The organism is Martinezella calliandrae (assembly GCF_030272695.1).
Lineage (GTDB): Bacteria > Pseudomonadota > Alphaproteobacteria > Rhizobiales > Rhizobiaceae > Rhizobium > Rhizobium calliandrae.
In genome coordinates this window covers 1-57,671 of record NZ_JARFYN010000030.1, presented here as the reverse complement: position 1 = coordinate 57,671, position 57,671 = coordinate 1, and the positions used below count along the sequence as shown (strand labels likewise).

The following is a 57,671-nucleotide window of genomic DNA, read 5'->3' as shown; positions in this document are numbered from 1 at the left end:
TCCCGAAAGGCCACACCGGACCCGCCGAAGAAATGTTTGATGCGGTGAATGCGGGATGGATGGACCTCGGAACCGAGGGTACGGAGCACGTGGCGGGTACGACGTCCGCACGCGATGTATTCGAGGCTGAAAAGAAGACCGTGACAGCGTGAAGCGCGACGTTCACACCAAGGAAGATCGAGACGAGGACGCGGGCGTTCCACCGCGACGCTAGACAAAGGCCGGGCGACCGATCGCGATTGGCTCCTATCGCATGGTCGGGGTTCCAAAGCTATCGGTCGCCTATCCACCATTGTCGGAAGTCTGGAAGGTCATAATAGCCGTTTTCGGCGGCTCCGATCGCCGGCGACAGCACGCGGCCCATGTCGAAACGACCGTAGGAGCCGATCAGCCGGCACCAGGCATCGCCGGTTACGGTGACCGCATGCGGACTGTCATTGCGTGAAACCCTTCTCCAAGACGCAATCAAGCTTTGCCTTCTACGGAGCGCGGCCGGAGCCATTGAGCGAGACAGGCTTGCCGCCGGCGGGGGCTGTTGAGGGCAAAGCGGTCGCCGCAATGCCGGTCATGTGCGGATCGACGACCGACTGCAGCGCGACCGCAGCAACTGCCGCATCGACTGCGCTGCACCCAAGATATCGACCGCCGCGAGCGTTGCCTGCGCGTGCGAGGTCACCGCCATGCCCTACCGGAAATAGCGACCGAACGGCCTGACTTGAAAAAATCCCGCCGCTGCATGTCCTTCAATGTCCTCGGTCTGGTTGTTGCTGTCTGCTGCACGGCCTCCATATCGTTTACGACGCCTTCTCAGCCAGCAACGCCATGCCGAGATCAGCGCGCCCTGGCATTTCAAACAGCGTCTCGCGAAACTGGTCGAGTGCAGTGGCGATGGCGCCGAAGAGGCCGGCCTGGCTGCCGAGCGGACTGATGGTGCAGGACAGCGGCACGGGCACGCAACGCGCCAGATAGAAGCTGATCCGCTCCACCAGCTCGGGCCGTGCCCCGACGCTGCCGCCGAAAATCACCACCTCGGGATCGACGACGGCTGCGATGGCAACGAGGGAGGTCGCGACGACACGCGCCACTTCATCGATTACCATGCCCGCTGCCAGATCATCCCTGCGCTCGAACAATTCGCGCACCGTCAGGCCCGGCGTGCCGCCGAGCGCCTCATAGCGGCCGCGGATGGCGATGCTGCCGATTGCCGATTCCAGCGCGCCGGCCATGAAACTGCGGGAATCGAAGGGATCGGCACCGATCGGCAGAGTGGCGATTTCGCCGGCTGCCCCGCGGGCGCCGCGGACGATGCGGCCCTCGTTGACGATGCCCATGCCGATGCCGGTGCCGAGCGCCACGAAAACGAAATTGTCGATACTGCGGCCGTTACCCAGCCATTGCTCACCCTTGGCGGCCATATTGACATCGTTCTCGATGAGGATGCCATAGCCGAGCCTGTCTCGAAGCAGGTCTTCGAAAGCCAAGTCCGTCAGGCCGGGGATATTCGGCACCATGGTCAGCCGCCGGGTCTTCGGATGAACCGCGCCGGGGATGCCGATCGCACCCATCTTCACCGACTTCTTGGCAATGCCGGTCTTTGCGAGCAGGGTGTCATGCACGCGAACGATCTGGTCGACAACGCATTCGCCACCGCGCGAGTCGGTGCTCTCTACGAGTTCTCCGACGATTGCGCCGGTAAGATCGGCCAGTGCAGCATGGATCTTGGTGCCGCCGATGTCGACGCCGAAAACGAAGGCCTTGCGCGGCTCCAATTCATAGGTCACGGCACTTCGGCCAACCGCACCCTTTGTGCGGCCGGTTACACGCAGCCAACCCTCATCCTGGAGATCTCGGACGATCTCGGACATGCTTTGCTTCGACAGCCCCGTCAGTCGCGCCAGCTCAGCGCGCGACACCGGGGCGTTTTCGAAGACAGCGCGCAGTACGGCGCGGGATGTGATCTGCCGGGTAAGGGGAACAGACGTTGAAAGATCGGTCATGGCCTAATTTTTTGTCAGCTTTGGGAACAAATTATCGACTGAAAATGAGGCGTCAAGTCCGATGTTCAGTATAAGTGGTCGATGTTTAGCCATTGACTACTGTTCGATCAAACATTTAGTCAGGATGCATTACGATCGCGACCAACCATCCGTCACATACTGCTATATAAATTCTGGGCAGGTGGGCAGGCCTCTTAGGGGTTCGCCACAGGCAGATAATTTATGGGATCTTCCTTCAAAGCGCTGATGACGGCGTCGGTCATGGCAGTAACGATTGGATCCGGGCATGCGGCAACATTGCGCGTCGGACGACAGGACGATCCGGAACCGCTCGATCCGGCGATGAGGGGCAACCATACCGGCTGCATCGTTTTGCCGTCATGTGCGACAAGCTCGTCGATATCAACGCCAATCCGGAGATCGTGCCGCAGCTCGCGACCGCCTTCCTCGCCGTGGGTCAGCGCCCACCGGATCCTCCTGGGTTCGATGCTGGGCACGGCACGGCAGTTCCTTTAGCAGGCGCCGTGAATGCCGATCTGGCCGGGTGTGGCGATCATGGTATCGGTCATGGACTTCAGCCCACTCGGCGATGGCCTCAACGACGCGGTCGATCCGCGCCAGGATTGATTTCAAACCTGGCAGCCCTTTAGGAATACCTCAGCGCATATTCGCGCCCGCCGATTGATTTCTGCGATGTTCGGGGCAGGGAGCTGGCGAAGGATAGCGGCGCGTTGCGGCTCCATGATCATCATTCCTCGCAGCATGCCGGAGGCCATATGTGGATCTTCCAGGCGGATGAGTCCACGTTCGCACTGCGTCGTCAGCCATTTCTCCATGAAGGCATTCGAGCGAACGATCGCCGTTTCATAGAAGGATGTCGCGATTTCCGGAAAGCGATCGGATTCGGCGATGACAAGCCGCATCATATCGATGGTTTCGTCCGACATTGTGAGCATGCCATAGGCCATCAACAGCCGCTCCAGTCCCTGCCGCACATCCATCGTCGCGAGCGCCGACTGGTCCAGCGCCACGAAAAACCGGCTTATACGGTCAGAAACAATGCTTGAGAACAGATCAGCCTTGGTCGGAAACAACCGGTAGAGCGTCTTGGTCGAGACGCCGGCGGCCTGTGCGATCGCGTTGATGCTTGCCGCCGCGTAGCCGTTTTCCCGGAATTGCACGTCGGCGGCCTCGATGATCAGGCTTTTTGTGTCGTCGTCGCAGCGAAGCTGGGGTCGGCCGCGGGGGCGCCTCTCAATTATTTGATTTTCGACCATGATGATTTTCCAAATTCCTGTTGACTTCCTATTTATAGTGCATATTTTGGAAAACAGCAAGTTTCCTAAATATCGGGCCGAAGATTTTTGCGGGCGTCCGCCCCTCCAAGACGATCGGTTATCAGGAGAGAGAACAGTGGAAAACAAGGTTCACATACTGAATGCCGGCAAGCAGGCACCGGTCGCCGAAGCCCCTGCAATGGACGCCGGCAAACCGGACGTGTCGGTCGAACTGGCGCGTATCGCCGTAGAGGAAAAGCCGGCGGCGAAGAAGCGGGGCAAGTCGTTCTTGCTTGGCGCGACGGCGCTCGCCGTGATCGCTGCGGCTGCTTACTACGGTCATAATTACTGGACGGTCGGCCGCTTCCAGGTATCGACCGACGATGCCTATGTGCAGGCAGACAATAGTGCTATCGCGCCGAAGATTTCCGGCTATATCACCGATGTCGTCGTCAACGACAACCAGACAGTCAAGGCAGGGCAGGTGCTCGCACGCATCGACGACCGCGATTTCAAAACGGCGCTCGATCAGGCCAAGGCCGATGTTGCCGCCGCTCAGGCCGATGTAGAGGCCAGGCAGGCGTCCGTCGATATGCAGCAGTCATTAATCTCGGCTGCCAAGGCGACCGTCGATGTCGACAAGGCCAACGAGACCTTCGCCGAGCAGAACGACAAGCGCTATGCGAACCTGTCCGTCAACGGATATGCGCCGGTGCAGACCGCACAACAGGCCGCGTCGCAGATCGCGGCTGCCCGCGCCGCGATCGATCGTGACACGGCATCGCTCGCCGCTACGACCAAGCAGGTCGATCTGTTAAAGGCGCAGCTGGCGCAAGCCAAGGCAACACTTGCCCATGACCAGGCCGTGCAAAACCAGGCAGAGCTCAATCTATCCTATACAACGATTATCGCACCGCTCGACGGCGTCGTCGGCAACCGCACGCTCCGCGTCGGCCAATATGTGCAAGCGGGTACGCAGTTGATGTCGGTCGTGCCGACGTCGGCGGCCTATATCGTTGCGAATTATAAAGAGACCCAGTTGACCGACGTGCACGCGGGCCAGCCGGTCGATATCGAAGTCGATATGTTCCCCGGCCGCGTCTATCACGGCCATGTCGACAGCCTGGCGCCTGCCAGCGGCCAGGAATTCGCACTGCTGCCCCCGGACAACGCCACGGGCAATTTCACCAAGGTCGTGCAACGCATCCCGGTCAAGATCGTGCTCGATAGCGACAGCGTCGCTTCTGGCGACCTGCGCCCCGGCATGTCGGTACAGCCGAGTATCGACATCAAGACGGCCGACCAGGGCCGCGGCGCTTGAACGGTGAAGGATGAGGAGTATTGAGCCATGTCCACCACCACAGCCACCACCATCCCACAGCCGAGTGCGAGAGCAAGCACCAAAGAATGGATCGCCGTGCTCGCCGGCATGATCGGCGCCTTCATGGCGATCTTGAACATCCAGATCACCAATGCCTCCCTCCTCGATATCGAGGGTGGCATAGGCACGGGCGTCGATAACGGCGCCTGGATCTCCACCTCCTATCTGATCGGCGAAATCGTCGTCATCCCGCTGACGGCATTCTTCAGCAACGTCTTTTCATTCCGCCGCTATATTCTGGTAAACTCGATCCTGTTCCCATTGTTGTCGATCGCCTGCGCCTTCGCGCATGATCTCGGTACGATGATCGTGCTGCGTGGGCTGCAGGGTTTTGCCGGCGGCGTGCTCATCCCCATGGCCTTCACGATGATCCTGACCAAGCTGCCCAAGGCACAGCAGCCGACCGGTCTGGCGATCTTCGCACTCTCGGTCACGGTTGCCCCGGCCATCGGCCCCACCATCGGCGGCTATCTGACCGAAAATTACGGCTGGCAGACGATCTTTTTCATCAATGCCCTGCCGAGCGCCATCATGGCCATCGCCCTTGCCCTGACACTCGAAAAGGGACCGCTGCAACTTGGCCTTCTGAAGCAGGGCGACTGGGCTGGCATCGTGACGATGGCAATCGGGCTTTCAGCGCTGCAGACCGTGCTCGAAGAGGGCAATAAGGACGACTGGTTCTCCTCGCCCTTCATCCTGAAGCTCAGCGCTATCGCCGTCGTTTCGCTCAGCGCCTTCATCTGGATAGAGCTGACCGTCAAGAACCCGCTGGTAAAGCTGCGCCTTTTGAAGCAACGCAATTTCGGCATCGGCGTTCTCGTCAACGTGCTGGTCGGCTTCGCGCTCTTCGGCTCGGTCTATATCCTGCCGCAATATCTAGGCCAGGTGCAGCGTTACAATGCCGAGCAGATCGGCAACGTGCTGGCCTGGACCGGCTTGCCGCAACTCATCCTCATTCCGCTGGTTCCGATGATGATGAAGCGCTTCGATGTCCGCTATATCGGCTTCCTCGGCATTGGCATCTTCGCCATAAGCTGCTTCATGAACGTGACGCTTTCCGCCGATACGGCGGGCGACCAGTTCTGGATACCGAATATCGTGCGCGCCATCGGCCAGGCCATGGTTATTACCCCGATAACCGCCATCACGACGGCAGGTATTGCACCCGCCGATGCCGCCGCCGCATCCGGCCTGACCAATATGCTGCGAAATCTCGGGGGCGCGGTCGGAACGGCGACGCTCGGCACTGTGCTCACCAAGCGCGAGCAGTTCCATTCCAACATCATTGGCCAGTCGGTGACGCTGGCGCGCGATGAGGTGAGGGAGCGGCTGACGCAGACGACCAATTATTTCCTGTCGCATGGCGTATCGGATCATGCGCTTGCCGTGCAGAAGGCGACGGTCGTCCTCGGCAGCATCATCAAGCGGCAAGCGCTTATCATGGGCTTCAGCGACACGTTCGCCGTCATCGGCATCCTGCTGGCGACCGCCGCGATCGCTACGCTTTTCGCCCGCAAGCCCCAAGCTGGCGGCGGGGCTGGTGCCCACTGATCCGGCATCGGTTCCAGCGCGATATGGTCTGGCTGCTGGGTGCTGGCCAGACGCAAACAGACTTCTTTCGATGGCTTTATATGGGCCGCGACAAGCTCAGCCAGCTCGCCGCGGTCGCCGGCTGATCCGGTGACGCTTCCCAAATTCGGGCGCTAAGCGCTCAGCCGACGTAGCTCGCATAAGTACTTGGCACTAACCACCGCGCTCTCGTAAGGCGGCATGGTCGGCCGGTCGACTTCCGCGCGACGATCCAACCATCGACGTCAGGGCCAAGTTCGGCAAGCATGAGCCAGGACAATAAAATGGTAACGGCGAGTGCGAAGAGGTCCTTTCGAGATGCGTGTCATAGATCGTGACATACCTTGTTTGCCATCGGGCATCGGAAGGGTACAATCATTCATGGGTAGCATTGTTCCGCGCCCCTTCGGCCACTTCATGAAATCATGTGCGAAACCATCCTAGCAGCTCATCGTTTCACTGCATGCTCGTGAGAGCGTCTGAAATCGGAGACAGTGATGAAGCAACCTGCAATGTCCGAAATGGCAAACATCGCCGAGACAGTCGGTCGGCTCGCCACAAACGGGATGAAACCGAAGGAATTGATCGCGGCCGTACGACAGGAGCACCCTAACGCCTCGAAAAAAGATGTGTCGAGAGCGGCTTTCTATGCGGTAATTATTGCTTCTCAGCAGAAATCGGAACGCGTGGTTGACCTGCACAACCTTGCGGTTCAGACGCGCAATAGCCCCGACGATGCTCGGCTTGACGATCACTGAACAGCTCTGCCAATGGTCTCTTTGCGAGCGGTGACCAAGGAACTTTCCCTTCCCATCGGAGATTTGATGACTGCTTGCACTCCATGCGAGCCGAGCCGGGGGCGCCAATTCAAATGTCCATCCGGGTGGCGCCCCGGGCATGACATGACCGGCCGATAGGAGCGGCTCTATCAATGGAGATGACTCATCCCGGATCCGGTGGACGAGAGCGATGTGGCCCCCCGCCCGCCTGTTCCTCGCCGCTGACGACGGTAAGATGATCACCATACAAGTGCTGCAGGCGAACGGCGGAACGGTCTGAAGACAGGCGAGAGGAGAGGTTTCCATGAGCAGCGTTCACGCTTCCATTCCCCAGCGGAATTATAGGATCGCAGCCATCCCGGGAGACGGGATCGGGACGGAGGTGATCGCGGCCGGGCTGGAAGTACTGGATGTGCTGGCAGCGCGTAGCGGGTTCTCGATCGAAGTCGATCATTTTGATTGGGGCAGTGAACGCTATCGCAGAACCGGCGCCTTCATGCCATCCGATGGGCTGACCTTGTTGAAGAAGGCGGATGCGATCTATTTTGGCGCCGTCGGCGCGCCGGATATTCCGGACCATGTTACCTTGTGGGGACTTAGGCTGCCGATCTGCCAGCGGCTCGACCAATTTGCCAATGTCCGCCCGACCAGGATTTTTCCCGGCGTCACCAGCCCACTTCGCGGTGTCGAACGAGGTGATCTCGACTGGCTGATCGTGCGCGAAAATTCCGAGGGCGAATATTCCGGCCATGGTGGGCGCGCCCATATCGGCCTGCCGGAGGAGGTGGCGACGGAAACGTCGATCTTCACCCGCCGCGGAGTCGAGCGGATCATGCGCTTTGCTTTCACTGAAGCTTCGAAACGTCCGCGCAAGCATCTGACCGTCGTCACCAAATCGAATGCCCAGCGCCACGGCCTGGTGTTGTGGGACGAAATCGCTGCCGAGGTCGCTTCAAATTTTCTGAATGTTTCCTGGGACAAGGAACTGGTCGACGCCATGACCTTCCGCATGGTCAGCCGGCCGAGAAGCATCGATACGGTCGTGGCAACCAATCTGCATGCCGATATTCTGTCTGATCTTGCCGCCGCACTTGCCGGTTCGATCGGCATTGCACCCACGGGCAATATCGATCCCGAACGCCGGTTTCCTTCGATGTTCGAACCCATCCACGGCTCGGCCTTCGACATTACCGGCAAGGGTATCGCCAATCCGGTCGCGAGCTTCTGGACTGCCTCGATGATGCTCGAGCATCTCGGCGAGGCCGCCGCCGCTCATGCGCTGATCACGGCGGTGGAACAGGTTTGCGCGGCCGGCATTCTCACTCCAGATCTTGGTGGCAAGGCGACGACCGTGGAGGTGACACGCGCAGTCTGCGACGCGCTTCGCGGCTCCAACTTCGCGCCGGGACAAGCAAGCATCCAAGCCTGATTGCCGGCGCTATTCCTTTTGGGAGGATCACGATCATGTATCAGCGTCTTTCTGGTCACACGCTCCGTCGTCCGGAGCTTTTTCGCGAGGCCAATTACATCGGCGGCAAATGGGTCGCCGCCGATAGCGGCCGCACCTACGATGTCCTCAACCCGGCAACGGGAGATATCATCGGCCGCATGCCGTCCATGGGTGCGGCGGAGACCAACCGCGCGATCGACGCCGCCTACAAGGCGCAGAAGGCCTGGGCGGCGTTGAGCGCGCAACAACGATCCGACTATCTCAAAAGACTCTGTTCGTTGATGATCGCAAACACCGAGGATCTGGCGGCGATCATGACGATAGAACAGGGCAAGCCGCTTAGCGAAAGTCGCGGCGAGATCGCCTATTCGGCGAGCTTCATTGAATGGTTCGCCGAGGAGGCCAAGCGTGTCTATGGCGATGTGATCCCGTCGCCTGTCGCCGGCCGTCGGCTGATCGTTCAGAAGCAGCCGATCGGCGTATTTGCGGCGATCACGCCCTGGAACTTTCCTTCAGCTATGATTACCCGCAAGGCCGGCCCCGGATGGGCCGCAGGCTGCACCGGCATCATTCGTCCGGCGAGCCAGACACCCTATTCAGCTTTGGCGATCGCGGTTCTCGCTGAAGAGGCCGGGTTTCCCGCCGGTGTGTGCAACATCATTACCGGCCCTTCGTCGGAAACCGGACCGGCAATCACGGCAAGCCCGCTGGTCAGAAAGCTTTCCTTCACCGGCAGCACCGCTGTCGGCGCAAGATTGCTCGCCGAGTGTGCGCCGACGATCAAGAAGACCAGCATGGAACTCGGCGGCAACGCGCCGTTCATCGTGTTCGACGATGCCGATCTCGATGAAGCCGTAAAAGGCGCGATCGGCTCGAAGTTCCGCAACACCGGTCAGACCTGCGTTTGCGCCAACCGCATTCTGGTGCAGGACAAGGTGCATGACGCCTTTGCAGAAAAGCTGAGTGCGGCCGTCGCCAAGCTGAAGCTAGGCAACGGCATGGAGGATGGCGTGACGCTTGGCCCGCTGATCGACGAAGCCGCTATGCGCAAGGTCGAGGCGCATGTCGCCGACGCTCTGGAGCGAGGCGCCAGGCTGGTTTCCGGCGGCAAGCGTGACGGTCGCAGCGGCAATTTCTACGAGCCGACAATCTTGGCCGGCGTGTCCACGGCTGCAGACATTTTTCATGAGGAAACGTTTGGGCCTGTCGCGCCATTGTTTCGCTTCGAGACCGAGGAACAGGCGATCGAAATGGCGAACGACACGCCGTTCGGCCTTGCTTCTTATTTCTATGCGCGCGATGTCGGCCGTATCTTTCGAGTAGCCGAGGCGCTGGAATTCGGTATTGTCGGCATCAACGAGGGCCTTATTTCGACAGCTGTTGCCCCCTTTGGCGGTATGAAGCAATCCGGCATCGGCCGCGAGGGCTCGAAATACGGCATCGAGGAATATCTTGAAGTGAAATATCTTGCCCTTGGCGGGCTTGGTGGTTGAGGAAAATCATTATGACGGCTGATATTGACGGTTTTGCTGGGCGACTAAAGCGCCGCGAAAATGGTGGCGTGATCGCAGCCTGGATCGGCACGCCTGACCCGCTGCTGGTCAACCACCTGTCGCAAGAGGCCTTCGACGCCGTGGTGCTCGACATGCAGCACGGCATGTGGGACATGGCCTCCGCCGCCAATGGCATCGCCCAGGTGCGGCTGACCGGCAAGCCGGCGATCGCACGCATTCCCGTCGCCGATTTCGCCTCCGCCTCGCGGTTGCTGGACGCCGGGGCCTCCGCCATCATTGCGCCGATGATCAATTCGGCCGATGACGCTCGCGCCCTAGTCAAGGCAACGAAATATCCGCCACTCGGCGAGCGCAGTTGGGGGCCTTCGCTCGCGCTCAATCATTTCGGCATCGCCGCTGACGAGTATTTGCAGGGTGCCAATGGACTGACCGTCACCATCGCCATGGTCGAGACCCGTGCCGCGCTCGATGCCATTGATGAAATCCTCGCCGTCGACGGTATCGACGGCGTCTTCATCGGCCCGTCCGATCTTTCGATCGCGCTCTCGAATGGTGCGCGTCTGGCGCCCGACAGTGCTGCGATCGACCAGACATTGGCGCATGCCGTGGCGCGTTGCCGAGCCCATGGCAAGCTGATCTGCGCTTTCGGCACCGACGGTGACCGCGCCGGGCAATTCTTGAAGCTTGGCCTCGATCTCGTCATTGCCGGTGCCGAAACAGCACAACTGCGCGCCGGCGCCCGTGCTGCAATTTCCACCGCGCGGAAGATTGCCAATAGTTGACCGATCTCTCCTCTTCGCAGCCAAGCTGTGTCCGTGATGCCGCGGCTTATCGACCGACACGGATCGCCAGGCGGCGCGGGATCGAAAACGCTAGTGCCGCGATTGCAGATATTGGCGCCCTTTGAGGGGCGATTTTAACGTTGCAAGGTTATACATATTGTGGCTACAGCGGTTGCCGACGTCTTGTGCCGGTGTGACGGCATTTTGCAACGCGACGATCGCCAGTGCGGCGGCTAGCACAGTCGGCGTCGTCTTCATAGGCCCGCAGGGAATGCGGATTGGAATCTATGGTGGGCCCCGGGATTTAAAAATCACGACCCGGAAATTAAAACCGATCGTGCTCGTAAACCACCTCAGCCCACGTCCCTTTCGCCGTCGACTCGAGGCAAGCATCGATGAAGGCGAGAGCGTCAACACCGGTCCAGGCATTGGGCGTCAATTGGGCCAGCGGATCAGGCTCGGCGCCGGCAATGCGGGCGGCAACCAGTTCGGCGAAATCGGTATAGATATTGGCAAAGGCCTCGAAGAAAGCTTCGGGGTGGCCGGTGGGCAGGCGGGTGCCTCGCTGGGCGTGCGGATGCAGGCTCGGCAGGCCGCGCGTGCGCACTTCGTCTGCGCGGTTTAGCCGCATGACGCGCAGATCGTTGGCTTCGGCTTGGGTCCAGGAAACGCCGCCGTCTTCTCCATAGGCTTCTATGCTGACGACATTCTGCGCACCCGTCGCCACCTTGCTAACCAGCATCTGGCCCCGCGTTCCGTCATCGAATTTCAGGATCACTTGCGCGGTGTCATGTGCCGTGCGGCCAGGCAGCGACGGGCCGACATCGGCGAGTACTACGGTGATGCGGCGGCCACAGACAAAGCTCATCAGTTGATGAGCATGCACGCCGATATCGCCAAGGACATGGCTCTTGCCGCCCTTGGCAGCATCAAGCCGCCATTTGGTGCGCAGAGCCATCCTGTCCGGCTCGGCCTCGACAGGTCGGCTGAGCGAGCCCTGCACATAGCGGACATTGACAAGACGGAGAGCGCCAATCTCGCCGCCTGCAACGGTGGCACGCGCCTCGCGCACCATGGGATAGCCGGAGTAATTATGGGTGAGCGAGAGGATACGGCCGCAGTCATGCGCCTTGCGGGCAAGTGCCAGCGCGCTGTCGTAATCGTTGGTCAGCGGCTTGTCGCAGATGACGTCCAGGCCGGCCTCGAGAGCGGCTGCGGCATATTCATAGTGGCTGTCGTTCGGCGTCATGATGGCGACGGCATCGATACCGTCAGCCCGCACGGTTTCGGCCTCGATCATGGCTTGGACATCGGTATAGCCGCGCTTGATGCCGAAGGCATGGGCGGAGTTCAGCGACCGTTCCGGATCGGAGGAAAAGACGCCGGCGGCGAGATCAAAGCAATCGTCCAGCCGTGCGGCCGTGCGGTGAACTGGGCCGATGAGCGAGCCTTGTGCGCCGCCGATCAAGCCGAGACGCACCCGCCTGCCGAGAAGTTTGAAAACTACAGCCTGCGACATGGGGACGCGCCTTTCATAGTGACCGATGAGAGAAATTAGATAGCGCAACCCAATCAAGGGCACAGCGCCACGCTCGATATTTTTGGGACATGATCTCAGCGCGCCGAGGCTGCGACCGACGCCTTGCCGCGCTCGCAGGTCGTCTTCCAATCGGCCGCTTCGATTAGTTCGCGGGGCGCGAGGAAAGCGCCGCCGATTGCAAAAATATTGCGCAGCGCCAGATAGTGGCTGGAATTGTCGTTGGAAATGCCGCTGGGAAGGCTGCGGACAACGCGATAGTAGCGCGCAGGAGAGACTTCCATAGGTCGAACCTGTCATCGCAATCTTATTGGTAGATCGTTGATGCAGGTCATGGCGCCGCGTGGCCCCAAGAGTGATCCTTGCACGCGCGTTCGACAGCGGGCATTGTCGGGAAATTGATGCCTAGCGAAGGGAATTATCGAAAGTGCAAGGATTGGGAACGGGGCGTGGCTTGCGGCGGGATCCGGGTCAGCGTGTGACGCTGCGCACGGTTGCAACTGCGCTCGGCCTGTCGATCACGACCGTCAGTCGTGCCCTGAAGGAGGGACCCGAGGTCAACCGCGAAACGATCGAACTGGTAAAGCGAGTAGCCGGCGAACTCGGTTATCGCCCAAATCTCGGCGGCCTCAACCTGCGGACTGGCAAAACCCACGCAATCGGCATCGTCTTGCCCTTCGAACGCGAAGGCGAGATGAACATCGTCATTGCCTCGCTGGTCGAAGGGGTATCGCGCCATATGAAGGGCTATGGCTATCGTACCACGGTGGTGCCGCAATTGCAGGCTGACGACCCCTTGGCGACGGTTCGCGATCTCGTCGAAGAGGGCTCCGTCGACGGCGTCATCATTACCCACACAAGACCGCAGGACGACCGCGTCAAGTATTTGCTGGAGGTCGGCACGCCCTTCGTCACCTTTGGGCGCACCGAGCTTTTAAGTGTCCATTCAAACGTCGATCTCGATCATGAGGCGATTGGTGCGGAAGCGGCGCGGCTGCTCTTGGATGCCGGCCATCACAGGCCGCTCTTGATCGCGCCGTCCAGCCAGTTCACCTACAGCCTGCAATTCGTCAAAGGCTGGAGCAAAACCTTTACCGCACGCAACCTTACCGTTCCGGACGATCTCATCCATTTTGCAGCGACGACACCGGACAGCGGCCAGGAATTGGCGAAAAATATAATCGCCTGGCATCCCGAAGCGACCGGTGCCTTTGTCGCCAGCGAAGAGGCCGCGCTTGGCTTCCTGGCCGGCTTGCGCAAGGTCGGCCGGAGTGTGAGCAAGGATTTCGGTGTGATCACCTATGGCGGCACCCGATTGCACGATTTCTTCAATCCACCGCTCAGCGCGTTTTACTATTCCAACTATGCCATTGGCGAGCGTCTGGCATCCTTCTTATACCGGGCGATTGGCGGCGATGATCCAAGCGATCTGCGCGAACTCATCAGTGCCGAATTTGTAGATCACGATAGTCAGGCACTTTCCGCTTGACGGAGAAGTTTGGCCAAAAACATCCGTAACGTTTTCATCTCAGCTACTGCCGTAGCATCCGTGCGCAATTGTCGGAAAAAGGCTGCTTGACAGAGCTGAAGTTATCTATCATTCGTAACGTTACGGATTGCGGAATGGAGGGGTAAGAGGCTCCATGCCGGCAAGGGCAGTCAGCAAGAGGACGGGAGCCTCGGGTTTCCTTTGCTGCCACCAAATTTAATGGGAGGATGATGTCGTGGGCGCAGGCTCGCTTTTTTTCGGATCACCAATTTGGACGTTCAACTGGAACCCGCCTTATGAGGCGCCGCTGAAGCGGCTCGCTTGCACCGGCTGCAAGGGTTTCGAGCTCACCGCCTGGTCGGTCGACATGCTGGCCTATTACACGCCGGCGACGATCCGCGGTCTGAAAGAAATCGCCGAGGGTGAGGGGTTGTCGCTCACCAACTTCTTCTTCAACCTGCCCTTCAGCCGCCAGGCGGGTGCTGCCTTTTCCAGCGTCGATCTCGACGGCTACAAGCGCGGCGTCGATGTCGTGGCCGAGATCGGTGCCCCGATCATAACCAGCATGACGCCCTATCCCTTTCAGTCTGACGTCAAGCCGATCCTGCAGCGGCCGATCTCTCAGGAGTGGACGGCGGCGGTCGAGCCGCAATGGGACTGGACGGCGGAATACAATGCCGTGGTCGAGGGTTTTGCCAAGGCATGCGAAATCGCCGGCTCAGCCGGTCTGCGCGTCGCCATCGAGCCGCATCCCTATCGCTGGGTTAGCTCCGGCCAGGGCATGCTACGGCTAATCGAGCGCACCGGCGCTTCAAACCTCGGCCTGAACTTCGATCCGAGCCATCTTTTCCCGGCTGGCGACATGCCGCACTACGTCGTGCTCGCGCTTGGCGATCGCATCTTCAACACGCATTTTTCCGACAATGAAGGCCACACCAACGCCCATTGGCGTCCCGGCCGCGGCAAGATCGACTGGAAGGCAATTTTCGCCGCTCTGCAGGCGATCGGCTACTGCGGCCCGATCACACTGGAGCTGGAGGATGCGCCAGGGGCCTCGCACTGGACACATTTCCGCGAGGCGACGCCTGAATTCGATCAGGAGATGCGGCGCGGCATGAACTATCTGCGCGATGCCGCCGCTGAACTCAACATCACCATTTCTTAGAGGTCATATCCATGAGCACTGCACCCATGAAAGTCGGCATCGTCGGCGCCGGCAATATCAGCGCTACCTATGTCGCAACCCTGCATATGTTCGATTTCATCCGGGTCAAATCGATCTACGACCTTTACGAGGAACCGGCAAAAAAGCTTGCCGCACAATTCGGCCTTCAGGCCGTCTCCCTTGATGCCATGCTCGCCGATCCGGAAATCGGCCTGATCATCAATCTGACAACGCCGACTTCCCATTACTCGATCAGCAAGAAGGCGCTTCTCGCCGGCAAGCATGTCTATTCGGAAAAGCCGCTTGGTATCAGCATTGCGGAAGCCGAAGAACTAATCTCGATTGCTCGCGCCAGCGACCTGCGCCTCGGTTGCGCGCCAGATACCTTCCTCGGCGGCGGCCATCAGTTGACGCGCCGCCTGTTCGATGAAGGGCGGATCGGCAAGGCGGTATCGGCAACCGCCATGCTGCTTCTGCCCGGCCACGAGCACTGGCACCCGAACCCGGCGTTCTTCTATGGCCGCGGCGGCGGACCAATGCTAGACGTCGGTCCTTACTACGTTACCAATCTGATCGCGTTGCTCGGACCGGTGCGTGAAGTCTTCGGTGCCGCCAAGATCACCCGAATCGAACGCACGGTGAAGACCGAGCCGCGGCGCGGCGAGACGATCAAGGTGCTGGTGCCAACGCATTTGACCGGTGTGATGGAGTTCCACAGCGGAGCGACGATAACCATCGCCACAAGTTTCGATGTCATCAAACACAAACACAACCAAATCGAGATTTACGGCTCCGAAGGAAGCATGGTAACACCAGACCCGAACAACTTTACCGGTAAGGTTGAGATATTCCGCGATGGCGGCGAGGCTTGGGAAGAGGTGCCTGTGGACCATCCCTATACTGAAGGCGTGCCGGGCCATCTCGGACTGCGTGGTTTGGGGGCGGCCGAAATGGTAGATTCCCTTCGCGCCGGGCGCCAGCATCGCGTATCGTCCGAACTCGCCTTCCACGCGTTGGAAGTGATGACGGCTTTCGAGCGTTCCGCTCAGTCGCGCAAGGTGGTTGCAATCCACAGCAGTTGCGGCCGGCCGGATCCGATCCCGCGTGCAATTAGTGAGGGACGTTTCGCATAGGCTGGGTTATAGAGAGTTAGGAGAATTGGCAGTCCTCCCAGACTGCACACTTGACGAGCGGGCAATGCCGAGGAAGCATTGCCTGTTCGCTGCGGGGAATGGAGGCCCGGCGGCGCGGTTTTGGAGGGCCACAGCATTCGGCACCCGATGGTCTTGAGACGGCGGCGGCTGAAATACAGGCGTTCAGAAGAACGCCATAAATGGAGGAGGAGCATATGCGTGGATTGTTAATGGCATTGGTTGGCGCAACGGCGCTGATCGCGCTGGGCGTCACCGGCGCTCAGGCTGAAGGAAAGAGAGCCGAGGTCCTACACTGGTGGACATCTGGCGGCGAAGCCGCCGCTGTGCGGGAGCTCGCCAATACATTCAATGCCGCCGGTGGCCAATGGGTCGACACCGCGATCGCGGGGTCCGGCTCGACCGCGCGTCCGATCGGCATTAACCGAATCATCGGTGGCAACCCGCCAACGGCGATGCAGTTCAACACTGGCACGCAGATGAACGACCTGGCACAGCAGGGTCTGCTGCGTCCGCTCGACGATCTTGCCAAGCAACAGGACTGGAAATCGGCGCTGACGCCCGCCTTCTATGAAGCCATCCAGTTTCAGGGTCATATCTACGGCGCACCGATCAACAATCATGGCCAGAACTGGATCTTCTATTCCAAGGCTGTCTTCCAGAAGGCAGGCGTGACCTCGGAGCCGAAGACCTGGGAAGAGATGTTTGCCGCTCTCGACAAGATCAAGGCCGCTGGCCTCATTCCTGTCGCCGTCGGCGGCCAGCCCTGGCAGCTTCAGTCGATGTTTAACTCCATTCTGCTTGGCGAGGGCGGCAAAGACCTGTACGCCAAGGTCTGGAAGGATCTCGACACTGATGCCGTCAAGTCCGACAAATTCAAGCACGTAGCGGAAGTCTTCGCGAAGCTGCGCAACTATCAGGATCCGGGCAGCCCGAACCGTGACTGGAACGTGGCGACCGGCATGCTGATCGACGGCAAGGCCGGCATCCAGTTCATGGGCGACTGGGCAAAGGGCGAGTTCATCCATGCCAACATGGTTGCCGACAAGGATTTCGGTTGCATTCTCGGACCGGGTGAATCCAACTTCATGATGGGTGGCGATATCTTCGTCTTCCCGGTCCTGAAGGATGCGAAGGCGACCGATGCCCAGACGCTGCTTGCGACTGTGATTATGTCCAAGGAAGGCCAGCTCGCCTTCAACTCCAAGAAGGGCTCCGTGCCGGTCCGCCTCGACGTTGACACGTCCAAGCTCGACGCCTGCGCGCAGAAGGGCCTGATGGCGCTCAAGGATCCGACCCGGCAGATCCTGGCGCCGGATGTGCTCACCGCGCAGGACATCGTTCAGACCGAACAGGACCTTGTCGCACAGTACTGGACCACGCCGAGCATGACGGCCGACCAGTTCGCTGAGCAGTTCGCAAAGGTCATCGAACAGGCGAAGTAAGCCTCATCCGACATCCATGCGGCGGTGGGGCCTACCCTGCCGCCGGTTTCCATGAATGCGCTGGAGGAGCTATATCCATGAGTACCCCGCAAACTGCTGCCGGAGCCCTCGCCGCGACCGTCGCTGGGAAGGCTGCCACCAAGAAGAAGAGACATCTTTCCGCCTATATTGCGCTGTTCCCAGCCTTTATCATCGTGTTGCTCGCCTATGTCGTGACGGTTGTCTGGAACATCTGGATATCGTTTACCGACAGCAAGGTGCTGCCGGTAAACATCTTTGTCGGCACCAAACAGTACGAACGACTGTTCACGACAGCACGCTGGCTGATATCGCTGCAGAACGTCGTCGTCTTCGGCGTACTCTTCATTGCTGGCTGCCTGATCCTCGGCTTTCTTCTGGCTGTCGCGCTTGATCAGAAGGTCCGCTTCGAAAATACGTTCCGGACGATCTTCCTCTATCCCTTCGCGATGTCCTTCATTGTTACCGGGCTCGTCTGGCAATGGATCATGAACCCGACGCTCGGCCTGCAAAGGGTCGCCGACGCGGTCGGGTTCACTTGGATCCGCTTTGACTGGATCGTCCAAAGCGACCTGGCACTCTATGTCATCGTACTTGCCGGCATCTGGCAATCGTCCGGATTGGTCATGGCGATCATGCTGGCGGGATTGCGCGGCGTCGATCGTGAACTCTGGAAGGCGACACGCATCGACGGCATACCGACATGGCGCGTCTATCTCCACATCGTCATTCCAATCCTGAGACCGACCATCATCACCGCCAGCGTGCTACTGGCGATCGCCGTGGTCAGGGTCTACGAATTGGTACTGGCGACCACCGGCGGCGGACCGGGAATATCGACCGAGGTGCCGGGAAAATTCATCATGGATTACCTCTTCGGCCGCGGCAATATCGGTCTTGCAACCAGTGCCTCGACGGTCATGTTCATCACCGTGGTCATTCTGGTCACGCCGTGGCTCTACTACGAATATTTCCGTGAAAAACCAAGGGGGAACTGATGACAATGCCATCTTCCGTCGCAAAGGTTATGGACGGTCCGTCGGGGCATAAGCCGCAGCATCTGTCCCCGGCGCGCATCGGCCTCTATGCCTTTCTTGTGATAGCGGCGCTGTTCTTCCTCCTGCCGCTCTATGTGATGATCGTCACCTCGCTGAAATCCATGCCGGAAATCCGGCAAGGCAATATCTTCGCCTTTCCGCAAGTCTGGACCGGCGAAGCCTGGGTGCAGGCGTGGAGCACGGCTTGTACGGGCCTTGAGTGCGGCGGCATCAGCGTCGGCTTCTGGAATTCGGTGAAGATCCTGATACCGAGCATGATAATGTCGATCTTCATTTCGTCACTGACCGGCTATGCGCTGTCTTTCTGGCGGGTGAGGGGAGCGAATGTTCTCTTTGCCATCCTGTTGCTTGGCGCTTTCATTCCCTATCAGGTGTTCATCTATCCGCTGGTGCTCATCTACCGCGGCGTCGGCGTCTATTCGACGCTTCCTTGCATCATCATCACCCATACGGTCTTCGGCTTGCCGGTATTGACGCTGCTGTTTCGCAACTATTATTCCAGCCTGCCGATGGAGTTGTTCAAGGCCGCCCGTGTCGATGGCGCGGGACTGTGGCAGATCTTCTTCCGGCTGATGCTCCCCATGTCGATCCCGATCCTTGTGGTGGCGGGGATCCTGCAGGTCACCGGCATCTGGAACGACTTCCTTTTCGGCGTCGTTTTCGCCGGCCGGGAAAACTTTCCGATGACGGTTCAGCTCAACAATATCGTCAATTCGACCCAGGGCGAGAAGCTTTACAACGTCAATATGGCGGCGACTATCCTCACGGCTCTGGTTCCGCTGATCGTTTATTTCGGTTCGGGTCGCTGGTTCGTGCGCGGTATCACCGCGGGTGCAGTCAAGGGATAACTCATGGCCAATGTTTCCATTCGCGAACTCGCTATCGATTTCGGCACCGTCAGCGTTCTGAAATCGTTGAATATTGAAATCCAGTCGGGCGAGTTTATCGTCCTTCTCGGGCCCTCCGGCTGTGGCAAGTCCACATTGCTCAACGCCATTGCCGGCCTCACCGACATCAGCAGCGGCCAGATCTGGATCGGCGACAGGAACGTTACCTGGGAGGAGCCGAAAGACCGAGGCATCGGCATGGTCTTTCAGTCCTATGCGCTCTATCCGACGATGACGGTCGAGGGAAATCTCTCCTTCGGACTGCGCATCGCCGGCATGGACAAGGACGAGATCGCCAAGCGTGTCGATCGCGCCGTGCAGATCCTGCAGATCGACCCGTTGCGCAAACGCCGGCCAGGCGAACTTTCCGGCGGCCAGCGCCAGCGCGTCGCTATTGGCCGCGCACTGGTGCGCGACGTCGATGTCTTCCTGTTCGACGAGCCGCTTTCCAACCTCGACGCCAAGCTGCGCACCGAGCTGCGTGTCGAGTTGAAGCGGCTGCATGCCGGGCTTGGTTCGACGATGATCTATGTCACGCACGACCAGATCGAGGCACTGACGCTCGCTGACCGTATCGCTGTCATGAGCGGCGGCGTCATCCAGCAGTTCGCGGCACCGAAGGAAATCTATCGCCGGCCGGTCAACCGTTTTGTCGCCGGCTTTGTCGGCTCGCCGTCCATGAACTTCCTGTCGGGGCAGGTCACGAGCAATGGCGGCACGCCTGCCTTCATTTTGCCCGACGGCCGCAAGATCGATCTGAATGGCTATGAATTCTCGGGCACGCCCGGCGAAGGTCGCCCCGCAACGCTCGGTGTACGGCCGGAACAGATGCAGTTTGCCGCTTCCAATGGCCGCATGTCCAGCCTGCCTGCAACCTTCAGCATCGTCGAGCCCATGGGCTCGGACAATTTGGTCTGGGGTCAGATCGGCAAGGAGACCATGTCGGTGCGTATCGATGCCGACGAGGAGGTTGCACTGGAGAGCGAGCAGCCGGTCTATTTCCAGCCGGCGCTGGCATCGCTGTTCGGCGAAGACGGCCGGCGTCTATAAAAGATCAAGCTGCGGCCGCCCGCTCGACGCAGCGCGCGGCCGTAGTGTTCATGCCCTCACTTCGAAGACCATGTTGAACGGCGTTTCGGTTGCCTTGCGGAAATGCGAGTAGCCCGCGTCCATGGCAACCTTGCGCAGTTTCATCTCGCCGGCTTGCGCGCCCAAACCCAGCCCGACTTCCTGCGACAGCGAGGCCGGCGTGCAAATCATCGTCGATGCGCCGTAGTAGACACGGCCGACGGGATTGAGATTGTCCTTCAGGCAATCATGCGCAAAGGGCTCGACGATCATCCACGTGCCGTCGTCGGCGAGACTTTCCTTGACATGTCTGCCGGCGCCGACAGGGTCGCCCATGTCGTGCAGGCAATCGAACATCGCCACGAGGTCGTAGCCCGCAGCCGGAAAATCCTTGGCGCTCGCCTGCTCGAAGGTGATGCGTCCATCGACACCCGCCTCCTTCGCCGCCGCTTTCGCCCGCTCGATCGAGGGCAGGTGATAGTCGAAGCCGAAGAAGGTCGAGTTGGGATAGGCCTGCGCCATCAAGATGGTCGAGGCACCATGGCCGCAGCCGACATCGGCGACAGCCGCACCGGCTTGAAGCTTTTCCTGTACGCCCTTCAGCGCGGGAATCCATTCCGAAACGAGATGGCTGTTGTAGCCCGGCCGGAAGAATCGCTCCGTGCCGCGGAACAGGCAGGCGCTGTGTTCATGCCAGCCAAGACCGCTACCGGTCTTGAAAGCATTGACGATTTTCGGCTCGTCGAGCCACATGGATTGAACGACGTCGAAAGCGCCGGTGAAGAAGGCGGGACTGTTTTCCTCCGCAAACACCATGGCCTGTTCGGGCGTCAGGTAGAAGCGCTCATTCTTTTCGTCATAGCTGACATACTCCGCCGCAGCCTGGGCCGACAGCCATTCACGCACATAGCGCTCCTTCACGCCGACCTTGTCAGCCAATTCCGCCGAGGTCATCGGTGTGCCGTCCGCCATGGCCCTGAACAGGCCCAGATGATCCCCAAGTGTCACCAACACGCCCGAAACCGCAGCGCCGAGATCGCCGACCAGGCGTCCGACGAGGGCGTCGAGTTTCTGCATATCAGGTTCGCGCATGACATCCTCCTCCCATCAGAACTGATGCAGTCGTTCCGTCCGGATATATTCGGAAGTCGGAATGTACTCCGGGGTGGGAGGGGTGGCAATGATACGACCGGGCTAAGCACCCTCGGCTGGCCCTTCTGGAAAGGCGTAACCTATTGAGATCACGCTGTATTTTTGGAGCTGCGCGGACTGCCTCAGCCGGCGCGGGCCAGCTCTTTTTCCAGAACGGCGAGCAATCGCGGATCGTCTGCCGTAACGTCAGGTGCAAAGCGCGCAGCAACCTTGCCGTCGCGGCTGATCAGGAATTTTTCGAAATTCCAGACGATGCCGCCGTCCTGTCCGGTATGCAGACCGTGTTCGGCAAGGCGTTCCCGCATCGGCCCGTCACCCGTCGTTTCGATGCCGGAAGCGATCAGGCTGTCGTAGAGCGGATGCCGATCCTCGCCTGTCACCGCGATCTTGGAAAACATCGGAAACTGAACGTCATAAGTCAGGGTGCAGAAGCTCAGGATCTCGTCATTCGTGCCGGGCTCCTGGCCTTTGAAATCATTGGCAGGAAAGCCAGCGATGACGAGACCGTCGTTGCGCTTGTCCTCATAGAGCTTTTCCAGCCCTTCATATTGCACCGTCAGTCCGCATTTGGAGGCGACATTGACGACCATGATGACCTTGCCGCGATAGTCGGCAAGCGTGGTCTCGCTGCCGTCAATCCTCTTCACCGGAATATCGAGCACGGTATCAGTCATCACAATCACTCCAAATCATTTTGAAAACGGGCCGCCGATATCAACGCTGGAGCCCGCAGAAGTCAACCGCACGATTGCGTTACGCTGCCTCGTCCAGCCGCACCAGGTGGCCATTCGCAACCTCCCGATATTGGCGCGCCGGCGCACTATAGCCGACTGGCCGCACCGGGCTCTTCAGCTCGTCGACGGCGAGATTGCGCTTGATGCCGCGTCGTGAGGGATCCGGCACCGGGACGGCCGCCATCAGTTTCTTCGTGTAGGGATGCTGCGGGTTTTCGAATACCGAGGCACGCGGGCCGATCTCGACGATCTCGCCGAGATACATCACCGCGACGCGATGGCTCACTCGTTCGACGACCGCCATGTCGTGTGAGATGAAGAGGTAAGCGAGATTGAGGCTCTGCTGCAGGTCCATCAAGAGGTTGCAGACCTGTGCCTTGATCGAGACATCGAGAGCCGAGACGCTTTCGTCGGCCACAATGACCTTCGGGTCGAGAGCGAGCGCACGGGCAATGCAGATGCGCTGACGCTGGCCGCCGGAAAATTCATGCGGGTAGCGCGACATCATATCGGCCGTCAGCCCGACACGCTCCAAGAGGTCGGCGGCTTTCTCGCGCGCCTGGGCTCGGGTGCCGAGCCCGTGTTCGATGAATGGCTCGGCGACAGCGGCGCCGATGGTCATGCGTGGGTTGAGGCTGGCGAACGGATCCTGGAAGATCATCTGGATGCTGCGGCGCATGCGGCGCAGATTGTGCGCATCGAGCTTCATCACGTCGTAGCCGTCGAGACGGACTTCCCCGGCATTGGGATCGATCAGGCGCATGATCGAGCGTCCGGTCGTCGATTTGCCACAGCCGGATTCGCCGACGAGCGACAGCGTCTCGCCCTGGGCAAGATCGAAGGAAACGTTCTCGACGGCGTGGATAGCGCCAGTGGTGCGTCCGAGCAGCCCGCCATGAATATTGAAACGGGTCACGAGATTCTTCACCTCGAGAATCGGCGTCTTGCCGCGATCAACCGTACCGGCGAGCGCGGTCGGCTCCGTCCGCTCACCGGTGCTTGCGTCGACGATTGGGAAGCGCAGCGGCTGCGGCTGCTCTTTCATCGAGCCAAGCCGCGGCACGGCAGAGAGGAGGGCGCGGGTATAGGGGTGCTGGCCGCGATGGAAGATAGCGTCGGTGTTGCCGGTCTCGACCGCTTCGCCGCGATACATGACGATGGTTCGGTCGGAAATTTCGGCAACGACGCCCATGTCGTGCGTGATGAAAAGGACGGACATGCCTTCCTCTTCCTGCAGAACCTTGATGAGATCGAGGATTTGCCCCTGAATGGTGACGTCGAGCGCCGTCGTCGGTTCGTCGGCAATCAGAAGTTTCGGGCGGGAGGCCAGCGCCATCGCGATCATGACGCGCTGGCGCATGCCGCCGGAAAACTGATGCGGATATTCGTCAAAGCGGGAGGATGCGTTCGGAATGCGCACTTTTTCGAGCAGGCGGATGGTCTGGGCCTTGGCTTCGGCCTTGGAGATATCGCCATGGCACGTAAGCGCCTCGGAAATCTGCCTTCCGATGGTGAAGATCGGATTGAGGCTAGTCATGGGCTCTTGGAAGATCATGGCGACATCCTTGCCCCGCACCTTGCGCATTTCATTGTCCGAGAGCGAAAGTATGTCGCGACCGTTGATCTTGATCGAGCCTTCGATGCGGCTGCCGTCCCTGGCGAGCAGCCGCATGATCGAAAGCGACGTGACACTCTTGCCGGAGCCGGATTCTCCGACAATCGCCACCGTTTCGCCCGGCATGACATCGAAGGAGATGTTCTTCACGACCGTGCGCCATTCGCCGTCGGCAAGGAACGATGTCGTCAGGTTCGAGACGGAGAGGACGGGGTTTGCGTCTATGTTCGTCTGCTGAGCGGCTACGTCTGTCATGGGCTCACCTTTATGATCTAGCGTATCGTATCAGGCATTATGCGGCGCCGCTCATGACGGCTTTGGCGACGTGGCGAAGGAGGCTGACGCGCGGCCTTCGGCAATCCTTGCGGCCTCGAGCGCCGCGATCTTTTCGTCGATCTCGCGGCGGTCGATCATGCCGCTCGGGTTCTGCCGGGTGGGCGTGGTCTCGGCAACATGCAGGTAGCGTTCCTGTGCGACGGCATAGAGCCGCTCGAGCTCGGTCAGCGGATCGGCACTGTCATCGACGCGGATGTTCAGCCAGGCATAGTCCTGGTCGCGATAGATCACCAAAGCAGCCGATTGCTTGCCGCGCTTGTCGCCTCCAGCGTGCTCGCCGGCACGCATGGCTTCGAGCAGCCGCTCGGCGAGCGGCTTGCCCTTTGTTCTCTTGAAGGTCGACAAAGTCTCTGCGATCACCTGCGGACCGGCCAGCATATTGCCGGCAACCGAGACATTTTGGTCGATTAGATGCCCGGCCCAGTCGATGCATTTGGCGCCAGTGAAAGCGGCATTTTTGCCCTTGCTGTCGATCAGGTGGAACTGACGCTGTTCGCGGCCTTCGTCGCGGGCGGTCAATGTCTTGATGATTTCCTCCGGCGCATGGCCGGTGGCAAGCATGGCCAGACCATCGATGCCGTAAAGCGGGCTGCTGAACGCCTGCGTCGCGACGGCGCCAATGCCGCCGCGAATATTTGGTACGATGCTGCCGACCGCGAAGAAGCGGGTGGCAACCGCGATGGCGAGGTGGCCAGTTTCCGGCTCGCGCGTAACGATCGACCAGGTCATAAGCGCTTACCTCCCGACCGCATAGGCCTGCATTAGACGCGGCGTGGCGGCCGCGCGCAGCAGGCCGCTTACGTCGCGTCGCGCTGCGGTCAGCCGGCCGACCGTCCATTCCGGTGCAACTGTCAACTTGTGGCCTTTCTTGCGCAGTGCGTCGAGCACCTCGGCGCCGAAATTTTCCTCCGCCGTGATGCTGCCGGGGTCGCGGGTGCGGGGGTAGAAGGAGCTCGGGAAATGCGAGGTGTGGAACAGCGGCTGATCGATCGCCTCCTGCAGGTTCATGTGGTGATGAGCATAGCGCAGGAAGAAGGCGAGCTGCCATTGCTCCTGCTGATCGCCGCCAGGTGTGCCAAAGGCGAGCGTCGGGCGGCCCTCGTAAAGGCCAAGCGATGGCGTCAGCGTGGTGCGTGGCCGCTTGCCGGGCGCGAGCGACGAAGGCAGGCCGGGTTTCAACCAGAACATCTGCGCACGCGAATTGAGGCAGAAGCCGAGGCCGGGAACGACTGGCGAGGATTGCAGCCATCCGCCCGATGGCGTTACCGAGACCATGTTGCCTTCGCGGTCGATGACGTCGATATGAACGGTGTCGCCGCGCTTTTCCGTCAGGTGCGACATCGTCGGCTCGTAGACTGCGCCACCCTTGGCCTCCGGCGTTTCCAGCATATCCATAGTGAGGTCATACTGGTTTTCGAAGCCGGATAGCCTGCCGGGACGCAGGGAATGGGAAGCCTCCGAGGTGATCAACTTGCTGCGTTCCGCGGCATAGGCGTTTGACAACAGGATATCGAGCGGCACCTTGGTGAAGTTCGGATCGCCGTAATAGACCTCGCGATCGGCGAAAGCGAGTTTCATGGCTTCCGTGATGATGTGCACGAAATCCGCCCCGGCAGGATCCATGGCCGAGAGATTGAAGCCTTTCAGCAGCGACAGTGTCTGCAGGAAGGCCGGGCCTTGACCCCAGGGGCCGATCTTGGCGATCGTCCAGCCATGATAGTCATAGGTCAGCGGCTCCTCGATCGTTGCCGACCAATTGGCCATGTCGGCGGCGGTCAGTACGCCCCTGTGGCGTTGGCCGCTCGCATCCATGACTTCGGCCTCGCGCACGTAGCTGTCGATCGCCTCTGCGACGAAGCCGCGATAATAGGCGTCGCGGGCAGCATCGATCTGCGTCTCGCGGCCACTCTTGCTTTCCGCTTCCGAGACAATGCGCTTCCAGGTTTCGGCAAGGATGGGGTTCTTGAAGTTTGACCAAGGCTCGGGAGCCGAGCCGCCCGGCAGCCAGGTTTCGTAGGAGCTTGGCCACTCTTTGCGATAGAATTCGGCGAGGCCGGCAATGGTAGCAGAGACACGTGGCAACACTGGATGACCGTGCTCGGCATAGTGGATTGCCGGTTCCAAGACATCGCGGACGGTGAGCTTGCCGTAGTCGCGCAGCATCAGCATCCAGCCGTCGAAGGCGCCGGGGACAACGGTTGCGAGCAGGCCGTCGCCGGGGATCAGCGACAGGCCTTCGCCTTTATAATGCTCGAGGGTGGCACCGGCGGGAGCGGTCCCCTGGGCACAGACGACTTCAACCTTGTCCTTCTTCTTCGAATAGATGACCGCAGGCATGTCGCCGCCCGGCCCACATAGATGCGGCTCGACGATCTGCAGAACGAAGCCTGTCGCCACCGCCGCATCGAACGCGTTGCCGCCCTTTTCGAGAATGCTCATCCCGACCGCTGAGGCGATCCAGTGGGTGGAGGTGACGACACCAAACGTGCCTAGGATTTCAGGACGAGTTGTAAATGCGGTCATGGCAGAAGTCCTTTCGAAAATTCATACTTCGCGCGGGTCGAGCGCGTCGCGCAGGCCGTCGCCGAGCAGATTGAAACCGATGACGACGAGGAAAATGGCCGCGCCTGGCCACATGGCCATCCAGGGCGCCTGCTCTAGGTAGTTCTTGGCGACATTGAGCATCGATCCCCAGCTAGGCGCCGGCGGTTGCTGGCCGAGGCCCAAGAAGGAGAGACTGGCCTCGGCGATGATCGCCGTTGCAATGGTGAGCGTTGCCTGCACCAGGATAGGCGCAAAAACGTTCGGCAGGATGTAGCGGATGATGATGCTGAAATGGCGCAGGCCTATCGAGCGTGCGCCTTCGACATATTCTTCCGTTTTCACCGCAAGCACCTGGCCGCGCGTCAGGCGCACGAAGACAGGCGTCGCCGAAAGTCCGATGGCAATCATCGCATTGGTCAGGCTCGGCCCAAGAAAGGCGGCGAGCGCGATCGCGGTGATGAGAAAGGGCATTGCCAGGAAAGCTTCGGTGATGCGCGAGACGATCTGGTCGATCCAGCCGCCGTAATAGCCGGAGATAAGGCCGAAGGGTACGCCGATGGCGACCGCAATGGCGACAGAAAAGATGCCGGCCATCAGAGAGGCGCGCGCCCCCCAGATCATGCGCGAGAGAATGTCGCGGCCGATATCGTCGGTGCCGAGCCAATGGGCGGCCGACGGCGCCTTGCGGATGGTCGACCAACTCGTCGCGACCGGATCGGCCAGCGGCAACACCGGCGCCAGAATGGCGAGCGCGGCAAAGAAGAGGATGATGGCGAGGCCGAGCAGCGCCCCTTTGTTGGCCTTCAATTTGCGCCAGGCGCGGTTCGGCGCGCGTTTAACCGGGGCTGCAATTGACGTCTGCGGGATCGCGGTCATAGGGCGGCCCTCAGGCGTGGGTTGAGGAGAACATAAAGGACATCGGCGATCAGATTCATCCCAATAAAGCCGACGGCGGTGCAGAGCACGACACCCTGGACGACGGCATAGTCGCGGTTGAAGACGGCATCGACGATGAGCTTGCCGAAACCGGGAATGGTAAAGATCTGCTCGGTCAGAACGGCACCCGCCAGCAGTTCGCCGAAGAGCAGCGTGCTGACGGTGACAACCGGCAGTATGGCGTTGCGAAAAGAGTGGCTGAGAACGACGGCAGCTTCTGGAAGGCCCTTGGCGCGAGCCGTGCGGATGTAATCTGTGCTGAGCACGCTCAGCATCGACGAGCGCGTGTGGCGCATCAGCGTCGCGGCGAGCGCATTGCCGAGCACGAAGGACGGCATCAGCATGGTCTGGATCGATCGCAGAGGATCATCGAAGAACGGTTGATAGCCGGAAGCCGGAAGCCAGTGAAGTTTCACCGATATCAGCAGGATCAACATGATCCCGAGCCAGAAATTCGGCACGGACAATCCGCACAGGGCGACGATATTGGCAAGAAAGTCGATGACGGTATTCTTTTTGACCGCCGCCAATATGCCCATGGGGATGCCGATGACGAAGGCGAATATCATCGACATGACGGCGAGTTGGATCGTTACCGGCAGCTTTTCGGCAACCAGCGTCAACACTGGTTGGTTGGTGCGCAGCGAAATGCCGAGGTCGCCGCTGACAGCACCCTTCAGCCAATAACCGTACTGGTAGACCACCGGATCGTTCAGCCGGTATTTCTCGCGGAGGAACTCGATGATCTTCGGGTCACGCTCTTCGCCGGCCATCGAAAGGACCGGATCGCCCGGCAGAAGCTTCTGCAGGGAGAAAACGAAGATGGAAATGATCAGCAGCGTCGGTATGGCGACCAGCAGCCGTTTTCCGATGAAGGTATACATGACCAGATCCTGACTTCGTCGTCGATCGCGGGAGAGGGCCATGCGGAGGATAACCCAGAACTCTGCATGGCACTTTTGCGTTAGCTGTTCTTCTTCACGCCCACGAGGCGGATCATGCCGTCCGGCGAGGGCACGAAGCCGGTGACCTTCTTGTTATAGGCCCAGATCCATGCCTGGTGGCCGATATAGATCATCGGCAGATCGTCGTTCAGGATCGCCTGGGCGGCATCATATTTCTGCTTGCGTACAGCATTGTCCTGAGACTGGCGCGCTTCGAGCAGCAGCTTGTCGACTTCCGGATTGCTGTACTTGGAGTCGTTGAGGCCAGCACCGGTCGTCACGAACTGCTGGATGTTGCCGTCAGGATCCGCGCGGCCGGACCAATCGGAACGACTGAGCTGGTAGTTGCCGCCAGTCTGGGCATCGAGCAGCGTGGCGAATTCGGTCGGTCGCAGAGTGACGTCGAAACCCGCTTCGGCGACCATGGACTGGATGATCTGCATGGTCTGCAGAGTAACCGGATCGTTGGTGACGGCAATTTCGACCGGCAGGCGATCGAAACCGGCAGCCTTGATCAGCGCCTTTGCCTTGTCGACATCGCGGGCCGGAACGGGAATATCCTTATCGTACCACGGGCTGTTCGGCGAAAAGGGCTGATTGCCGGCAAGCGCGGTACCATCGAAGACCACCTGCATGGCAGCGTCACGATCGATTGCCAGCGAGAAGGCCTGGCGTAGGCGCTTGTCTTTGCCGAGCGGATTGTCCGCGCGCGGGCCGTTGCCGACATTGGCGTAGATCGCGAGCCAGCCCGTCCCGACGGCATCGGAATAGGAGAGATTGGAATCGCCCTTGACTGTGCCAATGTCGGACGCGGCAAGGCGTTCGATCATGTCGAGATCGCCCGAGCGCAGGTTGGCGAGGCGAACCGTCGTATCCGGGATCGGCAGGTAGGTCACCTTGTCGATGAAGATATTGTCCTTGTTCCAATAATCCTGGAACTTCTCCAGCACGATGCGGTCCTGCTGCACGCGCTCGACGAACTTGAACGGACCGGCGCAGACCGGATGATCGCCGAACTTCGCGCCCAATGCCTTGGCAGCCGTCGGCGACACGATCATGCCGGCGCGGTCGGAAAGTTGGGCGAGCAGCGTGACGTCAGGCGCCTTCAGCGTGAAGGTCACTTCGTATTCGCCCGTTGCCTCGACCTTTGCGACGGAGGAAAGCTCGCTTTTGCGGCGCGATTCCGGCATCGTCTGGTTGCGCTGGATGGTGTCCACCACGGCCTGCGCATTAAATGGCGTTTCGTCCTGGAATTTTACGCCCTGGCGCAGTTCCATCGTCAGCTGCTTGCCATCCGCGGACCATTTCCACGAGGTAGCGAGCTGCGGTACGAATTTGAGGTCAGGCGTCACGTCCACAAGCTTGTCGCAGAGCGCCGTGTAGACGATGCGGCCAACAAACGTGCGTGATTGTGCCGGATCCAGCACGTCGGCATCGTCCTGCAGGCCGATCTTCAATTCAACAGCGCAGGCCGGCAGCGCGATCAACGCGCCGGCGGCCAGCGCTGTCAAGAATTTGGCGATCTTCATGATGTTCTCCTGTTATGATTTTGTTTTCAATGCATTTCCGGCCGGTTTCCTCTCCGGCCGTCGGTCCCGGCGTCTTGGCACGCCAATGGTCATTTCAACTCCTCGGCCAGTTCCTTCTCCGGATGTTGAGCGTCCAGCGAGGTGATGCGAATGAGGCTTTCCTGCAGCACTAGCAGATGCTGGCGCATGGCTTCGGCAGCTCTGATTGGATCGCGGGCTGCGATCGCATCGATGATCGCCACGTGTTGCGCATAGGTTACTGGGCGTGTCCTGTTGATGCTGCGGGCCAATTCGCGAATGGTTTGCCATGCCTCGTCCTGGCGGACATGGTTGATGACATCGAAGATTGTCAGAAAGAACTGATTGCCGGCGCTCTGTGCGATCAGGCGATGCAACGCGCCGTCCCAGAGTTCGCGGCTATCGGCATCGCCGCTTGTGAAGATCTTTTTCGTCAGCTCGTACATGCGGTCGATATCATCGGGTTTGGCGCGCATGGCAGCGAGTTGAGCAAGCTGTGGCTCGACGCGCAGGCGCACTTCCATGATTTCCATCAGGTTGGTGCCGGCGATCAGCGAACCGACATGCTGGCTCCATTCGTCGGGGCGTTGGCCGGCATAGGTGCCCGATCCCTGGCGCCGCCAGATGCGGCCTTCGGCCTCCAGCACTTCCAAGGCCCGCCTGATGGCACGGCGGCTTACGCCGAACATCTCCGAAAGCGCGCGCTCGGTCGGCAGCTTGCCGTCTGGCTCCAGGTTGTCCGAGCCCAACAGACCCCGGAGTTTCTCCAGGGCGTGGGTCGAATTTTCCGGGAGACCGCTGGCTGCCATGGGGTTCAATGGTTCGTACCAATGTTCGATTGGTTCAATACAAATTCAACTCGCTCGCACCGTCAAGCTCTTTTTTGGGCAGTATATTGTGGTGCGCAATAGTTGTGCAGCGCACCCAATTTTGCGGCGAAAATCGGAGCGTCGTGCCGTCGCGGTGATCAGGAACGACCTGCCGAGCGTGCAGAGGGCGCCACCTCGGGCGTGAAGGTAAAATCCTTGTCGAAAGGATAGGTCGGCTTCTGCTTGCGCAGCCGCGGCAGGCGCTCAACGAACTGGTCGACGACACCGGGCGAGAGCGCCATCAGGTTCGGATTGGCGATCGGAGCCAGTTCCGGGGAGAGATAGCCGGACTTCACGACAACGATCTTGGCGCGCTGCGGATCAAGACCGAGACGCGCGAAATCGGCGATATTGTGATAGGGGCGACGTTTTGCAGACAGTACCAGATCGATGCCGCCGACCGTGACGACAGCCTGGCGGTCCGTGGCATCGTCGGTATTCAACAGGAACTTGACGGTGAACTCGGCGGTCACCGGTTTGCTGCCCTTGGTGTCTAGCGATGCGCCGACAACCAGATCGAGTTTCGCGCCGACGCCTGTGGCATAACAGGCTTCGGTTGCCGCCTTGTCGGCAATCCCGGCGAAAACGACGCCGGTCGCACCCTTGGCGATCAGCTCCGCCAGGACATCGGCGCGGTCGCCGACGCCGCCACCGGTCGGGTTATCGCCGGATTCGGCAAGCACCACCGGCATTGTCGGGCTCGCAATTGCCTTTGAGACGCACTCCTCGATCGTGCCGGTCTCGCAGCCGAAGACGAAATCCTTGCGGACATCCCAGTAGGCCTGCGCCAGCCGTTTCGCCTCGCGCTCGAGAACACAACGATCCGTGCCGGTCATGATGGCAGCGGCCGTGGCGCGCGGCTCGTCGGCCCAGACATAGCCGACCATCAGTGAGGCATCCCACACGCCGTCGATGGCATCGATGCCGGGCAGCAGCTGATAGAGGCTCTTTGCGGGATCGTCGACCGTGCTGGTGCGTTCACCGGGCAGCACGACCGGGATCGGCGCCCAGAGCAGGATTGGCTTCACGCCGGTTTTGAGGCTTTCGGTAAGCATCGTCACCGCGCGGCGCATGGTTTCCTCGACGTCGATATGCGGCGCAGTGCGATAGGTTGAATACATGTCCAATGCATCGATAATGCGCTGCGTGACATTGCCATGCAGGTCATAGCTCGCCGAAATTGTGCAGTCGTCGCCGACCAGTTCGCGGGCAGCGCTGATCCAATCGCCCTCGGCATCCTCCATGCCCTCGACATACATCGCCCCATGCATGGCGAGATACAGACCGTCGAGCGGCAGCAGCGGCTTCAACCGCTGCAGAAATTCTGCCTTGAAGGCTTCATAGGTGTGTCGGGCGACCGGACCGCCCGCGATGGCCCTGGCGTGAATCGTCGGCAGGAATTCGGCGTCATAGTCTTTGAGAAATGCGAAATAGGGCGCGGCCGTCAATTCCTCCCCCCGTACAACCAGAAAATCTTCCTCTTCGTTCAGGACGGGGTTGTACGTGCTGCATTCGATATGAATGCCACCGACGGCGATGCGCATGGGGAAACCTCAATTCGGGTTGGGGCCAATCAGGAAATTATGGGCGGCGATGCTGGCAGCCCCCCGCGCCCAGATGTCGCTATCGACGCGCTGGGTGCGGATCGGCGTCTGGCCGGCATAGCGCGGCAGCACATTGGCTTCGATCGCCTGCCGCATGACCGTGCCGAACAATCCATCGAAATTGCCTTCGACATGGGTGATCAGGATCATGCCGGGATCGTTGAACTGGATGAGGTGGGCGATCGCGAGGCCCAGGGCGGCGCCGGCCCGATGCAAAATGCGGATAGCGACGGCGTTGCCGACCGAGGCCTCTTCTTCGAGCTCGGTGAGCGAAGTGCAGGCAAGTCCCTCCGCCTTCGACATTTCCTTGATCGCCTCTACCGACGCGACCGTATCGAGGCAGCCGCGCTTGCCGCATCGACAGGGCGAGCCGTTGGGCTCGATGGTACAATGGGCGATTTCGCCTGCGCCGCCGCGATTGCCGCGATAGAGCTTGCCGCCGATAAAATGGGCGCAGCCGACGCCGTCGCCGAAGGAGACGACGCTGAAATTCTGGATGTCGCGGACACTGCCGAATAGCTTTTCACTGACGGCGACCGCCTTGGCATCATTTTCGATGAATGTCTCGATGCCGGTCTTTTGCCGGATGATCTTGGCTAGCTGTACGTCCTGCCAGCCGAGCAAGGTGGACTGCACGCAATTGGCCTGTTTCTCGTCGACGAAACCGGAGAGAGCCACGCCGAGGCCTGACAATTTGTCCGCCGCGTCCGGCCGCCGGGCGAGCAACTTTGGAAGCGCGTCGGCGATCAATCCTGCAACGATCTCCGGATCGCGCGACAGCGGCATGTTCTCCCGGGCGATGATCTTGCCATTGAGATCGCTAAGGATCATCGGTGCCGGATCTTCAAGCAGTGAAATGCCGACGAAGAACGCGGCTTCGGGATGCAAGTCGAGCAATATCGAGGGTCGGCCCTGACCGTAGACCGTCTCGGTTTCGTGCAGGACGCCGAGTGTAATGAGGTCGCGAGCGATGCCGCTCATCGCCGCCTTGCTGAGCCCCATCGACGCGGCAAGGACCGTCCGGCTGAGTGGGCCGGACTCGCTGATGACGCGCAGAAGCTGTCGCTGCGAGGAGGTCAGCAATTCGATGTTCCGCCTGGGTGTCTGCGTATTTGGCTCGACAATAAGTTCAGCAAATGAACAAATCAACCGCACGGCCGATGGATGGTAGACATCCAAAATGGGTGAACGAGATGATGATTTTCACAAGACCTCATGAAAAGCACTAGGTTGCTCGCAGTCGGCGTGATCGCTGGTTCGCTTTTATCGCCGAGCGCGGCACTGGCCAGGGCATTGAACGTCATGCAGATCGAAGCTCCGCGTTCGCTGGCGTTCACAATGAACTGGCAGGCGGATCAGCGCCATACGCTGACGCGGCCGGAGCTGCCCGGGCTCGCCAGCCGGCCGCGGTTAGCACGCTAGCCATTCCTCAGCCATTCCGCGGTTGGATCCTACCCATTCCCGACGCAATAAAGTTTCAAATTTCATGAAATTCGCGATCTATTATCGTTTTTCATGGGAAGTTATCGTTCTTCACGTTTTCACCGGTGTCACCAACGACATGACGATCGCTCGCGAGGAAATCTTCGGGCCGGTTCTCTGCGTCCTCAACTACAGGAGCGAGCAGGAGGCGATCGCAATCGCCAATGACACCATCTACGGCCTGAAGGCCTATATGCTCTCCTCCAATCCGCGCACGCCCGCACGGTCACTTGGCGCCTCGCGGCCGGCCGAGTCTTAGTCAATGGTTTTCACAATGAGCCTATGGCGCCCTTCGGCGGTTTCAAGCAATCCGGCATCGGCCGTGAATGCGGTGTTTTTGGTCTGGAAGTCTAGTTGGAGCCCGACAGCATGATCGCTGCCACTTGAACAGCGTAATTCCTGCACCAGCCTTGAAATGGCGACTTGTCAGCCGGATTTGCAACGCGCAAGCTGCTGATATTGCGATTCATTGCAAAGCGGTGACCCATGATCGCTCCTCTCGACGACGAAGTCTTTCTGCGCCGCTCCTTTGAGGTGGCGTCACGGGCGCGGCTGAATGGGAATCATCCGTTCGGTGCCATACTCGTTGGGCCTGACGGCTCAGTGCTGATGGAACAGGAAAACGCCTACAATCCAACGCAAGACATGACGGGCCACGCGGAGCGTGTGCTAATGACGAGGGCTTCGCAGCAATATTCGCCGGGTTTTCTCGTGCAATGCACGATGTACACCTCCGCAGAACCTTGCGCCATGTGCGCCGGCGCCGCCTATTGGGCCGGGGTCGGCCGCGTTGTCTATGGTCTCAGTGAAAGCCGATTGAAGGCAATCATCGGCAGTCATCCCGAAAATCCGACACTTGATCTGCCCTGTCGCGTGGTTTTTGAAGCGGGTCAGCGTAGAGTCGAGGTCGTCGGGCCGATGCTCTGCGAGGAGGCAACGGCGCTGCATGATGGCGTGTGGTGAACCGCGAATTGCTGTACCACAGGTCCAAAATTGCATAGAAGCGAGCAGTCAAGGAACAGAGTGTGCCCTGTTAAACGGTTGACACACGCTGGCATAAGTATGCATTGCTTATTACAATGATTCAGCAGGCCAACGCCCCCGTAGTTGCTTAGCCCTCCGACGTTGATCCCAAAATTCTCGTTCGCCTATGGCCGTGTCGACGGCCTGCAGGCATTCGCGGCCGGGCGGAACAGTCAGAAAGGAATGTCATGTCCAGTACGGCCGATCGTTCTAGACGTCCGTTGGTCATTGTCTCGATCATGCTCGCGACCTTCATGGTCGCGGTCGAGGCGACAATCGTTGCCACCGCCATGCCCCGCATCGTGGGCCAGCTCGGCGGCTTCACTTATTATAGCTGGGTTTTCTCTGCCTTCCTCCTGGCGCAGTCCACGACGACGGTGATCTACGGCAAGCTGTCGGATATTTTCGGCCGCAAGCCGATCCTGATCGGCGGCATCCTGGTTTTCCTCGTCGGTTCGGCGCTTGCGGGTTTTGCCTGGTCGATGGCCTCGCTGATCGCTTTCCGGTTGCTGCAGGGCCTCGGCGCCGGTGCGATCCAGCCGGTGACAATGACCGTGGTCGGCGATCTCTACAAGCTGGAGGAGCGCGCCAAAGTGCAAGGCGTACTCGCCAGCGTTTGGGCGGTATCAGCCGTTATCGGTCCGCTTGCCGGCGGCATCATCGTCAATAATTTTTCCTGGGCTTGGATCTTTTGGATCAACCTGCCGTTTGGCGTTCTGACCATCGTCGGCTTCGCCTTCTTCCTGCATGAGCAGATCACGCCGCGTGAGGCGAGGATCGATTATCTCGGCACGATCTTGTTCTCGATATCGATCATCTCGCTCCTGGTGATCCTCACCGAAACCGACTCCGGCCTCAGTATTCTCGGATCCCTCGCGATCGTCTTTGTTGTCGCGGGCGCACTGTTTCTTCTTCAAGAGCGGCGCGCGCCGGAACCGATCATCTCGATCGAGCTCTGGGGCCGGCGTTTGGTGGCGACCAGCAATGCGGCCACGCTTTTGGCCGGCATGGCTCTGATCGGGCTGACGACCATATTGCCGATCTATGTGCAGGGCGTGCTCGGCCGTTCGCCGCTGGTGGCCGGCTTTACGCTGACAATGTTGATCGTCGGCTGGCCGTTGGCGGTCATGCTGTCGAGCCGCTTCTTCCGCACGTTCGGCATTCGCAGGACGCTTCGCGTCGGCAGCTTCATGTTCCCCTTCGGATCCGCTTTCCTTCTGTTCCTGACACCGGAAAGCAGCCCGGTTCTGGCTGGTATCGGCTCTTTCCTGATGGGTTTCGGCATGGGTCTCATCAGCCTTACCAGTATCGTGCTCGTACAGGAGAGCGTGGAATGGTCGATGCGCGGCAGCGCCACAGCGTCCATCATCTTTTCGCGCAGTCTCGGCAACACGCTCGGCGCGACTGCGTTGGGTGCGGTGCTCAATATTGGAATTGTCCATTTCGGCAGCGGCGATCTGGCCGCCAAGCTGCATGATGTCCTGAACCAGCCGAGCGGACTTTCCGATCTCGCCGGTAATCCGGCGATCCGTGGCGTCTTCGATGCCGCCCTGCATTGGAGTTTCTGGGGTGTCGTCGTGGTCGCGGTCCTGACCAGTGCGACAACCTGGCTCATTCCGGTGGCGCATGACGCGGGTCGCCGGCAGATGCCAAAGACGGATGCGCAGGAAGCGATGACGCACTGACTGTCTGCCCAACTTTTAGGTTGGATCCGAACCGGCAAAAAAGCGCGCTACCGCAACCTCTGCCGCTGACGCTCGGCTCGGACCTGGGCGGCATCGTCGAGGCAATTGTCCTGGAGTGAGCGAATTTGCGGTCGGCGATGCCGTCTTCGGCCCCAGCGATCCCCGCTTTGTCGGGGCTTATGCTGACTATGCGGTCGCGTCCGCGGGGATGGTCGCCAAGAAGCCGATCTGGTTCGACGATGTCGAGGCCGCTTCCCTTCCCGTGATAGCCGTGACGGTATGGCAGGCGCTGTTCGAACAGGTAAAACTCCGGCGCGGCCGGACTGTGCCCATCCATGGTGCGGCGGCAATGTCAGTGCTTACGCCGTGCAATTCGCCAACCGCGCCGGCCCGGCAAGCGACCACATCCCGGCGGCAAAATCGCCTTGAAGATCGGCGCATAACCTATTGTTTTTTAAGAAATAAGCGACGATGTTGCGACCTTTTCCCTTCCGGAGCAATCTCAGGCGAGGGCAAAAAATCGAGATTCGCCGGTCGTCTGGCAGCTTTCGTTCGGGCTTGGCGGCCCCTGCCGCCTCAGAAATCGTAGCGATCGATGCGCCAAGAATCGAGTAAGCGGTGCGAGGCCTTAAGGGCCGCATCCGGATCGCGAGCGACGATCGCGTCGAGGACGTCCTTGTGGTAGGGCAGGGAGCGCTTCTGGCCTTCCGCCACTTCGTCGAGGCTCGAAAGTGCGCGGTTGGCATAGATCGCAACGGCGATCAAATCGATGAGCTGCGCATAGACCATGTTACGGGTGGCGGCGAAAATGGCAGTATGGAAGCGCAAGTCGGCATCGGCATTGACGTTGACGTCGCCGATGCTGGAAACCATGTCCCCGTAGGCAGAGGTGATGGCGGCTAAGTCCTCCGCGGTCCCGCGCGCAGCCGCTCGCGCCGTCGCTTCCGGCTCCAGCACGCGCCGCAGATCCTTGATCGAGCGCATGATCTCCGTCGACGGACCGGTCTCGTAGTGCCAGACCATGACGTCGGTATCGAGGTGATGCCAGTTGGAGCGCTCCTTGACGCGCGTGCCGACGCGGGTCTTGATTTCCACCAGCCCCTTGCCTGCCAGGCATTTCATCGCTTCGCGGATGACAGTGCGGCTGATGCCGAACTGCTCCACGAGATCCGGTTCGTTCGGAAGCGTCGTGCCGACCGGATAATCGCCGCCGACGATGCGCCGGCCGAGTTCATGCACGAAATAGCCGAACACGCCACGCCGCGGGGTCGTGCCGTACTTGCGCACAAAGGCATCGAATGGCGACTGCGTTACGATCAGTTTCGTTTCCGGGCTCACCCGAGAGGCAGTCGTTGCATCAATGCCGTATTTCATTATCCGGGACTCTCATTCCTAGTTGAAGAGCCGATACGGGATAAAATTCAGCTTATGACGGGCTCCCCTGGGAACTCACGCTGATATTTTGTTTTGCTCGTAACGGTTCCATAATTGGTCGATGTCGATTGGGCCATTCTCGTTCAGCCATACCTCGACGCGAGACTCTACCATGTCTTGTGTGCGCATGCCTACTAGCGCCAAATCGACGGCTTATTTGACAAAATGAACTGAACGAGGCTCGGCGCATAGTCGAAATCAACCCCGGACTGACCATCATCACGCAAGTGATCTCCAGCGCACGCATGGCATCGTCATGCGCGACAAGGGCTATCGATGTCATCGCGAAACGCATATTCATGACAGCAAGTGCGACTTCACCGCTTGACGAGATCGCATATGCGAAACACTACCACTGTAGAGATTTTCGGCCCGATCGCCGCAATCACGACCTTTGAAACCGAGGAGGAGGCTATCCGTGTCGCCAATGACACCGAATTCGGCTCGATCTCCTATGTCTACACCCGTGATCTCAGCCGCGGTCTGCGCGTATTGGAGCGGATGGAAGGCGGCATAGTCGGCTTGAACCTTGGCCTTGTCTCCGATCCCGCAGCGCCCTTCGGTGGTACCAAGCAGAGCGGTCTTTGCCGCGAAGGAGCCCATCACCGCATTCTGGAATTCTGCGAAACCAAATATATCGCCGTTGCCTGGTGACGCTAGCAGCGCAATCCCAAAAGGGTGGAGCGTTCTTGGGACTAGATCCTGCGAAATCAAACCGAGTTAGGGAGAGATCGTCTTGAAAATCAAATTTATAGAAGCTTTTCAGCTACCTATGGGTAGCGGAGAGGCGGGGGCACCGCGGTTGTGGGGGCGCCTGTCTTCGTCAATCTGTCCGAGCCGAACAATGGAGTTTCGAACTGCCGACGGCACCGGGTCTTGGTATGCAATTTGACGCTGTCGAATTGGAGAAGCGCAAGATCGTGATCAAGTTCTGATCCGGCCATTAAGCGAAACGTGATCGTCCTGTCGAATGATGGGACGATTTCGGTCTATCGAAAGCGGTTCCGAACCGTATAAATAGCAGGGGATGTGTGGCGGATTCGGAGCAATTTTTGAATGACTGATATGTCCACGCGCAGGCGGGGGGAGGTAACTAAGGTATCCAATTGGCGCCCGCTGCTGATTGCACTGCTCGTGGCCGGCGCCTTCTTCATGGAAAATCTTGATGGCACCGTCATCGCCACTGCGCTGCCGCAGATGGCCGTGTCGTTCGGTGCCCGACCAGTCGACCTCAATATCGGTATGAGCGCCTATCTGCTGACGCTCGGGGTCTTCATTCCGATCAGCGGCTGGATCAGCGATCGTTTCGGCGCCCGCGTCGTATTCACCACTGCCGTCGTCATCTTCACATTGGCTTCCGTTCTCTGCGGTTTTGCCAATGGCGTCGGCTCCTTTGTCGCCATGCGGATCCTCCAAGGTATCGGCGGTGCGATGATGGTGCCGGTCGGCCGCCTTGTGGTTCTCAACAATACGCCGAAGGACCAGTTGATCTCGGCAATCGCGACGATCACCTGGCCGGCGCTGGTGGCGCCCATTCTGGGGCCGCCGCTCGGCGGCTTCATCACCGATCATGCGACCTGGCGCTGGATCTTCTTCCTCAATCTGCCGCTCGGCATGTTGGCATTCGTCTTCGCCCTTATGCTGATCCCGCAGACCAAGAACGACGCGCGGCCGCCCTTCGATTGGACTGGCTTCGTCATCAGCGGTTTCGGGCTGGCGAGCCTGACCTATGGTTTGGAGCTGATCGGTCGTCCCGATCCGGTGTGGCTGGAAGCCTGGACCTATGTCATTGTCGGCTTCGTTCTTCTGGCCGCTGCCGTGTTCCATTTTCGGCGAACTGAACATCCTCTGATCGAGCTTGTGGGGTTGAAGCACTCGACCTTTGCCATCACCATCTCCGGCGGCTCGCTTTTTCGCGTCGCCATTGGTGCTGTGCCTTTCCTGCTGCCGCTGATGTTCCAGGTCGGTTTCGGGCTCAGTGCCTTTCACGCTGGCATGCTGACCTTGGCGGTCTTTGCCGGCAATCTTGCGATGAAGCCGGCTACGACACCGATCCTGAGGCGCTTCGGTTTCAAGCCGGTGCTGGTGGTCAACGGTATCCTCAATGCGATCTTCATCGCTGCCTGCGCATTGTTTTCGCCGGATACGTCTCTCTGGTTCGTCATCCCGGTGCTGTTCATCGGCGGCATGTGCCGGTCGATGCATTTCACGGCGCTGAACACCATCGCCTTTGCTGACATCCCGCCGCAGCAGATGACGGGCGCCAACACGGTGTTCAGCACGGCTTTTCAGGTGACCATGGGGATGGGGATCGCTGTCGGTGCCATCGGCATCCGTCTCGGTCAAGCGATCAGCGCGCCGCTCGGCATGAACGGGATCATCGCCATCGAATTCCGCCTGGCTTTCGTCATGCTCGGGATTATCGCTTTGCTCGCCGTTGTCGATTGCCTTCCGCTCGATCCGAAGGCCGGCGACAATGTTTCGCGCAAGCCGAAGCCAGCTGCGAAAAAGGCGGCATGAACGGCCGCCATGGCATGTGGGGATCGCGCCTTGTCGCCGCCCGGCCTCTCAAAAATGATAGTGTATCAGGTTATATCGCATGAGCAGGGCGGGCACTGCGATCAAAAGAAGAAGAAGCACAGTTATGCTCGCCGTACGCAACATTTTTATGCGGCGCGTGCGCTGACCGGTCCAGTCATATACCATTTTACATGTCTCCCCGTTCTCCGCGTGCTAAAAGGCAATAAAATCAAACGCTAGTCAATACTAATAATAGAATTGCCTTTAACAAGGGTGGCCTAATCCATTGGATTGGTGGGCGGTTCGACCGTCCTGTGCAAAGCTGCCTCAATTTGCCCCTTTCTTCGCAGAAAGATCGCTTGGCGGCAGCGGCCGTGGCTATATAACGAACGAAGGTTTCTTCGCGGTTTCGCGGGGATGGGAAATTGCTTGCGAACAGAGGAAAGACGTGATGAGCAAGATGCGTGCCCTGGTACTGGAGCGTCAGCACGAGCTGGCGCTACGTGATATCGACCTGCCGCAGGAGGTCGGGCTGGGTCAGGTGAAGATCAAGATCCATACGGTCGGCGTCTGCGGATCGGACGTGCACTATTACACGCACGGCCGCATCGGCCCCTTCGTCGTCAATGCGCCGATGGTGCTCGGCCATGAGGCAGCCGGCACGATCGTCGAAGTCGGCGCGGATGTGACGCATTTGAAAGTCGGCGACCGCGTCTGTATGGAACCCGGTATTGCCGATCCCAATTCGAAGGCCAGCCGTCTTGGCATGTACAATGTCGATCCCGCCGTCACCTTCTGGGCGACGCCGCCCATCCATGGCGTTCTGACGCCCTTCGTGGTGCATCCGGCCAATTATACCTTCAAGCTGCCCGATAATGTCAGCTTCGGTGAGGGTGCGATGGTCGAGCCTTTCGCGGTCGGCATGCAGGCCGCCACCAAGGCGAAGATCACACCCGGCGATACCGCCGTCGTCCTTGGGGCTGGCCCGATCGGCACCATGGTTGCCATTGCTGCGCTTGCAGGGGGCTGCGCCCGCGCCATCGTTGCCGATCTTGCCCAGCCGAAGCTCGATATCGCCGCCCAGTACCAGGGTGTGATCCCGGTCAATATCCGTGAGAAGAACCTAGTCGAAGAGGTCAATCGTCTGACCGACGGCTGGGGCGCCGATGTCGTGTTCGAATGCTCGGGCTCGCCCAAGGCCTGGGAAACTGTGATGGAATTGCCGCGTCCCGGTGGGGTTATCGTCGCTGTCGGTCTGCCGGTCGCACCGGTCGGTTTCGATGTCTCGACGGCATCGACGAAAGAAATCCGCGTCGAGACCGTCTTCCGTTATGCACATCAATATGAACGTTCCATCGCGCTGATCGCTTCCGGTCGTGTCGATCTGAAGCCGCTGATCTCCGAAACCTTCAAATTCGAGCAGTCGATCGAAGCCTTCAATCGTGCCGTGGAAGCCCGGCCGAGCGACGTGAAGCTGCAGATCGTTCTGGATCAATAAGCATCTCTCGCCGCCGCGCTCCTAAAATGGCGCGGCGGATTGCCTTTTTAGCTTCGCAGGATCGCGTCCGAAAACACGCCAGGTTTATCTGGATCATGCCCGAAACCGTAGACGTGTCCGCAAAAGCGATGCTAGCGTAGTTTCAAACAGAGAGAATTGGGCGGCAACGCCGTAAAACGGAAGGGACGCTGTGCCGCACGACGTCGCATTGATAGCACTAATCGCCGCCGGTTTCGTGTTTGCGGCCATTTTCGGCTATCTCGCCGACCGGCTGCATCTGCCGCCGCTTGTTGGATACCTCGTTGCCGGCGTAATGATCGGCTCGTCTACGCCGGGTTTTGTTGCCGACGCCGCTCTTGCGTCGCAACTGGCTGAAATAGGCGTCATTCTCTTGATGTTTGGAGTCGGCCTGCATTTTTCGGCGGCTGATCTGCTCGCCGTGCGTGGAGTAGCAATTCCCGGTGCCGTCGGTCAGATCGCCATCGCCACACTCTTGGGCATTGGCCTGACGTCACTGTGGGGCTGGGGCATCGGCGCCGGTCTTGTCTTCGGCTTGAGCCTCGCTGTCGCCAGTACCGTCGTGCTGCTGAAGGCGCTGGAGGAGCGCAACCTGGTGAGTTCGCCCAATGGCCGGGTCGCCGTCGGTTGGCTGATCGTCGAGGATTTGGCGATGGTGCTGGCGCTTGTGCTGCTGCCGGCTTTCGCCGGAGTTCTTGGTGGCCATGCCGATGCTGGCGCCCACGCAATGACCGGGTCGATCGAGCTGACCATCGCCATCACCCTCGTCAAGGTAGCAGCCTTTGCCGCCGTTGCGATTTTCATCGGCCCGAAGATCGTGCCCTGGCTGTTGACCTCGGTCGCACGGACGGGGTCACGCGAACTCTTTACCCTGTCCGTTCTTGCCATTGCACTCGGCATCGCTTTTGGAGCTGCGGAGATATTCGGCGTGTCTTTCGCGCTCGGCGCGTTCTTCGCCGGCCTCATCATGAGCGAATCCCGCCTCAGCCATCGGGCTGCGGCCGATTCCCTGCCGTTGCAGAATGCCTTCTCGGTGTTGTTCTTCGTTTCTGTCGGTATGCTCTTCGACCCGTCGGTGCTGCTGCGCGAACCGCTGATGATCCTCGGGGTGCTCGCTCTCATCATTCTCGGCAAACCGCTGATCTCTTTTTGCGTCGTGCTGTTGCTGCGCTATCCCGCCAGTATGGGTTTTGCAGTTTCGGCCGGGCTTGCCCAGATCGGAGAATTTTCTTTTATCCTGGCCGGCCTTGGCGTCTCGCTAGGTCTCCTGTCGCGCGAGGGGCAGGATCTGATCCTAGCTGGCGCCATTTTGTCGATTACGCTCAACCCGCTGGTTTTCGCTGGCGTTGAAAGGCTGGAGAAATGGACCTTTTCGCGGTGGCCGGCACTGGCAAACGGCTACGGTGCAGCAAAGCACGATAGGCTGCGCCGTGAACTGGCCATCATCGGCGCGCAGCGAGAGGCGCGAGATCGTCAGCATCATCTGGAAATTGAGCAGTTGATCGAGACATTTCCGATGTTCGACAAGATCGATGAGAACGCGCAAGAAGAACTTCTGCTGCTCTTCCGGCCAAGGTCAGCATCGCCCGGTGATCGTGTCATCCGCACCGGTGACCGGGGCGACAGCATGTATTTCATTGCGTCCGGTGCGGTCGAAGTACAGTTCGAGGATGACGAGATTCCACTCAACGCCGGCTCGTTCTTCGGCGAGATGGCGCTATTGACGGGCGCACGGCGCACCGCCGATGTAGTGGCGGTCGACTTTTGTCAGTTCCTCGTGCTGGAACGTCGCGATTTCAACCTGTTCATGTCCCGCCACCCGCGGCTGCGCGCCGCCGTCAGCAGCATGGCCCGACAGCGCCAGGAGATGAACGTCTCGCGCCAACGGCGGGATCAATCGCTAGACGCCAGCTGATCAGGTCGAAGGCCTACCGCCCGGCCAGCCAGGTCTTCGAAACACGGCAGGCCATCGTATAGGCCGGATCGAAAACATTCCCGACGTCATAGCGCACGACCTGGCCCAGCAGATGGCTGGCGGCGGTCTTGTCGAGTCCATAGTCGCTGGCCAGCCAGCGAAGCATTTCGCTGGTTGCATGCTGCAGCGCCTGATCAAGCGGTCGGGCGTTGCCGATCGTGAAAATGTCGTTCGCCGTTTCGCCACGCGGCCAGATGATTTTCTTCTTTTCGACGCTGAGCCGTACCGTCACCTCGAAGGTGGTCTCGATGCCGGTCCCGACGATCTCGCCATCGCCTTGTACGGCATGGCAGTCTCCCAGGAAGAAGAGCGCACCCGGCGCTGATACCGGAAACCAGATCGTCGTGCCGGGCGCGAGCAGCCGGTAATCCATATTGCCGCCGAATTCACCGCTGGTGGCGGTGGATATGGCCTGGCCAAGCGATGGCGCGACGCCGAAGCAACCGATCATTGGCGACAGCGGCAGTACAAAAGACTGAAGACCGGCGACGGGTTCGGAAAGCCTGGCCGTCAATGCCTGGCGATCGATTTGCCAGATCACCTTTTCGCTCGGCGGCAGCGTCCGCACGTCTTCAGGGTCAACGACATTGCCGGCAACGACGCTCCGGGTGAAGCCCGTGTCGCGCGTCGGCACCATGCCGAGGATCTCGACCTTCAATGAATCTCCCCGTCCCGCGCTTTCAACAAAAATCGGACCGTTCATGGGATTCGGGCCGGTAGCTCTCTGGACTCCGTTCTGGTCGTAACCGGCGGCATCGAGCGTCTCCGTGATCACCGTGTCGCCATCGGCAATGTGCAATGCCGGAGGAAGAGAGCCGATGACGTTGTAATAGGCCGTCGGAGCGAAACGATGCGTTGCCATGAAGCCTCAGCCTTGTCTGAAGTTGCGTCCACCCAACCTATGCCGGATTCGGCCTCTGCTGAAAGAGTGGAATACACGCAATTCTCACGGTCCACGAAATATCTTCGGCGCTTGGCTTTGTTAGCTTGGTTCGTAGAACTGGCCGCGAAGCCGACCTTTTGGGGTTCGCATTTGAGATGCGCCTCGGCTCGACTGGAACGCCGGTCACCTTCTACCACAGGCAGCTTTGTGTTACGACAATCCGAGCGGGATTGAGGTGAGTGTACCGGGGGGAATAAACATTTCAAATGCTCTCACTTTTCCAGAACTTAAGGAACTTTTCTGGCTCGATGATCAAGCAGTCAATCAGGAGGCGGATCGTTTCGATTGCCGCTGGCTTGATCATCCTCATGATGGCGACTTCCGTGCTGTCAATGGTGATGGTTGGGCGGCTCGGCCATCTGCTCGACGAGCTGACAGCGAGGTACAATCCGGCTAACGAGCATTTGACGCGTATCCATGTGCTGTCGCTTGAAAGAGCTCTCGCGCTGCGTCGCATGGTGATTGCCAAGATGCAGCAGCCGCCCGATGAGACGGGATATACGGCACGCCAGCAGTTGTACGACGCAAAAGGCGCGGAAATTGACCGTGAGGCGCGGGCCGCGCGTCAACTCATCGACGCGATCATTGCTGATGCCAATACGCCGTCGGACAATGCGGCGCTGGCACGCATCGAGACTAGGATCGACAGTCTGATGAGTGACGGTCGCAGTCTTCTGCGCCAGGAAACGTGGCATTTGCTTACACTCCTCGATGCACGAGACTTTGGCGGTGTAAGAGATCACCTTCCGCGGGTTGACGCGTTCCGTGACGAACTTGATCAAAGGATCGACACTCTTCGGCAGGAAATGCTGAAAGTGAGCGATGGCGCGATCGCAACGATTCGGATGGAACAGTCTCGGGCGGTCCTGATCTCAGCGATCGCGACGCTGCTTGCCGCGGTCGTCGGGTTAGTTTTCGCCAACCTAGTAAGTGGAGGTATAATTCGCTCCGTCCGGCAGTTGCTGGAGGGCACGCGCGCTGTCGAGGCCGGCCATCTCGACCAACCTATCGATGTAGCGACGCGCGACGAAATCGGAGAACTGGCGGCTGCGTTCAACCGGATGGTCGTGCAGTTGCGTGCCAACCAACGCGTCAAGGAAACTTTTGGCAAATATATCGATCCCCGCGTTGTGGAGGGCCTTATCGATCGGCCGAACCTGACTGCAGCGGAAGGTCAGCGCAGGTTGATGACGGTATTATTCTGCGATCTGAAGGGATTTACGAGCCTCAGCGAAGGCTTGGTGCCCCAAGGTCTTGTCAAGGTCATGAACCGCTACTTCTCCGTCATGTCCGAACCTATTCGAACCAACCGCGGGATCATCGACAAATATATCGGCGACGGCATCATGGCCTATTGGGGTCCTCCATTCGTTGACGAGGAAGATCACGCGCGACTTGCGTGTCTCGCCACCATGGAAATGATTGAGCGCATTGACACGTTGCGTCGGGAAATCCCTAATTTGCTGGGTGTCCGCGGCACGCCGATGGAAAAATGCGATTTGCGGATAGGCGTTGCAACGGGCGAAGCATTGGTCGGAAGCATCGGCTCCGACATCATGATGAGCTATACGGTGATGGGCGACGTGGTAAATCTCGCCTCACGCCTGGAAGGCGCAAACAAGGTCTACGGCACCCGCAATCTGGTATGCGAGAGAACTATGGTCGCAGCCGGAACTGCACTCGAGTTCCGGGAAGTCGATCGCATCGTGGTCGCAGGCCAAACCCATCCGGAGGCGGTTTTTGAGGTGCTTGGACGCAATGGCGAGCTGGCACCCGAACGATTGGCATCACGGGACTACTACCGGGAAGGGCTTGCGGCATATCGCGAACGGCGATGGGAAGATGCACTTCGCGCGCTGAAGGCTTCGCTGGAGGTGATGCCCGGTGACGGACCATCCTCGGGTCTGCTGAAGCGCATCGAAAGCCTCAAGATGAATCCGCCCCCCCAAGATTGGGACGGGTCGTGGCACATTGAAAAATAGGCAACCTGGCGTAACCGGTCAAAGTCGCGCCCTTTCCGCAAATGGGTCGGTCAATCAACCGACCCAGCGATGCCGCGTCTCAGTAGTAGCGCCAACCGCCGCGGTAAGGTTCACGATGGACCCAGTAGCGGTGGCCATCCCAGTAGCCGTGTCCATGATAATAAACGCCAACTCGCGGATTTGCGGGCACGACAACAACCGCGCCGCGGGGTTCGGGGTTTGGACGGCAGTAGCCATTGGGACCGCGATGAAATCCCGCGCCACATCCTTGAGCCGCATCAGCAGTAGGAGCAATTGCAATTAGCGCCGCCGCGGAAGTGAAGGCTACGATAAGCAACTTTTTCATGATGTCCTCTTTCTAGTGTCATCTGGGACTTTCTAGTGTCATCTGGGACGCTCCTCGCATCCCGAACATATGCTTAACGCGAATTCCTGCCATTTTTATCGTTCGAAATGAAAATTTTTTCGAATGTCTGCGAACGCGTCCGCATTGGACAGGAGCGGACTTTGTGAGATGCCTCCTATTCGGGCATCTAAATGAGGCGCCTCGTCGTCAGATATCTTCCATTGGCGACAGCAATACGACGACCCGACGCAAATCTGCTCTGCCAGTCCGCGAGTGGTGGCCAATGCTGTTTCAGATGGTTTCGGCGCGCCGCATTCGGTTGTTTTCAATGAATGCGGCTAGCGGTGCTTAAAGTACTGCACCTCGCGCTCATGCTTTTCAGCCTCCGCGCGTGACTTGAACGTACCGAGATTTCTACGTTTGTGTGTCTTCGGATCGAGCTTACGCGAATAGAGGCGGTACTCACCCGACTTCAGCTTGCGGATCATGATAATCTCCTCTTATGCGGACTTAACCCCCATCCACGAATGACGGTTCCCCCGCATCCACAGAATATTGGTCGGCGAACGGCCGTGCGTTTTCCTGAAGAAGTCGACAGAAGACTGGATAGTGTCTGCCTTTGCACTATTCTTATCCAAGCGGAGCGAGGCCCCCCGCTCGCTCGTCAAAAGCAGTCAGCATCAGGCCGGACGAAAGCGACACCGCCCCGATTTGAACGTGACTGCGGCCAGAACCCTTTCGATGCAGATGGGGGAGATTGCGCGATGCCGAGACAAGTCCTCTTCATACAGGGTGCGGGAGCGACAGCGCACGACGAATGGGACGTTAAATTGGTAAAGAGCCTTGAGCGTGAGCTCGGCGAAGGTTACACCCTGCGCTTTCCCCGAATGCCTGATGAGGCCGATCCGCGTTACCGGACCTGGAAGGGGGCGCTGCTGAATGAATTCGATGGCCTCGAGGATGGTGCAATCCTTGTCGGTCATTCCATCGGTGGAACCGTTCTAATCCACGTGCTCGCCGATGAGCGCCCGAAGTTCAGGCCGGGCGCCCTCATTCTCATCTCGGCGCCGTTTATCGGCGAGGGTGGATGGCCGAGCGATGATATCGTGGCACGCGACGACTTTTCAAAACGGCTACCTGCCGGGCTGCCCGTCTTCATCTATCATGGCAGCGAAGATAAAATCGTTCCGTTCGGACATGCTGAGCTTTACGCGAAAGCAATCCCGGAAGCGGTTGTCCGCTCTCTGCCGCACCGCGATCATCAGCTCAATAACGACTTGAGCGAGGTTGCGCAGGATATACTTCACGGTCCGTCCTTTCCGCAAGCGGCCAACCGCGGAAGGCCTTGACTGGGTGATCTCTGGATCGATCTGCGCCGGGCACCCGGGCTGATGCCGGTCCATGCCGAAAGGCGTTCGGTGAAGTGGCTCTGGTCGGAGAAGCTCATGGTACGATATGAAGGTTATCTTTACAGTTTGCCTTCGTATATGGTAGATGTTTTGCATGATCGACAAGCTTACAGACATTGAAGCACCACTGGCGGCCACCATTGCCGAGGAGCTGCGAACTTTCGCAAGCAAGCTGAAGCGAAAGCTCCGTGAACAGGGCCATGTTGGGGACCTGACATCAAGCCAGGCATCCGCACTTGTTCGGCTGGAAAAGGCAGGCCCAATGACCACCTCAGCGCTTGCGCGCTGTGAGGGCATGCGTCCACAGTCGATGGGCTCGCTTCTCGCCACGCTGGAGTTGTCAGGGCTTGTTGCGGGTATGCCTGATCCTTCGGACGGTCGCCAGACAATCCTTTCCCTTACCGATAAGTGCCGTCTCCTGATCCACGAGGGCAGGGCGGCCCGCCAGGACTGGCTCACTCGAGCCTTAGAGGCCAAGCTATCGGTCGATGAGCAGAAGCAGGTCTTATCGGCAATCACCAGTTTGAAGCGACTGACAGAGGACGATGAATGAGGCCGATTTTGAAGCCGCCGGGACATTGGGAGGTTCAATGGCCCTGACCACGCTTGATCCAAAAACCGCACTCATTGTCGTCGATCTTCAAAAAGGCATCGTTGGCGCTGCGTTGATGGGATCAATCGCTCCTGTCGTCGATCGTTCCGCGGCACTGCTTCGCGAATTTCGCAATCGCAGTCTTCCCGTAATTCTTGTTAATGCGGCCGGTGGTGCGCCAGGTCGCACGGAGCAACCAAGGCGTCACACAGAGCCGCTTCTGCCGGGGTTCACGGACTTTATCCCGCAAGTTGATCAGCAGCCCACAGATATCGTCGTGACCAAACGCAGCTGGGGAGCGTTCGCGACGACCGATCTTGATTGGCAGTTGAAGTCTCTGGATGTGACGCAGGTGGTGATCATTGGTGTTGCCACGAGCACCGGCGTCGAGGCGACCGCGCGCCAGGCCTATGAGGCAGGTTTCAATGTCGCACTGGCGGTCGATGCCATGACAGACACGCGCCCGGAGGCTCACGAATACAGTATCCGCAACATATTCCCCCGGCTTGGCGAAACCGCCACAACCGAGGACATCATCAACGAGCTTGCGAAGCGGGATCTATAGAATGAACTGGCCTCATTATTTGCTGTTGTTTGGCGGCGGCATTTTCCTGATGAATTCGGTTCCTCACCTGGTCAGCGGTGTCCTGGGACAGCCCTTTCAGTCGCCGTTCGCCAAGCCACGCGGGGAAGGACTGTCGTCATCGACCGTTAATGTCCTGTGGGGTTTTGTGAACCTGGTGCTGGCATACCTGCTTCTGATCCGGTTTGGTGCGTTTCAATGGGACGACGGCTTTGATGCTCTCGCCATCGGTTTCGGCGCACTCGCGATATCGTTGTTCGCTGCCCGCCACTTCGGCAGGTTCCACGGCGGGAACACGCCGGAGCGGCAATGACGGAACAACCCGAGCGCACTCCAAAGTGGTCGGTTTGAAATACTCACAACGTTCCAAAGAAAGCCGCGCCTGCAAGCAGCGCCCCGGTCAGGATATTCGCCAGGAATAGCCGGAAATTTACGTCCGGGCGAGCAAGGTCAACCCGTCGTGTCTGCCAGGAAAGATGCGCTGCGATCACCAGCATTCCAATCGCATAGGGCAGCGACATCCCCAACATCCACCCGGCAAGCGACCATGCTGCGAGCGTCAAGGCGTAGAACGTTCCGATGCAAATCCTTCCATGCTGGCCAAACAGGAGCGCTGTCGATTTGAGGCCGAGGCGGGTGTCGTCTTTTGCGTCGACATAGGCATAGACGGTATCGTAGCCAATCTGCCATGCAACGGCACCGAGCCACATAAGGACTGCGCCGGCCGGGATCTGACCGGCAACCTCGGCCCATGCCATCAGCATCCCCCAGTTGAACGCAGCGCCAAGGACGGCTTGGGGCCAATGCGTGAAGCGCTTGCAAAGCGGATATAGGAATACCAGCGGCAGCACGCATATCGCGACCAAACGCGCGTAGGGCGTCAGGAAAAACAGAAGTGAAGCCGCCAGTGCGAGCTGGACGATCAAGAAGGCGAGCGCTTGCGGCAAGCCGATCTGCCCGCTTGCCAAGGGTCGAAAGCGCGTCCGCTCGACATGACCGTCAAACTTTCGATCCGCAACATCATTGACGGTGGATCCCGCGCTTCTCATCAGCAAAGCGCCAAGAGAGAAGATCGCCAGTAGCCGAAGATCCGGAAAGCCATGCGACGCTTGGATAAGCGCAGCCCAGCAGGGGAAAAGCGAAAGCCATATCCCTACGGGGCGGTCGAGCCGCGCCAGACGTGCGTAGGGCCGCCACGCCGAGGGCAATCGGCAATCCACCCAGTCGCCTCGGTGAATATCGCTGAGGTCCGGGCGGCTCAAATTCTTTATCGTCATATCCTACCACTGCGTCGCAAATAAACAGACAATTGGTTTCGGCATTGCACCCGATCTTCTCGACGCGGCAAAATAGAGGTTCTTGTCACCGCCGCAATGGTCGCAGTTGACGCATCGCAAAAATGAATAGTCTTGCGCTTAGTCGCGCGCCGCAGAAATTGACCATCCGGCAAAAATCTCTCGTTGCTGGCCGCGGATTGAGGTATTTTAGCTGCCTGTGACCATCAGAAAAATCGGCGGAATTGATCTGCGTCGGTGACAGCCACCGACGTGTCGATATCGGCTCGCCTGCCGCAAAAATGGAGTTTGAAATTGAGCACCGCGTTTATGAAGGAAGAGAGCGCCGAAACGGCTTCGGAAACCTTGCTGCCCGACCGCGCAATTTCACCTCACCCGAACCTCGTTACGGAAGCCGGGTTGGAAGCCTTGGAATTGCAGCTCCAAAAAGCGCGCGAAGCCTATGACGCCGCAGGTGCGATCGAAGACGTGAATGAACGGCGGCGGCAGGCGGCAATTCCCTTGCGGGACACGCGATATTTTTCGGCAAGAATTCGCACAGCGCAGGTGATCCCTAACCCAACTTCGTTCGACATCGTTGCCTTTGGGAACACGGTAACATTCAGCCGCAGCGATGGGCGCGTGCAGACCTATCGTATCGTGGGGGAGGACGAAGCCGATCCGAAGGCGGGATCAATCTCCTTCGTAGCGCCGGTGGGGAAATCTCTACTGGGTAAAGCCGTTGGGGACGTCGTCAGCGTGGGTGATCAAGAACTCGAGATCATCGCCATCTCGTAAAATGCCGTCTGGAGAAGCAGGACATCTTAGCCTCATGGCTGCAGCCAAAGGCATTTCGTCGCGCGTTTGCTGAAAAAGAGGATCGGCTCGGCGATATCGGACATTTGCACCCAGCGACCGAGCGGGGTTTTGCCTTAGGGATTAGTTCCCGCAGACCGTAGCCGCTTGCCCGATCTTAATAGTTCAGACAGCTGTTGCCTTTACACTTCCATAAAGTGACGGGAAGAACGTCAAAAATAGACTGCTGAAAGTGACGCGCATTTGCGAGGCACAATGATCGCTCGGCACAATTTTAGCTTCATCAGCAGCATCGTCGCCATTTGGTTGATGACCTGGCTGTTCTCGGCAAGCCCCTCGAATGCGTCGGTCCTGCTCGAAGACCAAACCTGGACAGAGCTGCGTGATCTTATCAAATCCGGAACGACGACAATCATAGTGCCAATCGGCGGCACGGAGCAAAATGGTCCTGCCATGGCGCTAGGCAAACACAATGCGCGGGTAAAGTTTCTGGCTGAAAGGATAGCCGAGCGGCTCGGGAATACCCTTGTCGCGCCCCCAATCGCCTATGTTCCCGAAGGCTCGATCGACCCGCCGACCGCCCATATGAAATTTCCGGGCACGATCACGATCAGTGACAAGACCTTTGAAGAGCTCCTCGAATCCGCATCGCGCAGTTTCAAACTGCACGGATTCACGACTATCGTTCTCATTGGTGACCACGGGAGTTACCAGGGTGACGAGCGGGTCGTTGCCGATCGCCTCAATCGAGAATGGAGCAAAACGCCTGTCCGAGTATTCGCGGCCACCGAATATTACGAGATTACTGAGCGCGCCTATGTCGAGAAGTTATTGTCGTCTGGCGTAAAGCGTAGCGAAATTGGAACGCATGCCGGCTTGGCCGACACGTCACTGATGCTCGCCATCGATCCGTCGATGGTGCGCATGGATCGCCTCCGGGCGATCCCGAAGCTGGGCGCGGCCGACGGCGTCTACGGTGGCGACCCAACGCGCTCGTCTGCCGAGCTTGGCAAGCTCGGCATAGACCTGATCGTGCAAGGGACGACCGAAGCGATCCGCAACTTCATCGCAAGCCGGCGGACATCGCAATGACTGGAAGGCGCAGTCGTTTCGCAACTATTGTCGCATCATTCGTCTACTTGACCGCCTTGCAAGCGACCGCAGCTTCAGCTGGGTCTTGCCCACCGGACTGCGGCGATCCGCCAGTCCCGCCCAGCGCCATCAACATTTACAGTGAAACAACCGCCGACCATTTATCTCCAGCAACACAAGAGGCGCTACCGCGTGTTTATGTTCCAAATCATGCGTCAAACACCGTATCCGTCGTCGACACCACGACGCTCAAGGAAGTTGACAGATTTCCAGTTGGACGACAGCCGCAGCATATAGTTCCCTCTTGGGATCTTAAGACGCTTTGGGTCACCAACAATGCCAGTCGCACGAATATGGGCAGCCTGACGCCCATCGATCCAAAAACAGGAAAGCCTGGCAAGACCATTCCGATAACCGATCCTTACAACATGTATTTCATGCCGGATGGGAGTTCGGCCATCGTTGTCGATGAAGCATATAAGCGGCTGGACCTGCGCGATCCGCAAACCATGGCAATGAAGTCGTTTATCCCAACTCCTACGTGCCACGGCGTCAATCATGCGGATTTTGCTGCCGACAATTCCTATGCCATCTTCACGTGTGAATTCAGCGGAGGCGGCCTTGTGAAAGTCGACCTGTCGACTAGGAAAGTTGTCGGCAGCCTCAAATTGTCCAAGAGAGGAATGCCCCAAGACATCAGGCTTTCGCCCGACGGCAAGGTTTTCTACGTCGCCGACATGATGAATGACGGCGTGTTCCTAATCGATGGCGACAGCTTTACCGAGATTGGCTTCATTCGAACGGGCATTGGCAGTCACGGTCTTGTCGTCAGTCGCGACGGCACTAAGCTCTATGTCGCCAACCGCGGTTCCCGCAACATGAAGGGGGCGGGTCCGCATGGTCCGGGAAGCGTGACCGTGATCGATTTTGCAACACGGTCGATTGCCGCGCAATGGCCTATTCCCGGCGGCGGAAGTCCCGATATGGGGAACGTCAGTGCTGACGGCAAGCAGCTGTGGCTGTCCGGCCGCTTCGACGGCGAAGTCTACGAATTCGACACCACTTCCGGCGCCGTAACAAAAATTCGGGTTGGGGTGGAGCCGCATGGCTTAACGGTCTGGCCGCAACCTGGCAGGTACTCGCTGGGCCACACCGGCAATATGCGCTAGTTTGCACCTTTCCCATGCGGCCGAATTCACGTCGGCCTTGATCCTTGCACGGAGCCTGCAGCCATTGGGTGGCGCTCGGAAAGGCGAGAAAGGGAGGTAAAAAGGTCGTTTCCTGATGGTCCTAGCGATATTTCGCTGAAATTCGATGTCGAAAATAAAAGAGCCCTGCCGGGCAAACGTCGGTGGTGTTCGGCCAATTCGGAGAATGGTCGGCAGCTTGTGCCTACCGTTGCTGGCAGGGTGGGTTTGGCAGGCATGATCAGAACACTTCCTGATGGGCGCTTTATATGCGACGCGTTAAATATTCTATCGAGCGCGAAGCAATCTCCAAGAGCCAAGGATTGACAAAAAAGGGCCGGTTTTGCGATGGAGCATCCCCTATCGCCGCGTTATAAGCTTGCGCTACATTAGGGAAGAAAAGCTTTTAGCGGTAACCGATGCCAAGTTCTCCCGATACTACAGCCCAAAGTGCCAGCGACCCGAGCGTGGATGCCAATAGCCCGACAGATTTGGGGTTCGCCGTCGACCAAGTCGAGGAACCGGCACCCGCCGCGGGATCTGCGTCCGGCGCCTCCGGCCAAGCTGATCACGCGCGACCGCCTGACCGACCGTTCGGCCAAAGCAGACGGGCAACGCACAATCTACTGCGTGCGCTCGGTCATGATTTGCGGGCGAGTGGCGTCTCGGCAAGGGCTAAGGTCAATACTGCAGCTTCCTACTTGAGGACGAAGCTCAAGGTATCGCCCCCATCGGAAAGCCCATCACCAGTCCGCAGTCTTGGCAAATCGCTCGCAACTGCTCTGGTTAAAATGGGGAGCAGTATTCGTGGTCTGCGCACAAGGCAGTTCGAACCCGTGCCGCATGCGTCGCGCAACACCGGGTGGTGGAAAATCACTACAGGATTTGCCTTTGTCTGCCTCATCCTCGCGGGATGCGTATTGGTGTGGGCGCTAAAAGACGTGCCCTGGGGCGAGATCCGGGACGGAACATTGAAGCCGGTCGTCGTATTGGAAACCGCTGACGGCGCGCCTTTGGTAAGACAGGGACCTTACCAGGGACCATATGCTCGGTACGACCAGTTCCCGCCGCGTCTGATCGATGCCGTCCTTTCGATTGAAGATCGCCGGTTCATGGATCATTTCGGAATCGACCTCATAGGGATTGGAAGGGCGTTCCTGCGGAACCTTGAGGCTGGCGCCGTGGTGGAGGGCGGCAGCACGATCACCCAACAGTTCATCAAGCTGCAGTATCTCGAGAGCGACCGAACAATAAAGCGAAAGATACAAGAAGTCGTCGTCGCCCTGTGGCTAGAGTGGAAACTCGGCAAGCAGGAAATCCTGACGCGCTATCTCAACAGCGTCTATCTTGGCTCCGGCGCGACCGGCATGCCTGCAGCTGCGCGAATCTACTTCAACAAGGATATAGGCGCTCTTGACCTGCCGGAATCGGCGATGCTGGCGGGATTGCTGCGAGCGCCCAGCCAATGGAATCCGATTGACAATTTCGAAGGCGCTAGACAACGCACTTCCGTTGTTCTCGACGCGATGGTGGCCAATGGCAAGATCACCGTAGCGGAGGCTGAGAAAGCCAAAGCGAGCTTCGCCACGCTGCATCCGACGACGCCGACACCCCGTTCCGGAAGCTGGTTCGCCGACTGGATTTCGCCGCAGGCGAGCGAAATCGCCGGCGCCTCGCCGGGTTCGACGACGGTGCGAACTACTCTCTCACCGCAGCTCCAGCAGATCGCAGAAAGGGTCGTCAAAAGCGCACTGGACGGTGAAGGAAAGGCTGTTGGAGCCTCGCAGGCCGCGCTGGTCGCGATGACGCGAGACGGCGCGGTGGTCGCCATGGTCGGCGGACGAGACTACAAGGCGAGCCAGTTCAATCGCGCCGTCACTGCGATGCGCCAGCCGGGCTCCACCTTCAAGCTGTTCGTCTATTACGCCGCATTGAAGGCCGGGCTCACCTTGTCCGACCGCATTCTGGACGCGCCGATCGACGTTAACGGCTGGTCGCCGGAAAACTTCGGTGGCAGCTATCACGGCTGGGTAACACTTGCCGAAGCCTTTGCCCGATCGCTAAATGCTGCCAGCGCGGCGCTGGCACAGGAGGTCGGGATCGACAATGTGATCGCCGCGGCGCGCGAGCTCGGCATCAAAGCGCCGCTTGCCAATACGCCGTCGCTGGCGCTCGGTACATCCGAAGTGAACTTGCTTGAACTCACCAGTGCGTACGCGTCCGTTCAGCTTGGCAAGGCGCCCGTGGAACCCTGGGGCATCATCGATTTTCAGGCGGCGGGGCAGGCAAAAAGCTTTCGGGTTGGCTCGCAAGCAAAGCCGAATGTCGATCTTTCGACCTACCAGTCCGATCTCCTCGGCCTCCTGCAATTGGTGGTCGAACGCGGCACTGGACGTGGAGCCGATCCCGGCGCTTTCGCAGCCGGCAAGACTGGCACCAGCCAGAACAATCGCGATGCCTGGTTCGTCGGCTTCACGGAACCGTTGGTCGCAGGCGTATGGGTGGGCAATGATGACGATACGCCGATGAACGGAGTGACCGGGGGAGCCTTGCCGGCGCATATTTGGCGGGACTTCATGAGAGAGGCGATGGCCGAGCCTACGGCGAGTGGAGCGCGCTCGACTGGAGCCGTGATCGACGGCCCGGGCGCGTCGCAGTCCTGCAACATCACCGCCTGCTCCCGCAGCTACCGCTCCTTCCGACCGTCGGACTGTACCTACCAGTCCTATTCCGGCGAGCGGCGGCTTTGCGAAAAGTGATCGGTGGATATTTGCCGCTCACCGTCCCTCGTATTTATGGATTACAATTCCGTAATTGCAGGGTTAGAACATTTCGCTTGCAATCTTAGTGAATCTATGTATATCCCTCCAAAATGGAGAGATTTGTGAGCATAGGCGAAGCGGCGGAAGTTTTGGGCGTGTCGATCACGACATTGCGCCGATGGGAAGCTGAAGGCCGTCTGGT

At 59.4% G+C, this 57,671-nt stretch carries 52 protein-coding genes and 3 pseudogenes (1 of these 55 running past the window's edge); 33 read left to right on the top strand and 22 right to left on the bottom strand.

Features of this window, described 5'->3' with window-relative positions; translation table 11 throughout:
- Window positions 1–152, top strand: partial view of an NmrA family NAD(P)-binding protein gene (locus PY650_RS21600; RefSeq protein WP_285881589.1) — the final stretch only. It extends 721 nt beyond the left edge of the window; 152 of the gene's 873 nt are visible here — the last part of the coding sequence; its start codon lies off the left edge, out of view; its stop codon occupies window positions 150–152.
- 119 nt (window positions 153–271) lie between these two features.
- On the opposite strand, the gene PY650_RS21595 is transcribed toward PY650_RS21600, so the two are convergent.
- The 4 genes from PY650_RS21595 to PY650_RS21575 form a co-directional block, all read right to left on the bottom strand.
- Entirely contained in the window at window positions 272–469 is a 198-nt protein-coding gene (locus PY650_RS21595) for a hypothetical protein (RefSeq protein ID WP_285881588.1), read from the bottom strand.
- Between the two features lie 325 nt (window positions 470–794).
- On the bottom strand, window positions 795–1,997 hold the full coding sequence (locus tag PY650_RS21585; RefSeq protein WP_285881587.1) for an ROK family transcriptional regulator: 1,203 nt from the start codon (window positions 1,995–1,997) through the stop codon (window positions 795–797).
- Between the two features lie 194 nt (window positions 1,998–2,191).
- Window positions 2,192–2,494: a hypothetical protein gene (locus PY650_RS21580; protein WP_285881586.1), complete on the bottom strand. Its 303-nt coding sequence runs from the start codon at window positions 2,492–2,494 to the stop codon at window positions 2,192–2,194.
- Window positions 2,495–2,626: 132 nt separating this feature from the next.
- On the bottom strand, window positions 2,627–3,274 hold the full coding sequence (locus PY650_RS21575) for a TetR/AcrR family transcriptional regulator (protein WP_285881585.1): 648 nt from the start codon (window positions 3,272–3,274) through the stop codon (window positions 2,627–2,629).
- Between the two features lie 154 nt (window positions 3,275–3,428).
- Here PY650_RS21575 and PY650_RS21570 point away from each other — a divergent pair, with 154 nt between their 5' ends.
- The 6 genes from PY650_RS21570 (at window position 3,429) to PY650_RS21545 (ending at window position 10,749) form a co-directional block, all read left to right on the top strand.
- Entirely contained in the window at window positions 3,429–4,595 is a 1,167-nt protein-coding gene (locus PY650_RS21570) for an HlyD family secretion protein (RefSeq protein WP_432761561.1), read from the top strand.
- Between the two features lie 27 nt (window positions 4,596–4,622).
- Window positions 4,623–6,206 (top strand): DHA2 family efflux MFS transporter permease subunit, encoded by a 1,584-nt coding sequence (locus PY650_RS21565; RefSeq protein WP_285881583.1) that lies wholly within the window; start codon window positions 4,623–4,625, stop codon window positions 6,204–6,206.
- A gap of 515 nt (window positions 6,207–6,721) precedes the next feature.
- Window positions 6,722–6,982, top strand: coding sequence for a hypothetical protein (locus tag PY650_RS21560; RefSeq protein WP_285881582.1), 261 nt, complete (start codon window positions 6,722–6,724; stop codon window positions 6,980–6,982).
- A gap of 325 nt (window positions 6,983–7,307) precedes the next feature.
- The gene (locus PY650_RS21555; RefSeq protein WP_285881581.1) at window positions 7,308–8,432 is read left to right on the top strand and encodes a tartrate dehydrogenase; all 1,125 of its coding nucleotides are present in this window, start codon (window positions 7,308–7,310) and stop codon (window positions 8,430–8,432) included.
- Window positions 8,433–8,467: 35 nt separating this feature from the next.
- A complete protein-coding gene (locus tag PY650_RS21550) occupies window positions 8,468–9,946 on the top strand; it encodes an NAD-dependent succinate-semialdehyde dehydrogenase (protein ID WP_285881580.1) in 1,479 nt (492 codons plus the stop codon).
- An 8-nt stretch (window positions 9,947–9,954) separates the two neighbouring features.
- A complete protein-coding gene (locus PY650_RS21545; RefSeq protein ID WP_285881616.1) occupies window positions 9,955–10,749 on the top strand; it encodes an HpcH/HpaI aldolase family protein in 795 nt (264 codons plus the stop codon).
- A 325-nt stretch (window positions 10,750–11,074) separates the two neighbouring features.
- On the opposite strand, the gene PY650_RS21540 is transcribed toward PY650_RS21545, so the two are convergent.
- On the bottom strand, window positions 11,075–12,268 hold the full coding sequence (locus PY650_RS21540) for a Gfo/Idh/MocA family protein (RefSeq protein WP_285881579.1): 1,194 nt from the start codon (window positions 12,266–12,268) through the stop codon (window positions 11,075–11,077).
- 95 nt (window positions 12,269–12,363) lie between these two features.
- On the bottom strand, window positions 12,364–12,570 hold the full coding sequence (locus tag PY650_RS21535; protein WP_285881578.1) for a hypothetical protein: 207 nt from the start codon (window positions 12,568–12,570) through the stop codon (window positions 12,364–12,366).
- 170 nt (window positions 12,571–12,740) lie between these two features.
- Between PY650_RS21535 and PY650_RS21530 the strand changes: the two genes are divergently transcribed.
- The 7 genes from PY650_RS21530 (at window position 12,741) to PY650_RS21500 (ending at window position 20,549) form a co-directional block, all read left to right on the top strand.
- Window positions 12,741–13,775 carry a substrate-binding domain-containing protein gene (locus tag PY650_RS21530; RefSeq protein ID WP_285881577.1) on the top strand — a complete coding sequence of 345 codons (1,035 nt, stop codon included), beginning with the start codon at window positions 12,741–12,743 and terminating at the stop codon, window positions 13,773–13,775.
- Between the two features lie 235 nt (window positions 13,776–14,010).
- Window positions 14,011–14,940, top strand: a complete 930-nt coding sequence (locus PY650_RS21525; RefSeq protein WP_285881576.1) for a sugar phosphate isomerase/epimerase family protein — start codon at window positions 14,011–14,013, stop codon at window positions 14,938–14,940.
- Window positions 14,941–14,951: 11 nt separating this feature from the next.
- The gene (locus PY650_RS21520) at window positions 14,952–16,073 is read left to right on the top strand and encodes a Gfo/Idh/MocA family protein (protein ID WP_285881575.1); all 1,122 of its coding nucleotides are present in this window, start codon (window positions 14,952–14,954) and stop codon (window positions 16,071–16,073) included.
- 215 nt (window positions 16,074–16,288) lie between these two features.
- Complete coding sequence (locus PY650_RS21515; protein ID WP_285881574.1) at window positions 16,289–17,536, top strand: ABC transporter substrate-binding protein; 1,248 nt, start codon at window positions 16,289–16,291, stop codon at window positions 17,534–17,536.
- 77 nt (window positions 17,537–17,613) lie between these two features.
- Window positions 17,614–18,552, top strand: coding sequence for a carbohydrate ABC transporter permease (locus tag PY650_RS21510; RefSeq protein WP_285881573.1), 939 nt, complete (start codon window positions 17,614–17,616; stop codon window positions 18,550–18,552).
- Entirely contained in the window at window positions 18,552–19,460 is a 909-nt protein-coding gene (locus tag PY650_RS21505) for a carbohydrate ABC transporter permease (RefSeq protein ID WP_285881572.1), read from the top strand. Before PY650_RS21510 ends, PY650_RS21505 begins: the two co-directional genes overlap by 1 nt.
- A gap of 3 nt (window positions 19,461–19,463) precedes the next feature.
- On the top strand, window positions 19,464–20,549 hold the full coding sequence (locus tag PY650_RS21500) for an ABC transporter ATP-binding protein (protein ID WP_285881571.1): 1,086 nt from the start codon (window positions 19,464–19,466) through the stop codon (window positions 20,547–20,549).
- 48 nt (window positions 20,550–20,597) lie between these two features.
- On the opposite strand, the gene PY650_RS21495 is transcribed toward PY650_RS21500, so the two are convergent.
- The 11 genes from PY650_RS21495 to PY650_RS21445 form a co-directional block, all read right to left on the bottom strand.
- Window positions 20,598–21,659 (bottom strand): class I SAM-dependent methyltransferase, encoded by a 1,062-nt coding sequence (locus tag PY650_RS21495; RefSeq protein WP_285881570.1) that lies wholly within the window; start codon window positions 21,657–21,659, stop codon window positions 20,598–20,600.
- 182 nt (window positions 21,660–21,841) lie between these two features.
- Window positions 21,842–22,393: a glutathione peroxidase gene (locus PY650_RS21490; RefSeq protein ID WP_285881569.1), complete on the bottom strand. Its 552-nt coding sequence runs from the start codon at window positions 22,391–22,393 to the stop codon at window positions 21,842–21,844.
- Window positions 22,394–22,472: 79 nt separating this feature from the next.
- Entirely contained in the window at window positions 22,473–24,323 is a 1,851-nt protein-coding gene (locus tag PY650_RS21485; RefSeq protein WP_285881568.1) for an ABC transporter ATP-binding protein, read from the bottom strand.
- Window positions 24,324–24,374: 51 nt separating this feature from the next.
- Complete coding sequence (locus PY650_RS21480) at window positions 24,375–25,133, bottom strand: DUF1028 domain-containing protein (RefSeq protein ID WP_285881567.1); 759 nt, start codon at window positions 25,131–25,133, stop codon at window positions 24,375–24,377.
- 6 nt (window positions 25,134–25,139) lie between these two features.
- Entirely contained in the window at window positions 25,140–26,927 is a 1,788-nt protein-coding gene (locus PY650_RS21475) for a gamma-glutamyltransferase family protein (protein WP_285881566.1), read from the bottom strand.
- A gap of 21 nt (window positions 26,928–26,948) precedes the next feature.
- On the bottom strand, window positions 26,949–27,824 hold the full coding sequence (locus tag PY650_RS21470) for an ABC transporter permease (RefSeq protein WP_285881565.1): 876 nt from the start codon (window positions 27,822–27,824) through the stop codon (window positions 26,949–26,951).
- On the bottom strand, window positions 27,821–28,768 hold the full coding sequence (locus PY650_RS21465) for an ABC transporter permease (protein WP_285881564.1): 948 nt from the start codon (window positions 28,766–28,768) through the stop codon (window positions 27,821–27,823). Before PY650_RS21465 ends, PY650_RS21470 begins: the two co-directional genes overlap by 4 nt.
- Before the next feature lie 80 nt (window positions 28,769–28,848).
- Window positions 28,849–30,357, bottom strand: a complete 1,509-nt coding sequence (locus tag PY650_RS21460; RefSeq protein ID WP_285881563.1) for an ABC transporter substrate-binding protein — start codon at window positions 30,355–30,357, stop codon at window positions 28,849–28,851.
- An 89-nt stretch (window positions 30,358–30,446) separates the two neighbouring features.
- On the bottom strand, window positions 30,447–31,184 hold the full coding sequence (locus PY650_RS21455) for a FadR/GntR family transcriptional regulator (protein WP_285881562.1): 738 nt from the start codon (window positions 31,182–31,184) through the stop codon (window positions 30,447–30,449).
- A 158-nt stretch (window positions 31,185–31,342) separates the two neighbouring features.
- The gene (locus PY650_RS21450; protein ID WP_285881561.1) at window positions 31,343–32,788 is read right to left on the bottom strand and encodes a M81 family metallopeptidase; all 1,446 of its coding nucleotides are present in this window, start codon (window positions 32,786–32,788) and stop codon (window positions 31,343–31,345) included.
- A gap of 9 nt (window positions 32,789–32,797) precedes the next feature.
- The gene (locus tag PY650_RS21445) at window positions 32,798–33,931 is read right to left on the bottom strand and encodes an ROK family transcriptional regulator (protein WP_285881560.1); all 1,134 of its coding nucleotides are present in this window, start codon (window positions 33,929–33,931) and stop codon (window positions 32,798–32,800) included.
- A 132-nt stretch (window positions 33,932–34,063) separates the two neighbouring features.
- Here PY650_RS21445 and PY650_RS21440 point away from each other — a divergent pair, with 132 nt between their 5' ends.
- The 5 genes and pseudogenes from PY650_RS21440 to PY650_RS21420 form a co-directional block, all read left to right on the top strand.
- The gene (locus tag PY650_RS21440; protein WP_285881559.1) at window positions 34,064–34,270 is read left to right on the top strand and encodes a hypothetical protein; all 207 of its coding nucleotides are present in this window, start codon (window positions 34,064–34,066) and stop codon (window positions 34,268–34,270) included.
- Window positions 34,271–34,385: 115 nt separating this feature from the next.
- Window positions 34,386–34,684 (top strand): annotated as a pseudogene (locus PY650_RS21435) (aldehyde dehydrogenase family protein); the annotation flags it as partial.
- Window positions 34,685–34,816: 132 nt separating this feature from the next.
- Window positions 34,817–35,293: a nucleoside deaminase gene (locus PY650_RS21430; RefSeq protein WP_285881558.1), complete on the top strand. Its 477-nt coding sequence runs from the start codon at window positions 34,817–34,819 to the stop codon at window positions 35,291–35,293.
- A gap of 248 nt (window positions 35,294–35,541) precedes the next feature.
- Window positions 35,542–37,038 (top strand): MDR family MFS transporter, encoded by a 1,497-nt coding sequence (locus PY650_RS21425; RefSeq protein WP_285881557.1) that lies wholly within the window; start codon window positions 35,542–35,544, stop codon window positions 37,036–37,038.
- Window positions 37,039–37,056: 18 nt separating this feature from the next.
- Window positions 37,057–37,428, top strand: a pseudogene (locus PY650_RS21420) (alcohol dehydrogenase catalytic domain-containing protein); the annotation flags it as partial.
- 186 nt (window positions 37,429–37,614) lie between these two features.
- On the opposite strand, the gene PY650_RS21415 reads toward PY650_RS21420, so the two are convergent.
- On the bottom strand, window positions 37,615–38,412 hold the full coding sequence (locus tag PY650_RS21415; protein ID WP_285881555.1) for a FadR/GntR family transcriptional regulator: 798 nt from the start codon (window positions 38,410–38,412) through the stop codon (window positions 37,615–37,617).
- Between the two features lie 420 nt (window positions 38,413–38,832).
- Between PY650_RS21415 and PY650_RS21410 the strand changes: the two are divergent.
- From PY650_RS21410 to PY650_RS21395, 4 genes and pseudogenes are all read left to right on the top strand, one after another.
- A pseudogene (locus PY650_RS21410) lies at window positions 38,833–39,126 on the top strand (aldehyde dehydrogenase family protein); the annotation flags it as partial.
- Window positions 39,127–39,528: 402 nt separating this feature from the next.
- A complete protein-coding gene (locus tag PY650_RS21405; protein WP_285881554.1) occupies window positions 39,529–40,992 on the top strand; it encodes an MFS transporter in 1,464 nt (487 codons plus the stop codon).
- A 451-nt stretch (window positions 40,993–41,443) separates the two neighbouring features.
- Window positions 41,444–42,490, top strand: a complete 1,047-nt coding sequence (locus PY650_RS21400; RefSeq protein WP_285881553.1) for an NAD(P)-dependent alcohol dehydrogenase — start codon at window positions 41,444–41,446, stop codon at window positions 42,488–42,490.
- A 190-nt stretch (window positions 42,491–42,680) separates the two neighbouring features.
- A complete protein-coding gene (locus tag PY650_RS21395; RefSeq protein WP_285881552.1) occupies window positions 42,681–44,423 on the top strand; it encodes a cation:proton antiporter domain-containing protein in 1,743 nt (580 codons plus the stop codon).
- Window positions 44,424–44,436: 13 nt separating this feature from the next.
- On the opposite strand, the gene PY650_RS21390 is transcribed toward PY650_RS21395, so the two are convergent.
- Entirely contained in the window at window positions 44,437–45,345 is a 909-nt protein-coding gene (locus PY650_RS21390) for an acetamidase/formamidase family protein (RefSeq protein WP_285881551.1), read from the bottom strand.
- Between the two features lie 329 nt (window positions 45,346–45,674).
- On the opposite strand from PY650_RS21390, the gene PY650_RS21385 reads away from it, so the two are divergent.
- Window positions 45,675–47,408, top strand: a complete 1,734-nt coding sequence (locus PY650_RS21385; protein WP_285881550.1) for an adenylate/guanylate cyclase domain-containing protein — start codon at window positions 45,675–45,677, stop codon at window positions 47,406–47,408.
- A gap of 79 nt (window positions 47,409–47,487) precedes the next feature.
- Here the strand turns inward: PY650_RS21385 and PY650_RS21380 are convergent, their stop codons facing one another.
- Together PY650_RS21380 and PY650_RS21375 are read right to left on the bottom strand one after the other, a co-directional pair.
- On the bottom strand, window positions 47,488–47,754 hold the full coding sequence (locus PY650_RS21380) for a GCG_CRPN prefix-to-repeats domain-containing protein (RefSeq protein ID WP_285881548.1): 267 nt from the start codon (window positions 47,752–47,754) through the stop codon (window positions 47,488–47,490).
- Between the two features lie 338 nt (window positions 47,755–48,092).
- Window positions 48,093–48,242 (bottom strand): hypothetical protein, encoded by a 150-nt coding sequence (locus tag PY650_RS21375; RefSeq protein ID WP_285881547.1) that lies wholly within the window; start codon window positions 48,240–48,242, stop codon window positions 48,093–48,095.
- A gap of 276 nt (window positions 48,243–48,518) precedes the next feature.
- Between PY650_RS21375 and PY650_RS21370 the strand changes: the two genes are divergently transcribed.
- The 4 genes from PY650_RS21370 (at window position 48,519) to PY650_RS21355 (ending at window position 50,651) form a co-directional block, all read left to right on the top strand.
- Window positions 48,519–49,103 (top strand): alpha/beta fold hydrolase, encoded by a 585-nt coding sequence (locus PY650_RS21370; RefSeq protein WP_285881546.1) that lies wholly within the window; start codon window positions 48,519–48,521, stop codon window positions 49,101–49,103.
- 154 nt (window positions 49,104–49,257) lie between these two features.
- Entirely contained in the window at window positions 49,258–49,716 is a 459-nt protein-coding gene (locus PY650_RS21365) for a MarR family winged helix-turn-helix transcriptional regulator (RefSeq protein ID WP_285881545.1), read from the top strand.
- The gene (locus PY650_RS21360) at window positions 49,709–50,320 is read left to right on the top strand and encodes an isochorismatase family protein (protein ID WP_349644506.1); all 612 of its coding nucleotides are present in this window, start codon (window positions 49,709–49,711) and stop codon (window positions 50,318–50,320) included. Before PY650_RS21365 ends, PY650_RS21360 begins: the two co-directional genes overlap by 8 nt.
- 1 nt (window position 50,321) lies before the next feature.
- The gene (locus PY650_RS21355; protein ID WP_285881544.1) at window positions 50,322–50,651 is read left to right on the top strand and encodes a hypothetical protein; all 330 of its coding nucleotides are present in this window, start codon (window positions 50,322–50,324) and stop codon (window positions 50,649–50,651) included.
- Window positions 50,652–50,694: 43 nt separating this feature from the next.
- Here the strand turns inward: PY650_RS21355 and ubiA are convergent, their stop codons facing one another.
- Complete coding sequence (gene ubiA, locus PY650_RS21350; RefSeq protein ID WP_285881614.1) at window positions 50,695–51,609, bottom strand: 4-hydroxybenzoate octaprenyltransferase; 915 nt, start codon at window positions 51,607–51,609, stop codon at window positions 50,695–50,697.
- A gap of 318 nt (window positions 51,610–51,927) precedes the next feature.
- Between ubiA and greA the strand changes: the two genes are divergently transcribed.
- The 5 genes from greA to PY650_RS21325 all read left to right on the top strand — a co-directional run.
- Window positions 51,928–52,410, top strand: coding sequence for a transcription elongation factor GreA (gene greA, locus PY650_RS21345; RefSeq protein WP_285881613.1), 483 nt, complete (start codon window positions 51,928–51,930; stop codon window positions 52,408–52,410).
- Window positions 52,411–52,683: 273 nt separating this feature from the next.
- Window positions 52,684–53,520, top strand: coding sequence for a creatininase family protein (locus tag PY650_RS21340; RefSeq protein ID WP_285881543.1), 837 nt, complete (start codon window positions 52,684–52,686; stop codon window positions 53,518–53,520).
- A 47-nt stretch (window positions 53,521–53,567) separates the two neighbouring features.
- The gene (locus PY650_RS21335; protein WP_285881542.1) at window positions 53,568–54,689 is read left to right on the top strand and encodes a YncE family protein; all 1,122 of its coding nucleotides are present in this window, start codon (window positions 53,568–53,570) and stop codon (window positions 54,687–54,689) included.
- A 437-nt stretch (window positions 54,690–55,126) separates the two neighbouring features.
- On the top strand, window positions 55,127–57,466 hold the full coding sequence (locus PY650_RS21330) for a PBP1A family penicillin-binding protein (RefSeq protein WP_285881541.1): 2,340 nt from the start codon (window positions 55,127–55,129) through the stop codon (window positions 57,464–57,466).
- Between the two features lie 113 nt (window positions 57,467–57,579).
- The coding region (locus tag PY650_RS21325; RefSeq protein ID WP_285878933.1) for a MerR family DNA-binding transcriptional regulator at window positions 57,580–57,671 on the top strand (92 nt) is incomplete at its 3' end.

Bases quoted from the DNA above. Each gene is read 5' to 3' on its own strand.
- PY650_RS21585 (WP_285881587.1), bottom strand. From the start codon at position 1,997: ATGACCGATCTTTCAACGTCTGTTCCCCTTACCCGGCAGATCACATCC.
- PY650_RS21575 (WP_285881585.1), bottom strand. From the start codon at position 3,274: ATGGTCGAAAATCAAATAATTGAGAGGCGCCCCCGCGGCCGACCCCAG.
- PY650_RS21565 (WP_285881583.1), top strand. From the start codon at position 4,623: ATGTCCACCACCACAGCCACCACCATCCCACAGCCGAGTGCGAGAGCA.
- PY650_RS21560 (WP_285881582.1), top strand. From the start codon at position 6,722: ATGAAGCAACCTGCAATGTCCGAAATGGCAAACATCGCCGAGACAGTC.
- PY650_RS21555 (WP_285881581.1), top strand. From the start codon at position 7,308: ATGAGCAGCGTTCACGCTTCCATTCCCCAGCGGAATTATAGGATCGCA.
- PY650_RS21550 (WP_285881580.1), top strand. From the start codon at position 8,468: ATGTATCAGCGTCTTTCTGGTCACACGCTCCGTCGTCCGGAGCTTTTT.
- PY650_RS21540 (WP_285881579.1), bottom strand. From the start codon at position 12,268: ATGTCGCAGGCTGTAGTTTTCAAACTTCTCGGCAGGCGGGTGCGTCTC.
- PY650_RS21535 (WP_285881578.1), bottom strand. From the start codon at position 12,570: ATGGAAGTCTCTCCTGCGCGCTACTATCGCGTTGTCCGCAGCCTTCCC.
- PY650_RS21520 (WP_285881575.1), top strand. From the start codon at position 14,952: ATGAGCACTGCACCCATGAAAGTCGGCATCGTCGGCGCCGGCAATATC.
- PY650_RS21515 (WP_285881574.1), top strand. From the start codon at position 16,289: ATGCGTGGATTGTTAATGGCATTGGTTGGCGCAACGGCGCTGATCGCG.
- PY650_RS21510 (WP_285881573.1), top strand. From the start codon at position 17,614: ATGAGTACCCCGCAAACTGCTGCCGGAGCCCTCGCCGCGACCGTCGCT.
- PY650_RS21505 (WP_285881572.1), top strand. From the start codon at position 18,552: ATGACAATGCCATCTTCCGTCGCAAAGGTTATGGACGGTCCGTCGGGG.
- PY650_RS21500 (WP_285881571.1), top strand. From the start codon at position 19,464: ATGGCCAATGTTTCCATTCGCGAACTCGCTATCGATTTCGGCACCGTC.
- PY650_RS21495 (WP_285881570.1), bottom strand. From the start codon at position 21,659: ATGCGCGAACCTGATATGCAGAAACTCGACGCCCTCGTCGGACGCCTG.
- PY650_RS21490 (WP_285881569.1), bottom strand. From the start codon at position 22,393: ATGACTGATACCGTGCTCGATATTCCGGTGAAGAGGATTGACGGCAGC.
- PY650_RS21485 (WP_285881568.1), bottom strand. From the start codon at position 24,323: ATGACAGACGTAGCCGCTCAGCAGACGAACATAGACGCAAACCCCGTC.
- PY650_RS21480 (WP_285881567.1), bottom strand. From the start codon at position 25,133: ATGACCTGGTCGATCGTTACGCGCGAGCCGGAAACTGGCCACCTCGCC.
- PY650_RS21475 (WP_285881566.1), bottom strand. From the start codon at position 26,927: ATGACCGCATTTACAACTCGTCCTGAAATCCTAGGCACGTTTGGTGTC.
- PY650_RS21470 (WP_285881565.1), bottom strand. From the start codon at position 27,824: ATGACCGCGATCCCGCAGACGTCAATTGCAGCCCCGGTTAAACGCGCG.
- PY650_RS21465 (WP_285881564.1), bottom strand. From the start codon at position 28,768: ATGTATACCTTCATCGGAAAACGGCTGCTGGTCGCCATACCGACGCTG.
- PY650_RS21460 (WP_285881563.1), bottom strand. From the start codon at position 30,357: ATGAAGATCGCCAAATTCTTGACAGCGCTGGCCGCCGGCGCGTTGATC.
- PY650_RS21455 (WP_285881562.1), bottom strand. From the start codon at position 31,184: ATGGCAGCCAGCGGTCTCCCGGAAAATTCGACCCACGCCCTGGAGAAA.
- PY650_RS21450 (WP_285881561.1), bottom strand. From the start codon at position 32,788: ATGCGCATCGCCGTCGGTGGCATTCATATCGAATGCAGCACGTACAAC.
- PY650_RS21440 (WP_285881559.1), top strand. From the start codon at position 34,064: ATGAAAAGCACTAGGTTGCTCGCAGTCGGCGTGATCGCTGGTTCGCTT.
- PY650_RS21430 (WP_285881558.1), top strand. From the start codon at position 34,817: ATGATCGCTCCTCTCGACGACGAAGTCTTTCTGCGCCGCTCCTTTGAG.
- PY650_RS21425 (WP_285881557.1), top strand. From the start codon at position 35,542: ATGTCCAGTACGGCCGATCGTTCTAGACGTCCGTTGGTCATTGTCTCG.
- PY650_RS21415 (WP_285881555.1), bottom strand. From the start codon at position 38,412: ATGAAATACGGCATTGATGCAACGACTGCCTCTCGGGTGAGCCCGGAA.
- PY650_RS21405 (WP_285881554.1), top strand. From the start codon at position 39,529: ATGACTGATATGTCCACGCGCAGGCGGGGGGAGGTAACTAAGGTATCC.
- PY650_RS21400 (WP_285881553.1), top strand. From the start codon at position 41,444: ATGAGCAAGATGCGTGCCCTGGTACTGGAGCGTCAGCACGAGCTGGCG.
- PY650_RS21390 (WP_285881551.1), bottom strand. From the start codon at position 45,345: ATGGCAACGCATCGTTTCGCTCCGACGGCCTATTACAACGTCATCGGC.
- PY650_RS21385 (WP_285881550.1), top strand. From the start codon at position 45,675: ATGATCAAGCAGTCAATCAGGAGGCGGATCGTTTCGATTGCCGCTGGC.
- PY650_RS21380 (WP_285881548.1), bottom strand. From the start codon at position 47,754: ATGAAAAAGTTGCTTATCGTAGCCTTCACTTCCGCGGCGGCGCTAATT.
- PY650_RS21375 (WP_285881547.1), bottom strand. From the start codon at position 48,242: ATGATCCGCAAGCTGAAGTCGGGTGAGTACCGCCTCTATTCGCGTAAG.
- PY650_RS21370 (WP_285881546.1), top strand. From the start codon at position 48,519: ATGCCGAGACAAGTCCTCTTCATACAGGGTGCGGGAGCGACAGCGCAC.
- PY650_RS21365 (WP_285881545.1), top strand. From the start codon at position 49,258: ATGATCGACAAGCTTACAGACATTGAAGCACCACTGGCGGCCACCATT.
- PY650_RS21360 (WP_349644506.1), top strand. From the start codon at position 49,709: ATGAATGAGGCCGATTTTGAAGCCGCCGGGACATTGGGAGGTTCAATG.
- PY650_RS21355 (WP_285881544.1), top strand. From the start codon at position 50,322: ATGAACTGGCCTCATTATTTGCTGTTGTTTGGCGGCGGCATTTTCCTG.
- PY650_RS21340 (WP_285881543.1), top strand. From the start codon at position 52,684: ATGATCGCTCGGCACAATTTTAGCTTCATCAGCAGCATCGTCGCCATT.
- PY650_RS21330 (WP_285881541.1), top strand. From the start codon at position 55,127: ATGCCAAGTTCTCCCGATACTACAGCCCAAAGTGCCAGCGACCCGAGC.